General features: G+C 63.5%; 44 protein-coding genes, 1 other RNA gene and 3 pseudogenes (2 of these 48 only partly in view). 31 read left to right on the top strand and 17 right to left on the bottom strand.

Going from position 1 to position 57671, the window contains the following annotated elements:
- From carB to grpE, 6 genes are all read right to left on the bottom strand, one after another.
- Nucleotides 1-1677: the 5' portion of a carbamoyl-phosphate synthase large subunit gene (gene carB / locus RTI28_RS12015; RefSeq protein ID WP_316920650.1), read on the bottom strand. It extends 1545 nt beyond the left edge of the window; only the first 1677 of its 3222 coding nucleotides appear in the window; the start codon lies at nt 1675-1677; its stop codon lies beyond the left edge, outside the window.
- A gap of 106 nt (nt 1678-1783) precedes the next feature.
- Nucleotides 1784-2920 carry a glutamine-hydrolyzing carbamoyl-phosphate synthase small subunit gene (gene carA / locus RTI28_RS12010; RefSeq protein ID WP_316920649.1) on the bottom strand — a complete coding sequence of 379 codons (1137 nt, stop codon included), beginning with the start codon at nt 2918-2920 and terminating at the stop codon, nt 1784-1786.
- A gap of 261 nt (nt 2921-3181) precedes the next feature.
- Entirely contained in the window at nt 3182-3985 is an 804-nt protein-coding gene (dapB, locus tag RTI28_RS12005; protein ID WP_316920648.1) for a 4-hydroxy-tetrahydrodipicolinate reductase, read from the bottom strand.
- A gap of 12 nt (nt 3986-3997) precedes the next feature.
- A complete protein-coding gene (gene dnaJ, locus RTI28_RS12000; RefSeq protein ID WP_316920647.1) occupies nt 3998-5122 on the bottom strand; it encodes a molecular chaperone DnaJ in 1125 nt (374 codons plus the stop codon).
- A gap of 192 nt (nt 5123-5314) precedes the next feature.
- Nucleotides 5315-7234 (bottom strand): molecular chaperone DnaK, encoded by a 1920-nt coding sequence (dnaK, locus tag RTI28_RS11995; protein ID WP_316920646.1) that lies wholly within the window; start codon nt 7232-7234, stop codon nt 5315-5317.
- Nucleotides 7235-7336: 102 nt separating this feature from the next.
- The gene (gene grpE, locus RTI28_RS11990) at nt 7337-7903 is read right to left on the bottom strand and encodes a nucleotide exchange factor GrpE (RefSeq protein WP_316920645.1); all 567 of its coding nucleotides are present in this window, start codon (nt 7901-7903) and stop codon (nt 7337-7339) included.
- A gap of 228 nt (nt 7904-8131) precedes the next feature.
- Between grpE and recN the strand changes: the two genes are divergently transcribed.
- A complete protein-coding gene (gene recN, locus RTI28_RS11985) occupies nt 8132-9805 on the top strand; it encodes a DNA repair protein RecN (protein ID WP_316920644.1) in 1674 nt (557 codons plus the stop codon).
- A gap of 58 nt (nt 9806-9863) precedes the next feature.
- Here recN and fur read toward each other — a convergent pair whose 3' ends face one another.
- Nucleotides 9864-10268, bottom strand: coding sequence for a ferric iron uptake transcriptional regulator (gene fur / locus RTI28_RS11980; RefSeq protein WP_042125706.1), 405 nt, complete (start codon nt 10266-10268; stop codon nt 9864-9866).
- A gap of 97 nt (nt 10269-10365) precedes the next feature.
- Between fur and RTI28_RS11975 the strand changes: the two genes are divergently transcribed.
- On the top strand, nt 10366-10887 hold the full coding sequence (locus tag RTI28_RS11975; RefSeq protein ID WP_316920643.1) for an outer membrane protein assembly factor BamE: 522 nt from the start codon (nt 10366-10368) through the stop codon (nt 10885-10887).
- A gap of 56 nt (nt 10888-10943) precedes the next feature.
- Here the strand turns inward: RTI28_RS11975 and RTI28_RS11970 are convergent, their stop codons facing one another.
- Nucleotides 10944-11078 carry an RnfH family protein gene (locus tag RTI28_RS11970; protein WP_316920663.1) on the bottom strand — a complete coding sequence of 45 codons (135 nt, stop codon included), beginning with the start codon at nt 11076-11078 and terminating at the stop codon, nt 10944-10946.
- A 35-nt stretch (nt 11079-11113) separates the two neighbouring features.
- Nucleotides 11114-11548 (bottom strand): type II toxin-antitoxin system RatA family toxin, encoded by a 435-nt coding sequence (locus RTI28_RS11965; protein WP_316920642.1) that lies wholly within the window; start codon nt 11546-11548, stop codon nt 11114-11116.
- A gap of 205 nt (nt 11549-11753) precedes the next feature.
- Here RTI28_RS11965 and smpB point away from each other — a divergent pair, with 205 nt between their 5' ends.
- Nucleotides 11754-12236 carry an SsrA-binding protein SmpB gene (gene smpB, locus RTI28_RS11960; protein ID WP_042125701.1) on the top strand — a complete coding sequence of 161 codons (483 nt, stop codon included), beginning with the start codon at nt 11754-11756 and terminating at the stop codon, nt 12234-12236.
- A gap of 177 nt (nt 12237-12413) precedes the next feature.
- Here smpB and RTI28_RS11955 read toward each other — a convergent pair whose 3' ends face one another.
- Nucleotides 12414-13181, bottom strand: coding sequence for an FCD domain-containing protein (locus RTI28_RS11955; protein ID WP_316920641.1), 768 nt, complete (start codon nt 13179-13181; stop codon nt 12414-12416).
- A 254-nt stretch (nt 13182-13435) separates the two neighbouring features.
- Between RTI28_RS11955 and RTI28_RS11950 the strand changes: the two genes are divergently transcribed.
- The 10 genes and pseudogenes from RTI28_RS11950 (at nt 13436) to RTI28_RS11910 (ending at nt 24240) form a co-directional block, all read left to right on the top strand.
- Nucleotides 13436-15100, top strand: a complete 1665-nt coding sequence (locus RTI28_RS11950; protein ID WP_316920640.1) for a lactate permease LctP family transporter — start codon at nt 13436-13438, stop codon at nt 15098-15100.
- 69 nt (nt 15101-15169) lie between these two features.
- Entirely contained in the window at nt 15170-16315 is a 1146-nt protein-coding gene (lldD, locus tag RTI28_RS11945) for an FMN-dependent L-lactate dehydrogenase LldD (protein ID WP_316920639.1), read from the top strand.
- Between the two features lie 78 nt (nt 16316-16393).
- Nucleotides 16394-19204, top strand: coding sequence for an FAD-binding and (Fe-S)-binding domain-containing protein (locus tag RTI28_RS11940; protein WP_316920638.1), 2811 nt, complete (start codon nt 16394-16396; stop codon nt 19202-19204).
- A gap of 94 nt (nt 19205-19298) precedes the next feature.
- Entirely contained in the window at nt 19299-19577 is a 279-nt protein-coding gene (locus RTI28_RS11935; RefSeq protein WP_316920637.1) for a hypothetical protein, read from the top strand.
- Nucleotides 19578-19671: 94 nt separating this feature from the next.
- Nucleotides 19672-20063: a transfer-messenger RNA gene (gene ssrA, locus RTI28_RS11930) on the top strand.
- Between the two features lie 370 nt (nt 20064-20433).
- A complete protein-coding gene (locus RTI28_RS11925) occupies nt 20434-20871 on the top strand; it encodes a hypothetical protein (protein ID WP_316920636.1) in 438 nt (145 codons plus the stop codon).
- Between the two features lie 88 nt (nt 20872-20959).
- Nucleotides 20960-21775, top strand: a pseudogene (locus tag RTI28_RS30315) (HAMP domain-containing protein); the annotation flags it as partial.
- A 342-nt stretch (nt 21776-22117) separates the two neighbouring features.
- A pseudogene (locus tag RTI28_RS30310) lies at nt 22118-22633 on the top strand (methyl-accepting chemotaxis protein); the annotation flags it as partial.
- Nucleotides 22634-22663: 30 nt separating this feature from the next.
- Nucleotides 22664-23824: a porin gene (locus tag RTI28_RS11915; protein ID WP_316920634.1), complete on the top strand. Its 1161-nt coding sequence runs from the start codon at nt 22664-22666 to the stop codon at nt 23822-23824.
- An 11-nt stretch (nt 23825-23835) separates the two neighbouring features.
- Entirely contained in the window at nt 23836-24240 is a 405-nt protein-coding gene (locus tag RTI28_RS11910) for a phosphate ABC transporter substrate-binding protein (protein ID WP_316920633.1), read from the top strand.
- Between the two features lie 117 nt (nt 24241-24357).
- Here RTI28_RS11910 and RTI28_RS11905 read toward each other — a convergent pair whose 3' ends face one another.
- Nucleotides 24358-25155, bottom strand: coding sequence for a thioesterase II family protein (locus RTI28_RS11905; protein ID WP_316920632.1), 798 nt, complete (start codon nt 25153-25155; stop codon nt 24358-24360).
- A 229-nt stretch (nt 25156-25384) separates the two neighbouring features.
- Here RTI28_RS11905 and RTI28_RS11900 point away from each other — a divergent pair, with 229 nt between their 5' ends.
- From RTI28_RS11900 to RTI28_RS11855, 10 genes are all read left to right on the top strand, one after another.
- Complete coding sequence (locus RTI28_RS11900; protein WP_316920631.1) at nt 25385-26581, top strand: MFS transporter; 1197 nt, start codon at nt 25385-25387, stop codon at nt 26579-26581.
- A gap of 113 nt (nt 26582-26694) precedes the next feature.
- A complete protein-coding gene (locus RTI28_RS11895) occupies nt 26695-28431 on the top strand; it encodes a fatty acyl-AMP ligase (RefSeq protein ID WP_316920630.1) in 1737 nt (578 codons plus the stop codon).
- A 5-nt stretch (nt 28432-28436) separates the two neighbouring features.
- Complete coding sequence (locus RTI28_RS11890) at nt 28437-28709, top strand: acyl carrier protein (protein ID WP_316920629.1); 273 nt, start codon at nt 28437-28439, stop codon at nt 28707-28709.
- Complete coding sequence (locus RTI28_RS11885; protein ID WP_316920628.1) at nt 28706-29518, top strand: thioesterase family protein; 813 nt, start codon at nt 28706-28708, stop codon at nt 29516-29518. The genes RTI28_RS11890 and RTI28_RS11885 overlap by 4 nt, the downstream gene beginning before the upstream one ends.
- A gap of 66 nt (nt 29519-29584) precedes the next feature.
- A complete protein-coding gene (locus RTI28_RS11880; protein WP_316920627.1) occupies nt 29585-36181 on the top strand; it encodes an SDR family NAD(P)-dependent oxidoreductase in 6597 nt (2198 codons plus the stop codon).
- A 17-nt stretch (nt 36182-36198) separates the two neighbouring features.
- A complete protein-coding gene (locus RTI28_RS11875) occupies nt 36199-39378 on the top strand; it encodes an aminotransferase class III-fold pyridoxal phosphate-dependent enzyme (protein WP_316920626.1) in 3180 nt (1059 codons plus the stop codon).
- The gene (locus tag RTI28_RS11870; protein WP_316920625.1) at nt 39375-40010 is read left to right on the top strand and encodes a hypothetical protein; all 636 of its coding nucleotides are present in this window, start codon (nt 39375-39377) and stop codon (nt 40008-40010) included. The genes RTI28_RS11875 and RTI28_RS11870 overlap by 4 nt, the downstream gene beginning before the upstream one ends.
- Before the next feature lie 4 nt (nt 40011-40014).
- Nucleotides 40015-40869, top strand: coding sequence for a hypothetical protein (locus RTI28_RS11865; RefSeq protein WP_316920624.1), 855 nt, complete (start codon nt 40015-40017; stop codon nt 40867-40869).
- Nucleotides 40870-40931: 62 nt separating this feature from the next.
- On the top strand, nt 40932-42431 hold the full coding sequence (locus RTI28_RS11860; RefSeq protein ID WP_316920623.1) for a class I adenylate-forming enzyme family protein: 1500 nt from the start codon (nt 40932-40934) through the stop codon (nt 42429-42431).
- A gap of 28 nt (nt 42432-42459) precedes the next feature.
- Nucleotides 42460-43302, top strand: coding sequence for an SDR family oxidoreductase (locus tag RTI28_RS11855; RefSeq protein ID WP_316920622.1), 843 nt, complete (start codon nt 42460-42462; stop codon nt 43300-43302).
- A 182-nt stretch (nt 43303-43484) separates the two neighbouring features.
- Here RTI28_RS11855 and RTI28_RS11850 read toward each other — a convergent pair whose 3' ends face one another.
- Complete coding sequence (locus tag RTI28_RS11850; RefSeq protein WP_316920621.1) at nt 43485-43796, bottom strand: hypothetical protein; 312 nt, start codon at nt 43794-43796, stop codon at nt 43485-43487.
- A gap of 388 nt (nt 43797-44184) precedes the next feature.
- Nucleotides 44185-45138, bottom strand: a complete 954-nt coding sequence (locus RTI28_RS11845) for a LysR substrate-binding domain-containing protein (RefSeq protein WP_316920620.1) — start codon at nt 45136-45138, stop codon at nt 44185-44187.
- 135 nt (nt 45139-45273) lie between these two features.
- Between RTI28_RS11845 and RTI28_RS11840 the strand changes: the two genes are divergently transcribed.
- Complete coding sequence (locus tag RTI28_RS11840; RefSeq protein WP_316920619.1) at nt 45274-46008, top strand: AzlC family ABC transporter permease; 735 nt, start codon at nt 45274-45276, stop codon at nt 46006-46008.
- A complete protein-coding gene (locus RTI28_RS11835) occupies nt 46005-46331 on the top strand; it encodes an AzlD domain-containing protein (RefSeq protein ID WP_316920618.1) in 327 nt (108 codons plus the stop codon). Before RTI28_RS11840 ends, RTI28_RS11835 begins: the two co-directional genes overlap by 4 nt.
- 9 nt (nt 46332-46340) lie before the next feature.
- Here RTI28_RS11835 and RTI28_RS11830 read toward each other — a convergent pair whose 3' ends face one another.
- The 3 genes and pseudogenes from RTI28_RS11830 to RTI28_RS11820 form a co-directional block, all read right to left on the bottom strand.
- Nucleotides 46341-47561: an RtcB family protein gene (locus RTI28_RS11830; RefSeq protein WP_316920617.1), complete on the bottom strand. Its 1221-nt coding sequence runs from the start codon at nt 47559-47561 to the stop codon at nt 46341-46343.
- Between the two features lie 150 nt (nt 47562-47711).
- Nucleotides 47712-48164, bottom strand: a pseudogene (locus tag RTI28_RS11825) (DUF1016 N-terminal domain-containing protein); the annotation flags it as partial.
- A gap of 185 nt (nt 48165-48349) precedes the next feature.
- On the bottom strand, nt 48350-48802 hold the full coding sequence (locus RTI28_RS11820; protein ID WP_316920616.1) for an Lrp/AsnC family transcriptional regulator: 453 nt from the start codon (nt 48800-48802) through the stop codon (nt 48350-48352).
- A 112-nt stretch (nt 48803-48914) separates the two neighbouring features.
- Between RTI28_RS11820 and RTI28_RS11815 the strand changes: the two genes are divergently transcribed.
- From RTI28_RS11815 to RTI28_RS11805, 3 genes are all read left to right on the top strand, one after another.
- On the top strand, nt 48915-49529 hold the full coding sequence (locus RTI28_RS11815) for a LysE family translocator (protein WP_316920615.1): 615 nt from the start codon (nt 48915-48917) through the stop codon (nt 49527-49529).
- 103 nt (nt 49530-49632) lie between these two features.
- Nucleotides 49633-50817 carry a chromate efflux transporter gene (gene chrA, locus RTI28_RS11810; RefSeq protein WP_316920614.1) on the top strand — a complete coding sequence of 395 codons (1185 nt, stop codon included), beginning with the start codon at nt 49633-49635 and terminating at the stop codon, nt 50815-50817.
- Nucleotides 50818-50967: 150 nt separating this feature from the next.
- A complete protein-coding gene (locus RTI28_RS11805; RefSeq protein WP_316920613.1) occupies nt 50968-53175 on the top strand; it encodes a TonB-dependent siderophore receptor in 2208 nt (735 codons plus the stop codon).
- 120 nt (nt 53176-53295) lie between these two features.
- On the opposite strand, the gene RTI28_RS11800 is transcribed toward RTI28_RS11805, so the two are convergent.
- Nucleotides 53296-54303 carry an NAD(P)-dependent alcohol dehydrogenase gene (locus RTI28_RS11800; protein ID WP_316920612.1) on the bottom strand — a complete coding sequence of 336 codons (1008 nt, stop codon included), beginning with the start codon at nt 54301-54303 and terminating at the stop codon, nt 53296-53298.
- A 143-nt stretch (nt 54304-54446) separates the two neighbouring features.
- Between RTI28_RS11800 and RTI28_RS11795 the strand changes: the two genes are divergently transcribed.
- The 3 genes from RTI28_RS11795 to RTI28_RS11785 all read left to right on the top strand — a co-directional run.
- Nucleotides 54447-54947 carry a sigma-70 family RNA polymerase sigma factor gene (locus tag RTI28_RS11795; RefSeq protein WP_316920611.1) on the top strand — a complete coding sequence of 167 codons (501 nt, stop codon included), beginning with the start codon at nt 54447-54449 and terminating at the stop codon, nt 54945-54947.
- Between the two features lies 1 nt (nt 54948).
- The gene (locus RTI28_RS11790; RefSeq protein ID WP_316920610.1) at nt 54949-55893 is read left to right on the top strand and encodes a FecR domain-containing protein; all 945 of its coding nucleotides are present in this window, start codon (nt 54949-54951) and stop codon (nt 55891-55893) included.
- 241 nt (nt 55894-56134) lie between these two features.
- Nucleotides 56135-57671: the 5' portion of a TonB-dependent siderophore receptor gene (locus RTI28_RS11785; RefSeq protein ID WP_316920609.1), read on the top strand. The gene runs 935 nt beyond the window's last position; the window shows 1537 of its 2472 coding nt (coding positions 1-1537); the start codon lies at nt 56135-56137; the stop codon falls past the right edge of the window.

Raw genomic sequence — 57671 nt, 5'->3', positions numbered from 1 at the left:
TTCACGGTCCGACGGGTTGGCTTCGCACTCTTCCTCGTAGGTCGAGTACAGGTAGGCGGTGTCGGTGGCGAACTCGGCGGCGCAGGTGTCGACGCGCTTGTAGACCGGGAACACTTCCAGCTTGTGGCGGTGGCGACGCAGGTTCTTGTCGGTGATACCCAGCAGCTTGGCCAGACGCTGGTCGGAGAAGCCCTTGCGCTTCAGGTTCAGCATCAGCGGCTTGTCGATGGCAGCCAGGCCCAGGGTCTTGACCTTCTCCTCGTCCTTGACCAGGTCTTCGATCTGGATCAGGAACCAGTGGTCGATGCTGGTCAGGGCGAAGATTTCGTCACGGGTCATGCCGGCACGGAAGGCGTCGGCGACGTACCAGATACGCTCGGCACCCGGCACGGTCAGTTCGCGCTTGAGGATGCTCGGGGTTTCCGGATTGGCCAGGTCGACTTTCGGGTCCAGGCCGCAAACACCGACTTCCAGGCCGCGCAGGGCTTTCTGCAGGGATTCCTGGAAGGTACGGCCGATGGCCATGACTTCACCCACGGATTTCATCTGGGTGGTCAGGCGGGCGTCGGCTTTCGGGAATTTCTCGAAGGCGAAGCGCGGCAGCTTGGTGACGACGTAGTCGATCGATGGCTCGAAGGACGCCGGGGTACGGCCGCCGGTGATGTCGTTCTGCAGTTCGTCGAGGGTGTAGCCGACCGCCAGCTTGGCGGCGATCTTGGCGATCGGGAAGCCGGTGGCCTTCGAAGCCAGGGCGGACGAACGCGATACACGCGGGTTCATCTCGATCACGACCATGCGGCCAGTGTCCGGGCAGATACCGAACTGGACGTTGGAACCGCCGGTCTCGACGCCGATCTCGCGCAGCACCGCCAGGGAGGCGTTGCGCATGATCTGGTATTCCTTGTCGGTCAGGGTCTGTGCCGGTGCGACGGTGATCGAGTCACCGGTGTGCACGCCCATCGGGTCGAAGTTCTCGATGGAGCAGACGATGATGCAGTTGTCCTTTTTGTCGCGGACCACCTCCATCTCGTACTCTTTCCAGCCGATCAGCGATTCGTCGATCAGCAGTTCCTTGGTCGGCGACAGGTCCAGACCGCGGGCGCAGATTTCTTCGAACTCTTCACGGTTGTAGGCGATACCGCCGCCGGTGCCGCCCATGGTGAAGGACGGACGGATGATGCACGGGAAGCCCAGCTTCTCGAGGACCGCATTGGCCTCTTCCATGCTGTGGGCGATACCGGAGCGCGGGCACTCCAGGCCGATGGCCTTCATTGCCTTGTCGAAGCGCGAGCGATCTTCGGCCTTGTCGATGGTGTCGGCATTGGCACCGATCATTTCCACACCGAACTTTTCCAGGACGCCTTCGCGCTCCAGGTCCAGGGCGCAGTTCAGCGCGGTCTGGCCACCCATGGTCGGCAGCAGCGCGTCAGGACGCTCTTTCTCGATGATCTTGGCCACCGACTGCCACTTGATCGGCTCGATGTAGGTGGCGTCGGCCATGGCCGGGTCGGTCATGATGGTGGCCGGGTTGGAGTTCACCAGGATGACGCGGAAACCTTCCTCGCGCAGGGCCTTGCAGGCCTGGGCGCCGGAGTAGTCGAATTCGCAGGCCTGGCCGATCACGATCGGGCCGGCGCCGAGAATCAGGATGCTTTTAATGTCTGTACGTTTTGGCATGGTTGTCACTCAAATCCGCAGGTCAGTCGGCAAGCCGTCTTGAACAATCTTGGTCAGGCGCGCCTGAACCGGACCGTGCCGGCTCAGGGCCTTCTCGCAGGGATGCTTAGCGGCGCTTGGCCATGGCATCGATGAAACGATCGAACAGTGGCGCGACGTCGGTCGGGCCAGGGCTGGCTTCAGGGTGGCCCTGGAAGCTGAACGCGCTCTTGTCGGTACGCTCGATGCCCTGCAGGGTACCGTCGAACAGCGACTTGTGGATGGCGCGGACGTTGCTCGGCAGGGTCGCTTCGTCGACCGCAAAGCCGTGGTTCTGGCTGGTGATCATCACCACGCCGGTGTCCAGGTCCTGGACCGGGTGGTTGGCACCGTGGTGACCGTGACCCATCTTCACGGTCTTGGCGCCGGAGGCCAGGGCCAGCAGTTGGTGACCGAGGCAGATGCCGAAGACCGGGACTTCGGTCTCGAGGATCTCCTTGATCGCCTGGATCGCGTAGTCGCAAGGCTCCGGATCGCCAGGGCCGTTGGACAGGAACACGCCATCAGGATTGAGGGCGAGGACTTCGCTGGCCGGCGTCTGCGCCGGCACTACGGTCAGGCGGCAGCCGCGAGCGACCAGCATGCGCAGGATGTTCAGCTTGACGCCGTAGTCGTAGGCGACGACGTGGTACGGCAGGTCGGCGGCTTCGATGGTCGGATGGCTGTCGGTCTTCAGTTCCCAGACGCTGGAGCGCCACTCGTAGGACGCCTTGGTGCTGACCACCTTGGCCAGGTCCATGCCCTTCAGGCCCGGGAAACCACGGGCAGCGGCGATGGCGGCTTCTTCGCTGATGTCGTCACCAGCGAGGATGCAGCCGTTCTGCGCGCCTTTCTCACGCAGGATGCGGGTCAGGCGGCGAGTGTCGATACCGGCGATCGCCACCACGTTGTTGGCTTTCAGGTAGTCGCTCAGGGACAGGGTGTTGCGCCAGTTGCTGGCGATCAGCGGCAGGTCGCGGATGACCAGGCCGGCCGACCAGACGCGGTCGGATTCGGCGTCTTCCGCGGTGGTGCCGGTGTTGCCGATGTGTGGGTAAGTCAGGGTGACGATCTGTTGCGAGTACGAAGGGTCAGTCAGGATTTCCTGATAGCCGGTCATTGCGGTGTTGAACACCACCTCACCAACGGTCTGACCGTCGGCTCCAATGGCTTCACCGCGAAAAATGCTGCCATCGGCAAGGGCGAGTATGGCTGGCTTAGTCAAGAAGACCTCCCGTAAATCAAGCCTGAAGGGGCGATCGCAGGTTGCAAAAAAGCGGAATGACGTATAGACACGTCACCCCGCTTTCTTCGTCGAATTATCTGCGCGCTTTTAGTGGACACACTAAAGCTGTAGCTTACAGAAAAACGCTTTTTTGGTCTACCACTGAAGTGTCTGAAAGACGCAGGAATGCGACAGGGCGCATCGTGAGGCGGGGATTGCCAAAGGGGCCGCTCACGACGAGCAGCCCCTTTGGCGTGTGGATCAATGCAGCTCGAGCACGTCCTGCATGTCGTACAGGCCGGCTTCACGGCCGTCGAGCCACATGGCTGCGCGTACCGCACCCTTGGCGAAGGTCATGCGACTGGAAGCCTTGTGGGTGATCTCGACCCGCTCGCCTTCGGCGGCGAACAGCACGGTGTGATCACCGACCACATCGCCGGCCCGGACGGTGGCGAAACCGATGGTCTGACGATCGCGGGCGCCGGTCTGGCCTTCGCGACCATACACGGCGACTTCGCGCAGATCGCGACCCAGCGCCGACGCCACTACTTCACCCATGCGCAGCGCGGTACCGGACGGCGCATCGACCTTGTGCCGGTGATGGGCTTCGATGATCTCGATGTCCACCTCGTCGGCCAGCACGCGCGCCGCGGTGTCCAGCAGCTTCAGGCAAAGGTTGACGCCGACGCTGAAGTTGGCGGCGAAGACGATCGGAATCTCCTTGCCAGCCTCCACCAGCAGTTGCTTCTCTTCAGGCGAGAAACCGGTGGTGCCGATGACCATGGCCTTGCCCGCCTTGCGGCAGAACGCCAGGTTCTTCAGGGTCACCGACGGGTGAGTGAAGTCGATCAGCACATCGAACTCTTCGCCCACCTTGGCCAGGTCGTCCGAGATCGGCACACCGATCCGCCCCAGCGCAGCCAGCTCGCCCGCATCGGCACCGACCAGCGTGCTGTCGGGACGGTCCACCGCCGCCGTCAGGCCTGCGCCTGGCGCCTGCTGGATCGCCTCGATCAGGGTCTTGCCCATGCGCCCTGCCGCGCCCATTACCGCAATACGTCGCATGTCCCGTTCCTTTTACAGATCGCCGAAGAAGCGTTTCACACCCTCGAACCAGCCACTGGCCTTGGGTGAATGGGAACTGTCGCCTTCCAGGGAAGCACGCAGCTCTTCCAGCAGCTCACGCTGGCGACGACTCAGATTGACCGGCGTCTCCACCGCAACGCGGCACATCAGGTCGCCAGCACCACCACCGCGCACCGGAGCGACGCCCTTGCCGCGCAGGCGGAACTGCTTGCCGGTCTGGGTGCCTTCCGGAATCTTCAGCTTGACCCGACCGTCGAGCGTCGGCACTTCAAGCTCGCCACCCAGGGCCGCGTCGGTGTAGCTGATCGGCACTTCACAGAACAGGTGCTTGCCGTCGCGCTGGAAGATCGGGTGCTCGCGCACATTGATCACCACGTACAGATCGCCCGTCGGGCCACCCTGGGTGCCAGCCTCGCCCTCGCCGGAAAGGCGGATGCGGTCGCCGGTATCGACGCCAGCCGGCACCTTGACCGACAGGGTCTTGTACTCTTCGATGCGCCCTTCGCCATGGCAGGAGTCGCATGGATCGGTGATGATCTTGCCCTGCCCCTGGCAACGCGGGCAGGTCTGCTGCACCGAGAAGAAGCCTTGCTGCATGCGCACCTGACCGATGCCGCCGCAGGTCGGGCAGGTCGACGGCGACGAGCCTTTCTTCGCCCCCGAACCATCGCACGGCTTGCAGTTGACTAGCGTCGGCACACGGATGTTGACCGTGGTGCCACGCACCGCTTCTTCCAGGTTCAGTTCCAGGGTGTAGCGCAGGTCGCTGCCGCGCTGGGCGCCGCCGCGGGAGCCGCCACGACCGCCACCGAAGAAGTCACTGAAGACATCGCCGAAGATATCGGAGAAATTGGCGCCACCGAAACCGGCACCGCCACCACCCATGCTCGGGTCGACGCCGGCGTGACCGTACTGGTCATAGGCCGCGCGCTTGCTCGCATCGGAGAGCACTTCGTAAGCCTCGTTGGCTTCCTTGAATTTCTCTTCCGACTCTTTGTCGTCGGGATTACGGTCCGGGTGATGCTTCATCGCCAGACGGCGATAGGCCTTCTTCAGGTCGGCCTCGCTCGAGCCTCGCTCGACTCCCAGAACCTCGTAATAGTCACGCTTCGCCATGGTTCTCTGCACTCTTGAGGACGTTCGGCAAACCTCTGCGCATCCGCGCTGTGCCGTCAGCACCGGCAACGAGGCCAGTGCTGGAAAAAATTCGGGTATTCCAGACACGCCAACGCGGGAGCAAGCCCCCGCGCGGCGACATCCTACCAGTCAACGTCAAACCTCAGTCAACCGGCCGACAACGAGCAGCAATTACTTGTTGTCTTTGACTTCTTCGAACTCCGCGTCGACGACGTCGTCGTGCTTGGCGTCGTCAGCCTGCTGTGCCTGGGCACCCGCTTCCGGCTTCTCGGCCTGCTCGGCGTACATTTTCTGGGCAACCGGAGCGGAGACCTTCGACAGCTCTTCGATCTTCGCCTCGATGGCCGCCTTGTCGTCGCCCTTGACCGCCGCTTCCAGCGCGGTCACGGCAGCTTCGATGGCGGACTTCTCGTCTGCAGTCACTTTGTCACCGGCGTCGGCGACCATCTTGCGAGTCGAGTGGACCAGCGCATCACCCTGGTTGCGGGCAGCGGCCAGCTCTTCGAACTTGCGGTCTTCCTCGGCGTTGACTTCAGCGTCGCGGACCATCTGCTGGATTTCTTCCTCGGACAGACCGGAGTTGGCCTTGATCACGATGGACTGCTGCTTGCCGGTAGCCTTGTCCTTCGCGCCGACGTGCAGGATGCCGTTGGCGTCGATGTCGAAGGTCACTTCGATCTGCGGCACGCCACGTGGCGCTGGCGGGATCTCGGCCAGGTCGAACTTGCCCAGCGACTTGTTCTGCGCGGCTTGCTTGCGCTCACCCTGCAGGACGTGAATGGTCACGGCGCTCTGGTTGTCGTCGGCGGTCGAGAACACCTGCGACTTCTTGGTCGGGATGGTGGTGTTCTTCTCGATCAGCGCGGTCATCACGCCGCCCATGGTTTCGATACCCAGGGTCAGCGGGCTGACGTCGAGCAGCAGAACGTCCTTCACATCACCGGCCAGGACCGCGCCCTGGATGGCAGCACCCATGGCGACCGCTTCATCCGGGTTGACATCCTTGCGCGCTTCCTTGCCGAAGAAGTCGGCAACGGTTTTCTGTACCAGCGGCATACGGGTCTGGCCGCCGACCAGGATCACGTCGTCGATCTTGCTGACGTCGATACCGGCGTCCTTCATGGCGATGCGGCAAGGCTCGATGGTGCGCTGAACCAGGTCTTCGACCAGCGACTCCAGCTTGGCGCGGGAGATCTTCACGTTCAGGTGCTTCGGACCGGTGGCATCGGCAGTGATGTACGGCAGGTTGACGTCGGTCTGCTGGCTGGAGGACAGCTCGATCTTGGCTTTTTCAGCGGCTTCTTTCAGACGCTGCATGGCCAGGGGATCGCCCTTCAGGTTCATGCCGGTTTCTTTCTTGAATTCGTCGACGAGGTAGTCGATCAGACGAATGTCGAAGTCCTCACCACCGAGGAAGGTGTCACCGTTGGTGGCCAGTACTTCGAACTGGTGCTCACCGTCGACTTCGGCGATTTCGATCACGGAAACGTCGAAGGTACCGCCACCCAGGTCATAGACGATCACGGTGTGGTCGCCCTTGGCCTTGTCCATGCCGTAGGCCAGCGCGGCGGCGGTCGGTTCGTTGATGATGCGCTTGACGTCCAGACCGGCGATACGACCGGCGTCCTTGGTCGCCTGGCGCTGGCTGTCGTTGAAGTACGCAGGAACGGTGATGACCGCTTCGGTCACTGCTTCGCCGAGGTAGTCTTCGGCGGTTTTCTTCATTTTCTTCAGGACTTCGGCGCTGATTTGCGGCGGAGCCATTTTCTGGCCGTTGACTTCGACCCAGGCGTCGCTGTTGTCAGCCTTGACGATCTTGTACGGAACCATCTGGATGTCTTTCTGCACGACGTCTTCTTCGAAACGACGGCCGATCAGACGTTTTACCGCGTACAGGGTGTTGTGCGGGTTGGTGACGGCCTGACGCTTGGCCGACTGGCCAACCAGGATTTCGCCGTCATTGGCGTAAGCGATGATCGACGGCGTGGTGCGAGCGCCTTCGGCGTTCTCGATCACCTTGACGTTGCCGTTTTCCAGAATGGAGACGCAGGAGTTGGTGGTCCCCAGGTCGATACCGATGATTTTGCCCATGTTAACTCTCCCGAAACTTTGGATTTGGTTGCCGCAGCGGTGGTTGCCAACTGCGGTAGCACTTAAACGCTTGACACCTAGATGGGGGTCAGCCAGCTAATTTCAAGCCTTCTCGTCGATCGAAGGCGAAACAGGAGCCGGCGACTTGCTGACCACGACCATGGCCGGGCGCAGCAGACGTCCGTTGAGCTGATAACCCTTCTGGAACACCTTGAGCACGCTGTTCGGCTCGACGTCGGCGCTTTCCTGCATGGCCATCGCCTGGTGCTGCTCGGCATTGAACGGTTCGCCGTGCGGGTCGATGGCTTCGAGGTTGAAGCGCTTGAGGGTGTCCTGGAACATCTTCAGGGTCAGCTCGATGCCTTCGCGCATCGGACGAATGCTTTCATCGTCCGGATTGGACAGCTCCAGGCCACGTTCCAGGCTGTCGATGACCGGCAGCAGGTCGCCCGCGAACTTCTCCAGGGCGAACTTGTGGGCCTTCTCCACATCCTGCTCGGCGCGGCGGCGCACGTTCTGCAGGTCGGCGGCGGTACGCAGGGCCTGATCCTGGGCGGCAGCGACCTGCTCTTCGAGCAGCTGTACGCGCGCGACCAGATCCTCGCTACCCGCTTCGGCGTTGGTTTCGACGTTTGGATTCTGTTCGTCCAGCTTCTGCTCATCAGCCATGAAATATCTCCTCTCAATGTCGTCGGCGAGCTCGACTCGCGCATCTGCCGGCCTATATGGGGTCGCAAACAGCGGCTTCAAGGGCGATTGAACATCAATGTGGCAAAGACATAACTGTCCGCGATCAAAAACCGGCGCAGGCAAGCGAATCGACCTAACGGCAGGCATTGTCAGAAAATTCGAAAACACTGTATAAATAACCAGACCTGATCTCTGGGAGCCGCCCGCATGCTGGTGCACCTGTCCATTCACAACTACGCCATCGTCGAACACCTCGACCTCGAACTCGCCCGCGGCATGAGCGTGATCACCGGCGAAACCGGCGCCGGCAAGTCGATCATGCTCGATGCCCTCGGCCTGACCCTGGGCGATCGTGCCGACAGTGGCGTGGTGCGCCCGGGCGCGGACAAGGCGGACATCCTCGCCACCTTCGACCTGGACGACATCCCCGAGGCCCGCGCCTGGCTCGCCGAGCGCGACCTGGACAACCAGGGCCCGTGCATCCTGCGCCGGGTGATCACCGCCGAAGGTCGCAGCCGCGGCTATATCAACGGCACCCCCTGCCCCCTCGGCGATCTCAAGGCGGTGGGCGAACTGCTGATCGATATCCACAGCCAGCACGAGCATCAGTCGCTGCTCAAGACCGATACCCACCGCCGCCTTCTCGACGAGTATGCCGGCGCCACCGACCTGGCCCGCCAGGTCCAACTGGCCGCCCAGCGCTGGCGGCAGACCCGCAGCGAGCTGGACCGGCTGTGCAACTCCGGCGATGAACAACGCGCCCGCCACCAACTGCTCAGCTATCAGCTGGAAGAGCTGGACAATCTCGGCCTCGGCGAGAACGAACTGGAGCAACTGGAACAGGAACACAAGAACCTCACCAACGCCGAGGCGCTGTTCGGCATCTGCCGCCAGGTCATCGATCATTGCAGCGAGAGCGACTCGGGCAACGTGCTCAGCGCCCTCACCGCCAGCCTCAACCGCCTGACCGCGGTACAGAACGCCCCCCGAGCCCTGGGCGAAGCGGTGAACCTGATCGCCAGCGCACAGATCCAGGTAGAGGAAGCGGTGGGCGAACTCAATCGCTTCCTCGACAACTTCGACGCCGACCCACTGCGCCTGCAGCAACTGGAGGAACGCCTCGACACGCTGTATACCCTGGCACGCAAACACCGCGTCCACCCCAGCGAGCTGATCCCGCTGCAACAGCGACTGGGCGAGGAACTGGAAAGCCTGAACGCCAACGACGAATCCATCGAGCGCCTGGAAGAAGAACTCAAGGCCTACGCCCGTCATTACCAGGAGAAGGCCAGCGAACTCAGCGCCCTGCGTCAGGCCGCAGCGACCCAGCTCGCCGCGGCGGTGGAGCAGGAGATCCAGCGCCTGGGCATGCCGGGCGGACGCTTCTACATCGAACTGCGCCCCGGCACCGGCGAGGATCTTCATCCACACGGACGGGAACAGGTGGAACTGCTGGTCAGCGCCAACCCTGGTCAGCCACTGAAAGGCCTGGCGAAAGTCGCCTCGGGCGGTGAGCTATCCCGCATCAGCCTGGCGATACAGGTGATCACCGCGCAGACGTCGCGCATCCCGACCCTGGTCTTCGATGAAGTCGACGTGGGTATCGGTGGCCCCACTGCGGAGATCGTCGGCCAATTGCTGCGCCGCTTGGGCGAGCGCGGTCAGGTACTGACCGTGACGCACCTGCCGCAAGTCGCGGCGCAAGGCCATCACCACCTGTTCGTGCACAAGGTGCGCAACAGCGATGCGACCCACACGGCCGTGGCCAGCCTGGGCAAACGTGAACGGGTCGAGGAAGTGGCGCGAATGCTTGGCGGCATAGACCTGACCAAGGAATCCCTGGCCCACGCCAAGAAGATGGTGGTGACCAGCAAGGGCTGATCAGCGAAAACAAAGAAGGCGACCCTGAGGTCGCCTTCTTTGTTTTCAGCGCAAGTGATTACTTCTTCTTGCGCACGTACAGCACCAGATTGTGATCGACCAGCTCGTAACCGTGCTGGGCGACGATTTCCTTCTGGCGCTTCTCGATTTCCGGATCGAAGAACTCGATCACCTCACCGGAATCCACGTTGACCATATGGTCGTGGTGGCCGCCGTCGGCCAGTTCAAATACTGCATGACCGCCGTCGAAGTTGTGACGCACGACCAGGCCAGCCGCCTCGAACTGGGTCAGTACACGGTAGACCGTGGCCAGGCCGACATCTTCTCCAGCTTCCATCAATGCCTTGTAGACATCTTCAGCGCTCATGTGGCGCTGCTCGGTGGAGTCGAGCATCTGTAGGATCTTGACTCGAGGCAGGGTTACCTTGAGACCGGCTTTGCGCAGTTCGCTATTTTCAACCATGGTCAGCTTTCTCGCCGATGCTGCTTCGCAGCTTCTCTGAATACGGGTATGATCGGGGTTTACGTTGTCCAGCCAAGATAGTGGAAGTCGCCCACCGATGCAAAACACCAAGCTCTTGCTAACCAGCCTCACCCTCGTGGGACTGCTCGCACTCGCCGGTTGCTCGTTTCCCGGGGTTTACAAAATCGACATCCAGCAGGGCAATGTCGTAACGCAAGACATGATAGACCAATTGCGCCCCGGAATGACCCGTCGGCAAGTAAGGTTTATCATGGGCAATCCGCTGATCCAGGACACTTTCCACACCAATCGCTGGGACTATCTCTACAGCCTGCAACCGGGTGGCGGCGAGCGCCAGCAGGAGCGCATCAGCGTCTTCTTCAATGAGAACGACCAGCTGTCCAGCCTGTCCGGCGACTTCATGCCAGGCGTGAGCCGCGACCAGGAAATCCTCGGCAGCGAAAGCGGCACCACGGTCAGCCAGCCTGACCAACAGACCCAGCCGGTGAAGGAAGACAAACCTGCACGTCCGGGCTCGCTGGAAGAGAAGATCCAGCGCGACGTCGACACCATCGAAGTCATGCCGGTCCCGGTCCAGGAACCACTGCGTACGGAGTGAATCCGCCGCGGACAAAAAAGCCCGAACAGTGTTCGGGCTTTTTTATTGCCGGTACTTCAGCGCCGCTCTTTATTGCAGAAGCGCTTCACCTTGTCGGCGCGCTGCTTGCGCGCCTCCTTCGGATCGACCAGCAACGGACGATACCGCTCGATGCGATCACCGACAGCCTCACACCCTCGACAGCCGCTCAGGCGGTGCGTAAACCACTTCCCACCGCCACATCGACTCAGCCATTGAGCTGCTTGGCCCGTTGGCAGAACGCATCGACCAGGGTGTTGGCCGCCTGGTTGAACAGCGGCCCGAGGGTGGCCTTCACCAATGCACCGGAATACTCGAAGGACAGGTCCAGACTGATCTTGCAGGCTTTCTCGCCCAGCGGCTTGAACACCCAGAGACCATGCAACTGGCTGAACGGGCCTTCTTCAAGATTCATCTCGATCGACTGCCCCGGCACCAGCACGTTGCGCGTGACGAAATGCTGACTGAGACCGCCCTTGGCCACCTCGACCTTGGCGCGCATATGGGTCTCGCTTTCCTCCAGCACGGTGCTCCCCGAGCACCAGGGCAGGAACTCCGGATAGCGCTTTACATCGTTGACCAGATCGTAGAGTGCCTGAGCGGGATAAGGCAGCAGGGCCGACCGTTGAATATGGGTAGTCATCCAGGCGTCATGTCCAAAACTGAGCAAAAAACAGAGCGGCGACACTAGAACAAAGAATAGGCGCCGATCAACTGGCCGATTGCCACATAGCGGGTGACAACAACGGCCGCGCGAAAAATCCGCGCATTGTCCGGGATTCGTCTCGATGGCTCAAGCTCACCGCCCCGTAGCCGGCGGCGCAACGACTGCCTATAATGCCGCCCCTATGGCCAAACAAAAGAAACATCCGACAGGGACCATCGCGCAGAACAAGAAAGCGCGACACGATTACTTCATCGAACACAAATTCGAGGCCGGACTGGTCCTGTCCGGTTGGGAAGTAAAAAGCCTGCGTGCCGGCAAGGCTCACCTGGTAGACAGCTACGTGCTGCTCAAGGACGGTGAAGCCTGGCTGATGGGCAGCCACATCACTCCGCTGACGACCGCCAGTACCCACGTCATCGCCGACCCGACCCGCACCCGCAAGCTGCTGCTCAATCGCCGCGAGCTGGAGCGTCTGTTCGTGGGCGTGCAGCAGAAGGGTTACACCTGCGTCGCGCTGTCCATGTACTGGAGCAAGCACCTGATCAAGTGCGAGATTGCGCTGGGCAAGGGCAAGAAGGAATACGACAAGCGCGATACCCAGCGCGAGCGGGATTCCGATCGCGAGCTGCAGCGTGCAGTGCGGAGCAAGGGGCGGGACGACTGACCCCAGCCTCCAGGCCTGCGCACTCCCCGTAGGAGCTGGCTTGTCGTGTGACGAACCACTGCGAAAGGACCGCGCTAGCGGTCCCGAACCTCAACCACTGTCGGGGACCGCTAGCGCGGTCCTTTCGCAGGCAAGCCAGCTCCTACAGCAGCCGCACAACGCCGAAGCACAGTACTGTCACCGCCCCTTGCGCCGCTCCGCCCGCGCCACTCGCTGCACTTCCTGCCGCACCTCTTCCAACACCTCCTGCACATACAGAATGTGCCGGCTCGACACTTCGCGGGCATCCTGCGCACGCCCTTCGACAATCGCCAGATACAGGTCACGGTGCTGGCTGATCAGCATGTCGCGCGTCTCGGAGCGCTGCTTGTACATGCCGCCGATATTGGTCACCACATTGCGCTTGAGCAGGTCGAACAGCCCACGAATGGTATGCAGCAACACGGCGTTATGGCTGGCCTCGGCGATAGCCAGGTGGAAGCGCGCATCGGCCGCGCCCTCCTCGGCCCGGCTCACTTCGTCGTTTCGGGTGTAGCAGTCCTGCAAGGTATCGAACGCCGCCTTGAGTCGCTCCCGGTCGACATCCGTCGCGCGCATCGCCGCGTAGTAGGCACATGACGCTTCCAGGGTATGACGGAATTCCAGCAGGTCGCGCTGCGCTTCAGGGTTGCTTTCCAGCAGCTGCAGCAGCGGATCGCTGAAGGTCGTGCCCAGCGCCTCGGCCACGTAGTTGCCGCCGCCCTGGCGACTGACCAGCATGCCCTTGGCCACCAGTTTCTGGATCGCCTCGCGCAGCGACGGACGGGAAACCCCGAACTGCTCCGCCAGTACCCGCTCCGCCGGCAGACGCTCGCCCGCGGTCAGCGTGCCCTCAAGAATCATCCCTTCCAGTCGCTCGACGATGTCGTCGGACAAACGGCGCTGGCGGACCTGATCGAAAACCATCACATGCTCTCCACAATCCCGAGTCAGTTCGGGGCCGCCTATTCTGGCGCATCCAGCCCGTCACCACACCCATCAGTTGGCAAGTTTCCTTACCACTCAGATACAACCCCCCACCACCTTTCGACGAAAGTTTTGCAGGGACAAATTGACACACCCGCGGCGAGGCTTTTACCCTAGCGCCTCGCCATTGTAAATTGGTCTTACCAATTATCCAATGCCAGCGCCTTACCAACAACAATTAGGGGCCACCCCATATGCAAACCTGGCAACAACTCTATAGTCCGCTTGGTAGTCTTGGCCTGTCCGCCCTGGCGGCGGTCATTCCAATCGTATTCTTCTTCCTGGCGCTGGCCGTGTTCCGCATGAAGGGACACATCGCGGGCAGCATCACCCTGGCCCTGTCGATCCTGGTGGCGATCTTCGCTTTCCAGATGCCTGCCGACATGGCCTTCGCCGCCGCCGGTTACGGTTTTGCCTATGGCCTGTGGCCCATCGCCTGGATCATCGTCGCCGCGGTGTTCCTCTACAAACTGACGGTCAAGAGCGGCCAGTTCGAAGTGATCCGCAGCTCGGTGCTGTCGATCACCGATGACCAGCGCCTGCAGGTCCTGCTGATCGGCTTCTGCTTCGGCGCCTTCCTCGAGGGCGCGGCCGGTTTCGGTGCGCCTGTCGCCATCACCGCCGCCCTGCTCGTCGGTCTGGGCTTCAACCCGCTGTATGCCGCCGGCCTGTGCCTGATCGCCAACACCGCACCGGTCGCCTTCGGCGCCTTGGGCATCCCGATCATCGTCGCCGGCCAGGTCACGGGGATCGATGCATTCCACATCGGCGCCATGACCGGTCGCCAGCTGCCGCTGCTGTCGCTGTTCGTACCGTTCTGGCTGGTGTTCATGATGGACGGCCTGAAAGGCGTGAAAGAGACCTGGCCTGCCGCCCTGGTCGCCGGCTTGAGCTTCGCCGTGACCCAGTACTTCACCTCGAACTTCATCGGCCCTGAACTGCCGGACATCACCTCGGCCCTGGCCTCGCTGATCTCCCTGACCCTGTTCCTCAAGGTCTGGCAGCCGAAGAGCTCCTTCACCACCGCGACCGCCAGCGTCGGCGCCGCCGTGGTCCGGGGTAGCAGCCAGCCGACCCCGTACAGCTTCGGCGAAATCTTCAAGGCCTGGTCGCCGTTCCTGATCCTCACCGTACTGGTCACCCTCTGGACCCTGAAACCGTTCAAGGCCGCGTTCGCCAGCGGTGGCGCCATGTACAGCTGGGTGTTCAACTTCGCCATCCCGCACCTGGACCAGCTGGTGATCAAGAGCGCACCGATCGTCGCCAACCCGACCGCGATCCCGGCAGTGTTCAAGCTGGACCCGATCTCCGCCACCGGCACGGCAATCTTCCTGTCCGCGCTGATCTCGATGCTGGTACTGAAGATCAATCTCAAAACTGGTCTGACCACTTTGAAGGAGACCTTCTACGAACTGCGCTGGCCAATCCTGTCGATCGGCATGGTCCTGGCGTTCGCCTTCGTCACCAACTATTCGGGCATGTCCTCGACCATGGCCCTGGTCCTGGCCGGTACCGGCGCCGCGTTCCCGTTCTTCTCGCCGTTCCTCGGCTGGCTGGGCGTGTTCCTGACCGGTTCGGACACCTCGTCCAACGCCCTGTTCAGCTCGCTGCAGGCCACCACCGCACACCAGATCGGGGTCAACGACACCCTGCTGGTCGCGGCCAACACCAGCGGCGGCGTGACCGGCAAGATGATCTCGCCACAATCCATCGCCGTGGCCTGCGCCGCCACCGGCCTGGTCGGCAAGGAATCGGACCTGTTCCGCTTCACCCTCAAGCACAGCCTGTTCTTCGCCACCATCGTCGGCTTGATCACCCTGATCCAGGCTTACTGGCTGACCGGCATGCTGGTTCACTAAATTGACAGGGGCCGGGTGCGTCGCCACGCACCCGGCAGCCGCCCTCTCAACCAAACGCTGCGAGACCCCATGATCATTTCCGCCTCCACCGATTATCGCGCCGCGGCCCAACGCAAGCTGCCGCCGTTCCTGTTCCACTACGCCGACGGTGGCGCCTACGCCGAGCGCACCCTGCGCCACAACGTCGAAGACCTGGCCGGGATCGCCCTGCGCCAGCGTGTGTTGAAGAACATGTCCGAGCTCAGCCTCGAGACGAAGTTGTTCAACGAGACCCTGAGCATGCCGGTGGCCCTGGCCCCGGTCGGCCTGACCGGCATGTACGCCCGGCGCGGCGAAGTGCAGGCCGCGCGCGCGGCGGCGGCGAAAGGCATTCCATTTACCCTGTCCACGGTGTCGGTGTGCCCGATCGAGGAAGTCGCACCGGCCATCGACCGGCCAATGTGGTTCCAGCTCTACGTCCTGAAAGACCGCGGCTTCATGCGCAATGCCCTGGAGCGGGCCAAGGCCGCCGGCGTCACCACCCTGGTGTTCACCGTCGACATGCCGGTACCCGGTGCCCGCTACCGCGACGCCCACTCCGGCATGAGCGGCCCGAACGCGCCGCTGCGCCGTGTCTGGCAAGCCATGACCCATCCACAATGGGCCCTGGACGTCGGCCTGCTGGGCCGTCCGCACGACCTCGGCAACATTTCCAAATACCGTGGCAACCCCACCGGCCTGGCCGACTACATCGGCTGGCTGGGTGCCAACTTCGACCCGTCCATTTCCTGGAAAGACCTGGAGTGGATTCGTGAATTCTGGGATGGCCCGATGGTCATCAAAGGCATCCTCGACCCCGAGGACGCCCGCGACGCAGTGAAATTCGGCGCCGACGGCATCGTCGTCTCCAACCACGGCGGCCGCCAGCTCGACGGCGTGCTGTCCAGCGCCCGCGCCCTGCCGGCAATCGCCGACGCGGTGAAGGGCGACCTGAAGATTCTCGCCGACTCCGGCATCCGCAGCGGCCTCGACGTGGTGCGCATGATCGCCCTCGGCGCCGACAGCGTGCTGATCGGCCGCGCCTTCCTCTACGCCCTGGCCACCCACGGCGAAGCCGGGGTGAAGAACCTGCTGGAGCTGTTCGAGAAGGAAATGCGCGTCGCCATGGTGCTCACCGGCGCCAAGTCGATCAGCGAGATCAGCCGTGAATCGCTGGTCCGCGAACTGGGCGCCTGAACGCGCCCGCCACACCCTACCGCCTGATTGACCGGGGCACGCGACGCAACAGACGCCGCGACCCCGCGAGGAGACTGCATGAGCCTGCCCGCCGCGTTCCTCCGCGAGGCCGAGCGCCTGATCCCCAGCGAGCGCCGTTTCGACGATGCCACCTCGACCCTGGCCTTCGGCACCGACGCCAGCTTCTACCGCCTGATCCCGAAACTGGTGGTACGGGTCGAATCCGAAGACGAAGTGGTCGGCCTGATCCAGCTCGCCCAGCGCGAGCGCGTCCCGGTGACCTTCCGCGCCGCCGGCACCAGCCTGTCCGGCCAGGCCATCAGCGACTCGGTGCTGATCGTCCTCGGCGACAACTGGAACGGTCGCGAGATCCGCGGCCAGGGCGAGCAGATCCGTCTGCAGCCCGGCGTCATCGGCGCTCAGGCCAACGCCTGGCTGGCGCCGTTCGGACGCAAGATCGGCCCCGACCCGGCCTCGATCAACGCCTGCAAGATCGGCGGCATCGTCGCCAACAATGCCAGCGGCATGTGCTGCGGCACCGCGCAGAACACCTACCACACCCTCGCCGGCCTGCGCCTGGTGCTCGCCGACGGCACGCGCCTGGACAGCGAAGACCCGGCCAGCGTGGCCGCCTTCGAAAGCAGCCACGCCGACCTGCTCGAAGAACTCGCCCGGCTCGCTCGCGAAACCCGCGCCAACACTGCCCTGGCCGAGCGTATCCGGCATAAGTACCGACTGAAGAACACCACAGGTCTGTCGCTGAATGCACTGGTGGACTACGACCAGCCACTCGATATCCTGCAGCACCTGCTGGTCGGCTCCGAGGGCACGCTCGGCTTCATCAGCGCGGTGACCTACGACACCGTGCCCGACCACCCGCACAAGGCCTCGGCGCTGATTGTTTTCCCCAGCGTGGAAAGCTGCTGCCGCGCGGTGACCGTACTCAAGCAACAGCCGGTGTCCGCCGTGGAGCTGCTCGACCGACGCAGCCTGCGGTCGGTGCAGAACAAGCCGGGCATGCCGGAATGGGTGAAAGGCCTGTCGGACAACGCCTGCGCATTGCTCATCGAATCCCGCGCGGCCAGCCAGCCCCTGCTGCATGAGCAACTGGCGCAGATCATGGCTTCCATCGCCGATTTCCCGCTGGAGCAGAAGGTCGATTTCAGCGAGGACCCGGCGGTCTACAACCTGCTGTGGAAAATTCGCAAGGACACCTTCCCCGCAGTCGGCGCAGTGCGTCAGACCGGTACTACGGTAATCATCGAAGACGTGACATTCCCGGTCGAGCAACTGGCCGAAGGCGTCAACCGCCTGATCCAGCTGTTCGACAAGCACCACTACGACGAGGCGATCATTTTCGGCCATGCCCTGGAGGGCAACCTGCACTTCGTCTTCACCCAGGGCTTCAACAGCGCCGCGGAAGTGGCGCGCTACCAGGCCTTCATGGACGACGTCGCGCAACTGGTGGCGGTGGAATTCGGCGGATCGCTGAAGGCCGAGCACGGCACCGGGCGCAACATGGCGCCGTTCGTCGAGCTGGAATGGGGCCAGGACGCCTACCAGCTGATGTGGAAGCTCAAGCGTCTGCTCGACCCCAACGGCATCCTCAACCCGGATGTGGTGCTCAGCGAAGATCCCGCTATCCACCTGAAAAACCTCAAGCCGCTGCCGGCCGCCGACGAGATCGTCGACAAGTGCATCGAGTGCGGCTTCTGCGAACCGGTGTGCCCGTCCAAGGGACTGACCCTGAGCCCGCGCCAGCGCATCGTCATGTGGCGCGATATCCAGGCGCGCAAGCGCGCCGGCGAAGATACCGCGGCGCTGGAGCGCGACTACCAGTACCAGGGCATCGACACCTGCGCCGCCACCGGGCTGTGTGCCCAGCGTTGTCCGGTGGGGATCAACACCGGCGAGCTGGTGAAGAAGCTGCGCGGCCAGGTCGCCCAGCACGGCAAGGCCGCCGACTGGCTGGCGGAGCATTTCCATACCGCGCTGAGTGGCGCGCGCCTGACCCTGCGCGCCGCCAATGGTGCGCGTCGCTTGCTTGGCGCACCGCGCCTGAGCCGGATCAGCCGGTCGCTGAGCAAGGCCAGCAACGGGCGCCTGCCGCAATGGACGCCCGCCATGCCGCAGCCGTTGAAGAACCCGCTCGCCAGCATCGCCGCCAACGACGCACGGCCACGGGTGGTCTATCTGGCCGCGTGCGTCTCGCGGGTAATGGGCCCGGCGGCGGGCGATCGCGAGCAGGTCTCGCTGCTGGACAAGACTCGCGGCCTGCTGGAAAAGGCCGGCTACCAAGTGGTCTTCCCGGAAAACCAGGACAGCCTCTGCTGTGGCCAGCCGTTCGCCTCCAAAGGCTACGCCGAGCAGGCCGAGCACAAACGCCAGGAACTGATCAGCGCCCTGCTGCATGCCAGCCGCGGCGGCCTCGACCCGATCTACTGCGACACCAGCCCGTGCACCTTGCGCCTGGTCCAGGACCTGGCCGAAACCCGGCTCGACCTGTACGACCCGGTGCGCTTCATCCGCAGCCACCTGCTGGACAAACTGGAGTTCACCCCGCAGGACGCACCGATCGCCGTACACGTGACCTGCAGCACCCAGCACCTGGGCGAAAGCCAGGCGCTGATCGACCTGGCGCGCCTGTGCAGCAAGCAGGTGGTGATCCCGGAAGGCATCCACTGCTGTGGGTTCGCCGGCGACAAGGGCTTCACCACACCGGAGCTCAACGCCCACTCGCTGCGCAGCCTGAAGGATGCGGTGCAGTACTGCGAAGAGGGGATTTCCACCAGCCGCACCTGCGAGATCGGTCTGTCGACCCATGCCGGGATCGACTATCACGGACTGGTCTACCTGGTGGACCGGGTGACCCGCCCGCGGGCCCTCTGACCGGTCATGAGATTCCTGTGAACTCCTTGGCGGACGCGGCAGTCCACCCATCAGGCCCCATCTTCCCGAGGCCTTCCCAGCCAAGGAGATTCACATGAATCGTACTGCGATTACCGGACTGTTCATGACCGCCGCACTGCTTGCCTCCCCTGTGTTCGCGGCGGACGACCTGTGTACGACCAACCTGCAGAAGATCGACGATCAACTGGCCAGCCTCGGCGCCACATCGGAAGACCTGGTCAAATCGGTCAAGGAACAGGCCGACGATGCGCGGGCCGCGAAAACCGCCGGCAACGACAAGGATTGCATCGCCCTCACCACCAAAGCCCTGCAGGACCTGCAGAACACCACCAAGGGTGGCGGCAGCGAGTGAGCCAGAGCATCCGGGCGATGGTATACGTCGCCCGGATGATGTCGTATAATCCGCTTCACGCGCTTGAAAAAGCGTCAGCTTAGAGCTGAAAAATGGGGCCGATTAGGATTCGACGCCGGTCACGAAACTCTAGGTGCATGCCGAGTTGGTAACAGAACTCGTAAATCCACTGTTGCAACTTTCTATAGTTGCCAATGACGAAAACTACGAGGGTTACGCTCTCGCTGCGTAAGCAGCCGAGCCCGCTCTCCTGGTAGCTTCGGCTCCAGCAATCATCAGGGGATGCCTGTAAACCCGAAATGATTGTCATACAGAACAGGATCGCCGTGCAGTACGTTGTGGACGAAGCGGCTAAAACTTACACAACTCGTCCAAAGCACCCTGCCCGTCGGGCGGCTGCGGATTAACTCAGTAGACACGGCTAAGCATGTAGTACCGACAGCGGAGTACTGGCGGACGGGGGTTCAAATCCCCCCGGTTCCACCAAACACCCTACAAAGCCCCAGTTTATGGGGCTTTGTGCTATCTGGGCTTCGCGTTTTTGGCCGGTGTGCCACTAACGTGTCACATCCCCGTGGGCACCATCAGGAATTTTCGTCGTCAACCCTGCCCGATCTCTCCCAAGTGATCACGTCGCCCAAGTCGCGACTCAAGTGCCGCATGCGTTTGCCGCCGGACAGCACCAAGACGACCAGCAAGATCACCGCCCATTCCTCCTCCATGCGCGTCGCGACCAAGTGCTTCGTGCCGTATGCGCATGCCCGCCGCCTTTTTTTCTTGCACGAAATCAAAACTTCTGTATTTTGCATAACGCCAGAAATAACAAACAAACCGCAACCATGTGGTGAGGGCTAGGATGGACTTGGGAGCCAAGGCGCTGTCGCGGCCCGAAGGGGCGCGAAGGTCCCGTTGCAACCGTTGGGGAACGCAGCTCTGCATCGGGCTGCCGGTGGCTGTCGGGCTGACGGCAACGGCAGCGCAGGCCAGCGCGACGCATGTCGTGCGGGTGCACAACTGGGCGGACTACATAGATCCGGGTGTGATCCACGACTTCGAGCGGAATACCGGCATCAACGAACCGGAACAAACCCTCTCCCTCGACCTGAACTACCTGAACCGCGATAGCAACCGGCTGCTGCTTCCGGAACCGACCATCCCCAGCCCGGAGAAACGCAGGCGGCCGTTCTTCCTCGAGCGGCTGAGCGCCCCCCCAACGGAATGCGATCAATACGTCCTGATCACGGCTGGGCGGGGGCCCGTCGGAATGAAACGCGGTCCGCCCGATATCCCCTGATCGCACCGCCAATGGTTTGAGCGCGCGCGACCCTCCGGACGCCCCCTGACTTTTCGAACGACGTACTCGCGGCCACCCAACGGCTGCGATGGCTTCGCCTGCGCGAGCAACGCCCCTTCCCCCCTTCGCGAGCAAGGACCCTATGCCCAAAGCCATGTCGCTGACCCTGAAACTCTCCCTGCCACCGGCCGTGGCCCTGGCCGGCCTGCTGCTTTTCGTTGGCTACACTGCGCTGCAACTGGACAACAACGACAGCCGGCTGGTAGCCCTTGAAACGCACAGCTACCCCACCCTGGAGACTGCCGACCGGGCGATCTTCCAGTTCTCGCGCGTTCCCGGTCTGCTCAACGGTGCGGTTGCCGCCGGCGAGCGCGATACCCTGGAGGAAGCCCGCAAGACCCTGGCCGATGTGAACGCCAGGTTGAATGAACTGACGTCACTTTCAGATGGCCAGACCAACAGCGACGAAGCGCTGAACGCCTGGTCGGTCGCTATCCGGAACTACGCAGACAACGCAGTGACGACCTCCGAGCAATTGCTCGGCGGAGCAGCCTTCGAGGACCTGCGGCCGAACCTCGATCGGATGGCGACGGACCTCAAACGCGCGCAGGGGGCCGGAGACCGGTTTCGCCAGCAGGCCTACGGCGATTTCCAGGCCAGCCTGACCCAGGTGCGTACCGATAACGCCACCACCACCCACGTTGGCTACCTGCTCAGCCTTGTCCTGTTGCTGCTGGTCAGCCTCGGCGCGGTGCTGGTGATCCGCCAGGTGATGAACAACATCCGTGGCGTGATCGCCTCGCTCAGGGCCATCGCCAGTGGGGATGGCGACCTGACGCGGCATGTCAGCGTCGATTCGCAGGATGAAATCGGCGAGATGATCGGTCTGTTCAACGGCCTGCTGGACCGGCTGCAGGGCACCATCCGCAAGATCATCGAAACCGCCAGCCCGCTCGAACAGATGTCCCGGGAGCTGCACCGGCTGACCCAAGGCGCAGAGCAAAGTACGCGCTCTCAACAGGAACGCACCGAGTCCATCAGCCGCGATATCGGCACCATGACCGGCAGCATCCAGGAGGTGGCGCAGCGTTCACGGCAAGCCTCTGAAGAAGCCAGCGCCGCCACCCGCCAGGCCGACGAGGCCCGGCAGAACATCGATAGCCTTTCTTCCAGCATCGGCGACCTGGGCAACAACGTGCTCGGTTCGGTACAGGCCATGCAGAAACTGGAAGAAGAGACCCAGCAAGTGGGCACCGTGCTGACGGTGATCCGCAGCATCGCCGAACAGACCAACCTCCTGGCCCTGAACGCCGCCATCGAAGCGGCGCGCGCCGGCGAACAAGGTCGTGGTTTCGCCGTCGTCGCCGACGAGGTGCGCAACCTCGCGCAGAAGACTGCCGCCTCCACGGCGGAGATCCAGAGCATCATCCAGCGCCTGCAGAGCAGCGCCCATAACGTGTCGAACGCGATGGCCGTGAATGGCGCCAAGGCCAGGGCCAGCATCGAGCGTTCCGACCAGGCCACCCTGACCCTCGAAGCGATCACCCGTGCCGTTCGCCAGATCGATGAGCTGAACGCGGGCATAGCCCGCTTCACCCACGAACAGATCGGACTCTCTCGTTCGATCCAGCAGGACACCGAGGTCCTGCAGCAGGACACCCAGGCCACCACCCGCGGAGCCGACGCCACTGCGCGTCTGGGCGAACAGCTGGTGGACACCGGCGAAAACCTGCGCAGCGCCACCGCCCAGTTCCGCATCTGACCTTTCCCAACCACAACGAGCAGTAAGAGCATGCAAGGTATAAGAACACTCGGTCTGGCCAGCCTCATTGTGAGCGCCCCTGCCATCGCCCTGGAGCAGGGTGAACATCGCTTCAATGGCTTCGGCACCGCCGGCTTCACCTACCTGGGGGGTGAGGACGCCGGACGCCGCTATGGCATCAACGGGCAGACCACCGACTCCTGGCGTGGCGACCAGCTCTCCAAACTGGGAGCCCAGCTCCAGTACGGGCTGACCGATACGCTGGGCGTCACCGTCCAGGCCACTGCCAAGCCGGAGCGGGACACGTGGAAAGGGAACCTGGAGTGGGCCTACCTCTCCTGGGCCGCCAGCGACCGTCTGACCCTGCGTGCAGGCCGTCTGCGCCTGCCGGTATACATGCACTCGGAAACACTCGATGTCGGCTTCACCCACCCCTGGGTGCGCCTGCCGGACGAGGTCTACAGCCAGGTCCAGCTGAGCAACTACGAAGGCGGCGATCTGCTCTACAGCCTGCCCATCGGTATCGGTTCCCTAACGTTCCAGGTGGCCGGCGGCCAGGCGGTCAACCGCAACGTGTTCTCCCTGGATGGCCTCTACGACATCGACTACAAGAAAGTCTTCGCCGCCAACGTCACCCTGGAAACCAGCGATTTCGGTGCCTTGCGCGTGGGCTACGCCGAAGCCGATATCGACACCGACATCACCAGGTCGGTAATCGTGCCCGGCGGCGTGCCGGCCAGCGTCGGCTTCAAGCGCCTGGATCAACAGAAGAGCAAGTTCACCTCCATCGGCTACCAGTACGACAACGGCACCTGGATTTCCTCCAACGAATGGACCAGCAACAACAGCGAGGCGGACCAGGAAGGCAGCATCGACGCGTTCTACCTCATGGGCGGCCGGCGCTTCGGCGACGTGCTGCTGCACCTCACCTACGCCCAACTGGACGAAGACCGCGGCCGTCAGAGTTCCTGGACCTATGGCGTGAACTACAACCTGACGCCATCCGTCATCCTCAAGGGTGAATACAAGCGAGTCGACACCCGTGGCACTGGCTACCGCGGCGTGTTCGTCGAGAGCGCCCAGGAAACGTTCGACCACGCACTCTACGCAGCGAGCAACGGCGCGGCAGGCGTGCCTGCGCGCAACTATGACGGCGACATCCTCAGTGTCGGCATCGACTTCGTGTTCTAAGGAGCGCCCTCATGAAGCCATTCATCACCGCCCTGCTCGCCACCGCCCTGGCAACGGCCTCGGCCTTTGCCCATTCGGAAACGGTCGTTATCGCGAATGCCGGCGCCAGCGCCTCGCCCTCTCAGTCGGACGTGGCGAACATCTTCCTCGGTAAGGACACTAGTCTCAAAGGCATCGACCAGAAGGGCTGGAATCCCACCAAAGAGAAATTCTACGGAGCCGTCACCAACAAGAACGAGGCGCAGCTCAAGTCCTACTGGTCCGGCCTGGTGTTTACCGGCAAGGGCCAGCCGTTACCGAGCGTTGCCGACGACGCCGCCGTGGTTGCGCTGGTCGGCGCGGAAGCGAACGCCATCGGCTACGTCGACAAGGCGGCTGTCAACGATAAGGTGAAAGTGCTCTTCAGCCTGCCCTAGCCACACCTTGCCCATCTGGTAACCGCCTCGCCGGCCTGCACGTCCGGCGGGACGGTCAGGGTCGGCGCCAGGCCCCCACCCAAGCCATGAACGCGATGGCCAGAGGGCTCACGTTCACTACCTCTCCGAACCCGTGCCAGCGCCTTTCCAAAGGGGCTGATCCATTGCCCTCCTCCCAGGCCACCAGGCAGCCTCCCCCAGCACGCTTGCGATCATGCTCGTCACGTCGCTGACGTTGTCGTCGAGATAGAAATGCCCACCCGGGAACAGATTGATCCGGGTACTGCCTTCCACATGGGCCCGCCATGCGACCAGGTCGGCAGTAGGCGCCAGCGGATCGTGGGTACCCCCGAACAGGTAGAGATCGCAGCGAAGCTTTTCGCCCGAGCCAGGCTCCCAGGTCTCCAGGGCTTCCAGGTCGGCGCGGATGATCGGCAGGAAATGATTCAGGACATCCGGTCGCTCCAGCAACGGCGCTGGAATTCCATTCAGGGCTTGCAGGGCCTCGACGAGTTGTCGATCCGGCAACTCGTGCAGAAGACCCTGCACGCGAACATGCGGCGCGCGACGTCCGGAAATGATCAGCGCTTTCGGAGGTGGATAGCCGAGCGCCTGCAACTGCCGGCCAAGTTCGAACGCAACCGTTGCCCCCATGCTGTGGCCAAAAAAACAGTAGGGCGTTGCCAGTTGCGGCTCGATCTCCTCGACCAGTGTCGTCAACAGGGCCTTCAGATTTCTGCAGACCGGCACCGCGCTTTTCATTCCCCGGCCAGGATATTCAAGGGGAACCACTTGAACAGAGGCAGGCAAGCGCTTTTTCCACGCGATATAGCGTGCAGTGGTACCCCCGGCATTCGGAAAGCAAAAGAGTCTGGTTGGCTGTGCCTCGGGAACGCATGAGGAATGAGGTTTCATGACGCATGCCCGTGAGACGGCTGGTTCCGAGGCACAAAGCCAGCAAAATTCATACTATCGATTTCTCTTTTAATTAACTATTCATGTAAATGATTTTGGTTTTTTAGAAATAACCGCCATGCATACTTTGGAACACAGAGTGACCAATGAATATTTCAGGGTCATTCTATGGACAAGAAGTTCTAAAAGAAAATCAAAAAATAGAATTTCATTCATAAGGAGATGCCGCGTGCAAACAAGTCCATGGCTTGCGCTGTTCATACTCTTTCTAGCCCGTTTGGCATTAGGGTTTCAGTTTCAATCGGTTGTATCGATTGCACCTGAACTCATGGCCACCTTCAGCGTTAACCACACCGTCATAGGAACGCTTGCCGGGCTCTTTACCTTGCCCGGCCTGGTCTTTTCCCTGCTGGCCGGCGTAATGGGTAAACGTTTCGGTAACAAACTGGCCGTATCGGGCGGTTTGATATTAATGGTCAGCGGCTCAGTCTGCATGGCACTGGCACCGACCTTCCTGGTGCTGTCCATCGGACGACTGCAATGCGGAATCGGCGCCATCGTCCTGTTCGTGCTGTTGAGCAAGATGGCGGCGGACTGGTTCACCGGCAAGCAACTGGGCATTGCCATGTCGGTAATAATCAATGGCTGGCCCATTGGTATCGGCGCAGGCCTGCTGACTCATCATCTGATCGCCGAGTCCCTGACCTTCAGCGCCGTGTTCTGGGCAAACGCCCTGGTCGCAGGCGTGGTGTTGCTGGCAATGCTGATGCTGTATCGAAACCCTCGCCTCGAGAGTCCGGCCAGCGTCGCCCAGTTGTCACGCATCTCTCGCCTCGAAGTCTGGCAGGTGAGCCTCTCGGCCATTGGCCTGACGCTCTACAACGCCGCGGTGGTGATGATCCTCAGCTTCGTCCCGGGGATGTTCATCGCCAACGGAACAGCGCCGCTGGCAGCCGGTTCTCTGGTCAACCTGCATATCCTGGTGTCCATCGCCGGGGTCACCGTGGGGGGAATTCTCTCGTCGAAGAACAGTCGATTCCTGTCCGCCGGAATATCTCTTCTCCTATGCGCAGGCGTATTGGCATCTCTGGTCCTGACGCAAACCAGCAACGCATTCTTCAATACACTGTTCATCGCCACCGGGTTCGTAATCGGTATTCCTGCCGCGTTATTGATGACCTTACCCACCACGGTACTTGCACCGGCCAATCGGGATGTAGGTTTTGGCATTCTTTATACCTGGGTATATGGCGGACTTGCATTACTGATGGTATTGGTCGGCCATGTGCAGACGGTCTATCAAATACCCTCGGCACCGGTAATAGTGGCCGCAATTCTTTTGGTATTAACGCCAGCCTCCACCTGGATGTTCGTTACGCTGACACGCCAGGCACAAAAGCCCAACGTGACAACATCTTCAGCATGAAGCAAACAAAGCGCGGATAATTAAACATTATCGTCACACGACCAAACCACACTCAAGCAACACCGTAATCAATCAATCTCGCCAACTACTGCTCTGCCATTAGAGAGGTAATGATGCGCCTGAGAAATATACTTTCCTATTTGGAATATCATTCCGCTCACCAGGGCGACAAAGCAGCATTCATCTATCTGGAACAGGGGGAACATGAAGCCGAGCGCATTTCTTTTGCGCAACTTCAGCAGCAGTCCTACACCTTGGGCGTTGCTCTGGCCGGAACCTTTGAGCGTTCGAGCCGAGTGCTGATCGCATTGCCCGACGGCATCGATTTCATTCGAGCATTTCTGGGCGCGCTGTATGCCGGGCTGATACCGGTTCCAGCCAAGCCGGCCCTGAACAGTGAATCGACGGCGAAGCTGATCCGTATCGCAGAAGACAGCCAGGCCCAGGGCATTTTCATGCTGCCGTGCCCCCTCGAGGCGCAGACGCCGGAACTGTCCCATGCCCTGGGCCGAATGCAGCTTCTGGCAAGCGAAGCATTTATCTCCAAAGTGCCGAGCAGCCAGTGTGCGGGGACCGAAGGCAAGTCTTCGTGCGGTTCAGAGCTGGCATTCCTGCAGTACACCTCCGGCTCGACCGGCCATCCCAAAGGGGTCATGGTTTCGCATGACAACCTGCTGGCCAACGAAAGCATGATGTCCTGGGCCTGGGCGACGACCACCGATGACGTCATCGTCTCGTGGCTGCCGATGTTCCACGACATGGGTTTGATGGGCTCGGTGCTGTTGACCCTGTTCTCGGGGGCACAATGCGTCCTGATGAAACCAGCGGCCTTTGTCCAGCGCCCGGCACGCTGGCTGGAGGCCGTGCAGACCTACGGCGGCACGATCACCGGCGGTCCCAATTTCGCCTACAAGATGCTGGCGACCGAGCGGGTAACCCGGTCGTTCGAGCACCTGAACCTCTCGAGTCTCAAGGTTGTTTACTGTGGCTCGGAGCCCATCTCGTCAGCGGTAGTGCAGAAGTTCCTCAAGGCCTATGAGCGCTTCGGCCTGCGTGCCGAAACCTTCAGCCCCAGCTACGGCATGGCCGAAGCAACACTCATGGTGTCGGGCGGCATGATGAGTAATGGGTACTCCAGCATGGCGATGGATGCAGTGACCGGCATGGCATTACCGGGAGAACACCCGGAAGCGGCCATTCCTGGCATCAAGCAGGTGATTGCCTGTGGCGTGAGCATGCCCGATCAGCAACTGCGCATCGTGAACCCGCACACCCGGCGCCTGTGCGCCGACCATGAAACCGGCGAGATCTGGGTAGCCGGCCCGCATATCGCGCTGGGTTACTGGAACAACCCCGAGGCCAGCGAGGACACCTTCGGCGCAGTCATCGAGGACGAACCGCCACAACGCTATCTGCGCACGGGCGATATGGGCTTCCTGGCCAATGGCGAGCTGTACATCAACGGGCGCATCAAAGAGCTCATCATCATCAATGGCAACAACTACTACCCGCAGGACATCGAAGAGACCTGCTCGGCGTCGCATCCGGCACTCGGGCCGCGCGCAGCGGTATTCGGCGTGAACAGCCACGGCGGTGAAGAGATCGTGGTCATCCTGGAATTGTCCAAGTCCATGCAGGACGAGCTGACGTCCGGCCATCTGGATGAAATCACCTCGAACATTCGCTCATCGGTCTATCGCAAACATTCTCTCCCGCTCAAAGAAATCATCTACGTGAGGAGCAACGGCATTCCCCAGACCACCAGCGGGAAGATCTGTCGTGTCAGCTGCCGGCGCAATTACGAAGCCCGTTCACTCGCGGCCATTGGCCTGACAGCGGCGGAGGAATGAACGCGATGTCACCTGACAAACCCAGCGTGAACGATTGGCTGAGCCAGTACCTGAGCGCCGAACATTCGATCGACCCGCGCACGATCCGGCTGAAAACCACATTCAGCGAACTCGGGCTCGACTCCGCAACGGGCGTAGCGCTGACCCTGGACGTCGGCGAGTGGCTGGGGATCGAGGTCGAGCCGACCGTGATCTTCGACTACCCGACTGTCGAGTTGTTTTGTACCTACGTGGAAGGACTCCACGCCCAGAAGCTCAACGAGAGGAAACGGTCATGAAATTTCTCGAAGCATTGCGCCAGGCAGATGCGGCAAGCGAGCCCGGTCGTCTGACCATTTCCGATCGCTGGGACATTCTCGGCTACCCCAATGGTGGCTATCTCGCTGCGCTTGCCGCCTCGACAATGGCCCAGGCCACCGGCCCTCATCAGGATCCGCTGACCCTCAGTGCGCACTTTCTCGGGCATCCGACAGCCGGGCCGGCCCGCGCCGAGGTGCAACTGGTGGACAGCAAGAAGAGTCTGTCTCGCACCCTGATGAACCTTGCCCAGAACGGCGCGGCCACAGGCCTGTATACCGGCACCTTTACCGATTTCTCCCAGGCCAAAGGGCACACCCTCGCCAGTAGCCAGCGCCGCAGCCTGCCGGACATTGCCAGCTTCGTCCCGCTGCAGAGCCTGCCACACCTGCCGTTGCCTCCGGCCTTCGCCAGTCGCTTCGACCTGCGTGTACGGCCCGAGCTGCTGAGCAAGCCCGACCCGCGCAACAAAGCGGAAGTGGAAGGCTGGATCAGCTTCACCGACGACATCGAGCCGGACCTGTACAGCCTGATTCTGTTTGCCGATGCCTTCCCGCCGACCCTGTTCTGCGTACTCCCCCCGCAAGCCTGGGGTTCCATCCCCACCATCGAATACACCGTGCACCTGAAGGCGCACCCCTGCCCAGGGCCGATCTACGGGCGCTTCGTAACCGAGCACATGGTCAGCGGTTTCCTGGAGATCGACGGCGAGCTGTGGGATTGCGAAGGCAACCTGGTCGCCGTTTCGCGCCAGGTAGCCAAATCAAGGCTGACCTCCGGCGCGGCTTGACTCAGCGGCGGTCTACACCGCCCTCCCCCAAAAAATTAGTGAATGCGTCTTTCAAGGAAGAGGGATATGGATCGTACTCCGTCTACCACCGTTGCCGTTGTAGGGATGGCTTGCCATTTTCCCGGTGCCACTGATCTCGATGACTTCTGGTCCTTGCTTGAACAGGGCGGCCGGTCGATCAGCCCACTGACCTGCGATCGCTGGAACAACCCAGCACTCTACAACGCCAGGGCAGGAACACCGGGCAAGCTGGCCACCCAGGCGGCCGGCCTGATCGATAACTTCGATCGCTACGACCATGCCTTCCTCGGGTTGTCCAAAGTCGAAGCGCAAAGCACTGACCCGCAACAACTGCTGGCGCTGGAAACGGCATGGCGTGCACTGGAAGACGCCAATATTCGCCCCTCAACCCTGGCCGGCAAGCGCGTTGGCGTGTTCATCGGCGCCTCGGGCAACGATTTCGAAGCGATGCAAACCACACGCATCGACTCGTTGACCGCGCATTCGGGCACCGGGACCAACGCGAGCATCATCTCGGCGCGCATTGCCTATGCGCTGGACCTTCGGGGTCCCGCCATGACCATCAATACCGCCTGCTCGTCCTCGCTGGTGGCTATCCACGAAGCCTGCCTGAACATCCAGGCGGGACTCTGCGAGAGCGCCGTGGCGGGCGGTGTACACCTGATGCTGATTCCCGGCACCACGGTGGCCGTGTCCCAGGCCGGGATGATGTCGCCTCAAGGGCTGTGCAAGACCTTCGACGAAGGCGCTGATGGTTACGTCCGCGCCGAAGGCTGCGGCGTGGTCATGCTCAAGGACTTGCGCAAGGCGCAGGAGGACGGCGACCGCATCTACGCCGTCATCAAAGGCTCGTCGGTCAATCAGGATGGCTTGACCAACGGTCTGACCGCGCCGAACCGTCGTTCGCAGGAGCAGGTCATTCTGCAAGCGCTGGAGCGGGCTGGCGCCACGCCCGACGGCATCGGTTATGTCGAGGCACACGGCACGGGAACGCGGCTGGGCGATCCTATCGAAATCAATGCCCTGAAAGCCCTCTATGGGGCCGCCACAGAGGGCGCCCCTCGCTGCTACGTCGGCTCGGTGAAGGCCAATATCGGCCACCTGGAACCGGCTGCGGGCGTCGCGGGATTCATCAAGACCGTATTGCAGTTGCATAAGCGGACCATTCTGCAGCAGCCTTCCAGCGGCACCCTCAATCCATTGATCCAGCTGGATGGCAGCCGCCTGGCCATACCGCGCGAGAACCTGGGCTGGCAACAAGCGGACAGGCTCGCGGCCGTCAGTGCCTTCAGTTTTGGCGGGACCAACTGTCACCTGATCGTCGGCAGTCACGCGCAGCCTGCTGTGGCAGCCCAGGCCGAGACCGGGCAGAACCATCTGCTGTTGCTGTCGAGCAAAAGCGAGAAGGCCCTTCCGGCCCTGATCCACGCCTATGTCCAGGCGCTGCAAGCCGACGCCCAACCGTCATTGCGGGACCTGTGCGCAACCACCGCGAACGGCCGCGAGCACTTCGACTATCGCGTATCGGTTGCTGATGCCAGCCCTGCCGGCTGCATCAGGAAACTGCAGGCTCTCGACCTGGCAAATGTCGGCCGGGCAGCCGAAGGCGTGAAAATCGCTTTCCTCTTTTCCGGCCAGGGCACTCAGTATTTTTCCATGGGGCATGCGCTCTATCAGCGCTACGCCGTGGTTCGACAGTGGATCGAGCGCGGCTCCGTGTTGATCGAACGAGCGCTCGGCGTCAAGGCCGAAGATATTCTCTGGAATGATCCCAGCCTAGACCTCAACCGCACCGCCTTCACCCAACCGGCGCTGTATGTCCTGGAGGTTGCCATCGCCAAGCTCTGGGAGAGCTTCGGTATCGTGCCGAGCGTGGTGGTGGGACACAGCATCGGTGAATATGCCGCGGCCTGTATCAGCGGCGCGTTCTCGTATGAAGTCGGTCTCTCGCTTGTCCTGGCCCGTGGTCAATGCATGGAAGCGCTGGGTGTGGACGGCAACATGCTTGCGGTCAAAGGGACCCGGGCCGACATTGCCGCGATTTGCGCACAGCGCTCGGCGAACCTCCACATCGCCGCGATCAATACCCCGACCGACACGGTGGTGGCTGGCCTTGCGCCCGACATCGCGGCCTTGAGCGCGCATTTGACTGCCGAGGGCTTCAGCGTCTTCCCGCTCAAAGGCAATCGACCCTTTCATAGTCCGCACATGGCGGATGCGGCAAGGGAGTTCCTGGCCAGCGCCCGGCGCGCCGAGTTCACAGCCGGTGATATTCCGATGCTGGAAAACGTCAGTGCGGCGCGAGTGGGCGAGTCGGGCCTGACTGCCGACTATTGGGCGAAGCAGATCACCAACCCCGTGGACTTCCTGGGATGCATCCAGCACGCCGACCTGACGGATGTGGAGGTCTTTGTCGAGATCGGCCCTGGCTCAACGCTGCTGGGCCTGGCGAGGGCAGCACGAGAGGGAGCGGACACGCTGTACCTGCCGTCGTTGTCGTCCCGTGACAAGGCGGACGAGACGCTCCTGAACGCTCTGGGAAAACTCTATTGCCGGGGCGGTGCGATTGACCTCGGGCCGCTCTATGGCACCGAGCGCCGCACATCGGTGCCGGGTCATCCGCTGCTGAGGGAACCCATCCTGACCGCCCTGGACCCGGCACGCTGGGCGCCAGCGCTGCCACCCCAACCCGTCCATGCCGTTCAATGGTCGCCCGTGAGCAGCCATGCTCCCGCGTCGCTGTGGGCCGATGCGCCCGTGCTCGTGCTGCAGGGTGTTGAATCGCCCCTGTCGCCGCGGGACAAATGGCGCGTCGTCTCGTTCGCGCAATGGCAGGCAACGGGCGCGACGCGGATTCTGCAAGCCGATACAGCACCGCGCATTGTGGTACTGCCCTGCTTTCTGGCCGAGCAGGCCGCGCACCATGGCGATGGGCCTGGCGCTGCCAGCTTGACGATGGCGGCGCTGGCAACCGTCAAGAGCGTTCATCAGGCCTCGCCTGCCGCCCTGAACATGACCTTCGTGCTGCCAGCGCAAGGTGCCTTGCAGGACCTGGCCTGGAGCGCCATTCCCGGAGCCTTGAAGTCGGTGCAACTCGAGCTGCGCAATGCAGAGTTGAAGTCGGTATTCGTCCCCGCCGGCGCACAGAGCGTGCACTTGCCCGAGGTGGTCGAGCTGAGCCGGGTCAAAGGCAGCGAGGAATATCGCCTCGATGAACAAGGAATCCAGGCACTGCGCCTGTTGCCCACCACCATCGCCCCGGGCCGCCAGAGTATCTTGCCGACCCATGCCTATGTGATCAGCGGCGGGACCGGCAGCATCGGCGTGTCGTTGGCCCAAGCGCTGCTGGAAAAGGGTGCGGGCCAGGTGCTGCTGCTCAGCCGAAAGCAGAGCGATGCCAGCGCACGCAGTGAGCGCCTGGTCCATCTGCTGGCAAGCAACAAGGTGCACCTGGTACAGGCCGACGTGACGGACAGTACAGGCTTGCTCGATACCTTGCGCCACACGCAAGCGCTGACGTTGCCAGTCGATGCGGTGTTTCATGCCGCCGGCCTGACCTCGCAGGTGCCCTTCGAGCACCTGACCGACGAGGACGTCGCCCAGGTGCAGGCCAGCAAGACCCACGGCACGCTGGCGTTGTTCGACGCCGCGCGGGTGCTGGGGGCCGAGCGCTTCATCAGCTTCTCGTCCATTTCGTCGCTGTGGGGCGCACCGCAGTTGGCGCATTACTCAAGCGCCAATCGCTACCTCGACGCCTTTGCCACCTTTGCCCATGCGACCGGGCCGCGGCTTCTCGGCATCAACTGGGGTCCCTGGGCTGGAGATAGCATGGCCCCGGCGGCGTCGCTGGTCGCGTTCGAGCGCATCGGCATTCATGCCCTTGAACCCAAAGCCGCCCTGCGCTGCCTGTTCGAGCTGCTCGATACCGGGACTTCGGGGCAGTTCATGGTCTGCGATGCGGACTGGCAGCGCCTGGCCGAGCAATACGCCACCCGGGGTGCTGCGGGCATTTTCCAGGCATTGCAGGCGCCGCTCGCGACACCCGCCGCGCCGGCGCTGGCTGCTGTGAAGGCGACCGAGACAGCCGAACCGCTGGCGGTTGGCGAGTTCGTGACGCAGGCGGTCGCCACCTTGCTCAACGAGGATGTCAGCGCTATCGACAGCAGCGATTCGCTGCACGAGCGGGGACTGGATTCGCTGGCTGCCGTGCAACTGCGCAATCAATTGGAGAAGCAGTTCGAGCTGACGTTGCCCGCGACGCTGGTTTTCGATTTTCCCACCATCGAGGCCATCACCCACTACATCACCCGGCAGATCGTGGCGGTCTCGCCTGTGCTGGAGACCTCGCAGCGAAAGGCGCCGATGCCGGACGATACGCGCATCGCCATTGTCGGCATGGGCTGCCGCCTGCCCGGTGACGTGGAGTCGCTGGAAGATTTCTGGGAGCTGTTGTCCTCGGGCAAGGATGCCATGAGGCCGATTCGGGAACGCTGGGAGAATGCGCCTTTCGCGCTGGATGTGAAGTCACTGCCGGAAGATGTGCTGGCGTTGAAAGCCGGCCTGTTGTCAGGCATCGAAGGATTCGATCACCAACTGTTCGGTATCACCGCCACCGAAGCCCGCTACATGGACCCGCAGCAGCGCATGGCCCTGGAACTCGCCTGGCGCTGCATCGAGTCCGCCGGCTACAAACCGTCGGAGCTGGCGGGCAAGAAGGTGGGCGTCTATATCGGCGTCGGTGCCAACGAATACCGAAGCCTGTGCCTGCAGGACCCGGAAAGCTACCCCTACCTCAGCACCGGCAATGCCCTCAACGCGATTGCCGGCCGGGTGGCCTATCACTTCGGTCTCAAGGGTCCGGCGGTCACCATCGATACGGCATGCTCTTCCTCCCTGGTTGCCATTCATCAAGCCGCGCAGGCCCTGCGCAATGGCGAGTGCCATATCGCACTGGCCGGCGGGGTCAATTCCCTGCTCTGCCCCGATACCTTCATTTCCCTGGCACGGGCGCGGATGCTTTCGCCGCACTCGCGCTGCGCCACCTTCGACAGCAGCGCCGATGGCTACGTGCGCGCCGAAGGGGGGGCAATGCTGCTGCTCAAGCGCCTTGGCGAGGCGGTTGCCGCGCAGGAAATGGTGCATGCGGTGATCCAGGGATCGGCGATCAACCAGGACGGCAGAAGTGCCAGCCTGACCGCGCCCAACGGCGCCTCGCAACAGGAGGTCATCAACGAGGCGCTGGCCAGCGCGGGGCTGACCGCGGCCGATGTCGACTGGATAGAGACCCACGGGACTGGCACCGGATTGGGCGATCCCATCGAGCTGCAGGCCCTGGACGCGGTGTACGGCGCAGCGGGCAAGACCCTGACGGTAGGCGCGGTGAAATCCACCGTCGGCCACCTGGAGGCGGCGTCCGGTGTGGTGGGGCTGATCAAGATCGTCTGTGCCCTGGCTCACGATGCCATCCCGCCGAACCGGCACTTCACCTCGCTGAACCCCAATTGCCATGGCTTGCGCTCCCGGATACAGATCCCCACCCAGGCCTTGAAATGGGAGCGGCAAGCCAACCGCGAGCGCATCGCTGCCGTAAGCTCCTTCGGCTTCAGCGGCACCAACGTGCACATGCTGATTGCCGAGGGCGTCAGTCCGCCTGTCGGTGCCCGCGCCGCGGTGCCGGCAGGCAAGGCCCTGCTGTTGCTGGCTGCCAACTCCAGCCAAGCGCTCAGGCAGCAGATCGCGGCCCTGAGCCGGCTGCCCGGTGAGGCGCTCTCCGATGCCTGCGCAGAAAGCCTGTGGCTGAAGGATCCGGCACGTTTTCGCCAGGCCGTGTGTGCCGACACCCCACAGGCGCTGCATGCCGCGCTGAAGCGGCTGGCAGCGCAGAACAGCCACGACAAAGTGCCGACCTCCGCCACTGCCGTCCTGCTGCCCGTGGCCCTGTCGAGCAGCAGCCTGCAGAGCGTTCGGGCCCTGTATGCCGAGCAGGCATTGTTCCGCGAGGCGCTGGACGATTACTCCACGAAGGCAGGCTTTGGCCCGGATGCACTGTGGCAGACCGAGCCGAACCCTGGGGAGCGGCCGGCATTGACGGTGGTGCTCAATGCCGCCTTGCTGAAGTTCTGGGCGGCGCTTGGGGTAAAGGCAAGCTTGCCCGACAGCGGTATCGGCCCCCGGGTCCGAACCTTTGTCGACGGGCAGGAGGTGCTGGCGCAACGGGCGCTTTCGCAGGCCGCGGCGATCAGCCCTGCCGAGGATCTCCAGGCAGGGATCGCCAGCTACCGCGCAGCGGGGAAGGCGGTGCTGGTGTCGGGCGTCCAGGCAGACGGTTGTGTGGATTGCCTCAACCTTGCGCAGGCGCTGCCGGCACTGTTCATGCGTGGCTTCAACCTGAAGCTGGACATTCTCTCGGAGGCTCGCAGACCACGCACGCGCTACCTGCGCTACGCCTTCGATCGCCAGCCACATTGGCCGCACAGCGCCGCGCCGAAGCCGGCCGGACTTCACAACCGCTGGCCTGCGCGGGACCACGACGCGGAAATGTCGCTGCCTGCTGAAGAATTTCACCTTGTGCTGACCCGGCAGCTCGATGAGCTGCACAGGCACATGGATGTGATGTTGTCGCTTTCCAAACAAACCCTCTAACACGGAATGTCAGCGCTATGAATTTCGATCAGATTGCTTCTGAGGTGATTCCTCGTCTGTCAAAGATCATCGGTCTCGGAGACAACGAAAAAATCTTGCTGGAGGACTCATTGCTCGACACGGGCGCGGACTCGCTGATGGTGTTGAAGTGCGTCGACTTCATCAATGATCGATATGGGGTCACCCTGACGACGGCGCAGGTCTATGAAGAGCTCGACACGGTCGGCAGCATCATCAGCGCCATCGTCGCGCAGCTGCCGGCGCAGGCGCCACAAGTGGAAATCGCAGTTGCCGCGACGGCGCCCGCAGACGTCGCGCCGGCCCTGCCTGTCGAGCAACCTGCCAGCTACGCGGCGGCACCCTCGACCAGCCGTGATGTGTTGATCCACACACTGCTCAAGTCGCAGATGGACTTGATGAGCAAGCACCTCCAGCTCCTCCACGCGGCGCCGCAAGCGGCCAGCCTGTCGGTCGCGGCGGCGGCGCCCTCCCCTGCAAAGAACCAGAGCCCTGCGCCCAGCCCGGCACCAACGCCTGACGCGCAAGCTGTCCAGCGGGAAGACCGCTTCAACGTGTTCAACACGCGCAAGAACGCCCAGAAGATCGTCGACCCCGAACAACAGCATTACCTTGCAAGCTACGCCGAGAGCTACTCCGAGAAGCACCGCTCGTCGAAGGCGAAGACCGACCGGTATCGACCGGTGCTGGCGGATAACCGCGCCTCCGCCGGCTTCAGGCCCGGCACCAAGGAAATCCTCTTCCCGTTGCTGGCAGACCGTACCGACGGCGCTCATCTATGGGATGTCGACGGTAACCGCTTCATCGACATCACCATGGGATTTGGCGTCCATCTGCTGGGCCATGGTCCGGCGTTCGTGAAGTCGAAGATGATCGAGCAGATCCAGACGGGCATGCCGATCGGGCCGCAATCCCCCCTGGCCGGCCGGGTGGCGGAGCTTGTCAGCGAGCTGACCGGCCACGAAAGGGTGGTCTTCTGCAACTCGGGCACGGAGGCCACGATGACGGCGGTCCGGCTTGCCCGGGCCCACACCGGCCGCTCGAAGATCGTCGTGTTCAGCGAGTCCTACCACGGCACGTTCGACGGCTTCCTCGCGCGCGCCTCTGCCGCACCCGGCGAAGGGGCTGGCGGCATCTCGGTGGGTCGCGGCATCCAGCAGTCGTCGGTGCAGGACACCCTGGTGCTGGAGTACGACGAGCCGCTCTCTCTCGACACCATTCGCGCACGCGCCTCGGAGATTGCCGCGGTGATCGTCGAGCCGGTGCAAAGCCGCCGCCCGGCCTTGCAGCCCCAGGCGTTCCTGACCGAGCTGCGGGAAATCACTCGCGACAGCGGCATCGTGTTCCTGTGGGACGAGGTCATCACCGGCTTCCGTATCGCCCCCGGCGGGGCCCAGGAGCATTTCGGCATTCGCGCTGACCTGGCGACCTACGGCAAGATCATCGGCGGAGGAATGCCGATCGGCCTGGTCGCCGGCAATGCCGCCATCCTCGACGGGATCGATGGCGGGACGTGGCAGTACGGCGACCAGAGTGCCCCGCAGGTCGAGCCGATCTTCTTTGCCGGCACCTTCTCCAAGCACCCGCTGGCGATGGCGGCGGCGGTGCAGACGCTGGAGCACATCCAGCAGCACGCGGCAACGCTGTACAGCGATCTCAATCGCTTGACCCGAGATCTGGTCGAACGCAGCAACGCGCTGTTCAAGCGCCTGGGCGTGGACATCCGGGTAGAGCATTTCGGCTCGCTGTTCCGCTATGTGTCCAAGCGCAATCTCGATCTGTTCTTCAGCCACCTGCTGTTCAACGGTGTGTTCGTCTGGGAGGGGCGCAACTGCTTCCTGAGTACGGCCCACACCGAAGAGGATATCGACGCAATCCTGGCGGCGACCCAGGCAGCGCTGCAGCCGCTGATCGCGCATGGCTTCCTGCCGGCTGCAGCGGCACTCTCGCAGCGCAACGCCACCGTGTGGGAGCGGCGCTTCACCCAGCTCTGGCAGGTCCCCGAGCACTCGTTGAGCGTCAACATCGGCGGCGGGATCTTCTTCCCCGGCGATGACGACAGTGCGGCCCTGGCGCAGGCGGTCACCCGTGCGGTACGCAACGGCGACGCGGTATTTTCGCGCTTCGATGCCAAGGCCCAGCAATGGCTGGTGGTGCCCGGCGAGATTAGCCCCCAGGTGGTTGAACTCAGCGGCTATGACGATGCCATCGACACGGTCGTCCTCGACGAACTGGTTGCCAGCGAGCAGCAGATCCCGTTCGCTGCCGACGGCAGCCAGCAACTGCGTGCCACTGTCTTCGTGCTTCGCGGGCAGGGCTTGCTCCTGTGCCTGACGGCAAACCATGCCGCTTGCGATGGGGCCGCCCTGGCGACCCTCAGCGAGCGCATCGTCAGCCTGTACCGCGGGGAAGCTGGCGAAAGCCTGAGCAGCGACCTGCCCCTTCTGCAGACACTGGAAAACAATTACCGGCATTCGCCACAGTTCGATCTGGACCGGGAATTCTGGCTGCCGAAAATCGCTTATCTGCAGGGCGTTACCTATTCCCCTGTCGAACGGAACTGGCAACAGCCGAGTCATCGCCAGGTGGTTCAGTTACCGCGCCAGGTCGTCGCGTCGATCGCGCGCAGCTTGAAGATCACTCCGTTCGCCTGGCTCCTGTCCTGCTTCGCGCGCGGTCTTCGCCAGTCGCCCTGGGCCGATGCCGGGGTGGTGGCGGTGCCCTTCGGCAATCGCGGCAAGCCGTTGCAGCAGACCCTGTGTCAGCTGACCAACCTCCTGCCGCTGCTGCCTCTCGACCAGGCCGATGCCGCCAGCGACGCGAAGCACGTCGGCGGACAGCTGGCACGCCTGGCCGAGCATGCGGCCTATCCCGTGCTGAGTGGCAACCACGACTCGCTGCCGGTGTTCGCGAGCATCAACTGGGAGCCTGTCGACCTGACCGACAGCAGCAGTGGGGGCGTGCGCCTGATCCACGGAAGCCAGCGCTTCACCGAGTTTCCGCTGGAGGTGAACATCCACTCGGGAGCCGAGCAGATCAGCGTCGTCGTGGACTTCATCCCGCCCCTGGCCGAGCGACTCGATGCCTGGCTGCAAGACGTAGTGGCTCAAGCCACCACAGCGCCAGAACCTGTCTCCCCTTCCCCTGCCGCCAGCGTCCTCCTGGAGCCCGCACAATGAACAATCGGACGAATACCAATCCCGTGTCGTGGACCTTTGTTTCCCTCGCAGCGCTGGCGTGCCTGGGCGTCCTCCTGACCCTGCTCGCGCTACTGGGCTTTACCGACAAGGCGTTTGTCTACGCCATCCGGGTGATCGTCAAGATCGCGTTCACCTTCTTCGCCCTTTCGTACATCGCCGCACCGCTGTATCGGTTTTCCAGCGGCCGCGCAGCGAAGTTCCTCATGCGCCACCGGGCAACGACGGGGGCCGCGTTTGCCGCGTGTCATCTGACGGCGGGCATCTCCATCGCCTTCATCTGGTTCAACTTCCGCTACGTCATCGAGGCCATTTCCACGCCCGTGGATCGCGTGCTGGGGCTCATCGCGCTGAGCTGGATCGCGCTCATGCTGGTGACCTCCAGCGCCCGCGTGCAGCAGGCCATCGGTGCCAGGGCGTGGGGGCTGATCCACAAGTACGGAATGATGCTGATCTGGATCGGCTACATGCTCGACTACGGCCGACGCGCCCTCCAGTGGCATCCCGTGTTCGGCTTCTTCGTGGCCGTTCTGCTGACCATCCTGGTTCTCCGCCTGGCCGCCCTGTTTGGCAGGGGGGCTTCTTCTAAAACTCAACACGTAGTACAGGGATAACACTATGACGCACGTACATTTGGACGCACGCACCCAGGCACGCCGGGCTATTCGTGAAGCGCTGCCGGAAGGCACCTGGCTGGAGAACGAAGCGTTCACCAGAACGTTGGCTGACGTGGTGCAGACGCACCGCTTCTGCCGTCACCCGCTGATCGACGCGATGAACACCTGGGAGATCGACCTGACCTGGCTCAAGTCGTTCTACCTGGACACCGTGCATGCGATTTCAGGGCGATTCACCGACTATCTCGTCCAGGCCATGCTCAACTGCTCGGCGCTGCAACCGAGGCTGGGCGCCCGTGCAGCCAGCGCGGCAAGGTTCCTGTTGCAGATCAACACGCTCGATGAACTGGGCTTCGTGCCCGGTGACCAGGACGGCCATTTCTGCGGCGACCCCGACAACGGTCACTTGAACCAGTTGCTGAAGGTGATCGCCGACATCGGTATCAGCGAGGGCGAACAGGCCTCCTACGTGGCGTCCAAAGCCTCCGATGACGTCGCTCGCGTGATCGACCAGCATCGACACGATCACCTGTACCTGGCGACCGTGCTGGCGGTGCTGGAGTCGTCACTCAACCCCTGGACCGAGTGCTGGGCCAGAGGAACGGCGATAGCCACCGGCATGGATATCAGCCAGGGCTACCATGCGATCCATACCGCCGACCATGACGGCCATCTGATCGACGACGATCACTCCGAAGACAGCTGGTACATCGTGCGCCAGGCGCTCACTGCGCCGGACCATGAGCCCATTCGCCAGCTGACGGTCGAAGTGCTGGACAAACTGGAGCGCTATGCCGACTACCAGCTCGGCTTGCTGGAGGCGCGCCGCAGCAAGACCAGCGCTGGCAACGAGTAACGGCCTGATCATCCACCCTGGGGCCGAGGCGATACCTCGGCCCTGTCTTCAGGTACGCAAACGTGATCGATTCCTCCCCCTCCCTTGTTTCGGCCATCAACCACTGGGCCGCGACATACCCAGGCGAGCCCGCGTGCATCGAGGGTTCGACTGAACTCAACTGGGCTGACTTCAGCCGATATGTACAAGCCGCCATCGAGCGCTTGCCTGCCGATGCAGGTGCGACCGTCGGACTGGTGGCCGGCAACAACGCCGAGCACATGGTCTTCGCCTGTGCCGTGATTGCCACGGGTCGGGCTTTCCAGACCTTCCCCGTGGATGTGGCCGACGATGTGCTGGCGGTACTGCTCAGCAACAGTGGGGTCGCCCAGCTCTTCACCGATGATGAAAACGAGGCGCGCTGCCTGGCGCTGGTCGAGCCCGGTATCGACGTCATGGCGATACCGCGGGATCGGCTCCCGGGATCGGCGGACGGCGCTCCGTGCCTCCTGCAGGACCACAGTCCTCGGGGGCAAGACGATCTGAGCATCGTCTTCAGCTCAGGCACCACGGGACAGCCCAAGGGCATTGTGCACAGCGCTGCCGCCCGCAGGGTGGTGGCCGAAGCGCTCGCGGGACTGGGTTTGACCCGTGGGGCGGTCAATCTGGTCTGCCTGCCGATGCACAACAACCTGTCGATGGTCACCTGGCTGTCGGCGCTGTGGAATGGCGCCTGCAATGTCGTGCTCAGCCGGTTCGACCCGGTCGAACTGGGGCAGGCGACCTTGCGGCATCGGGCCACCCATCTGGTCATGAGCCCGCTCCATTACCGCCAGCTGTTGTCGGCGCCGATTGATCGCCAGACACAGTTCGCCAGCCTGCAATTGCATATCTGTTCCAGCTCCCGCCTGCATGCCTGGGAAAAGCAACAGGTGGTCGACGGCCTGCCTGGGCGTTTCGCCGAGATCTATGGCATCACCGAAGGAGGGGTCGGGACCTTGCTTGACTGTTCCGCAGACCTGCAGAAGCTGCATACCGTAGGCAAGCCCCTGCCCGGTTACGACATGCGGATCATCGACGAGCAAGGCCAGGAAGTTGCCCACGGCGTGGTCGGCAGGATCGTCGGGCGAAGCCATTTCATGATGTCGCGCTACGCCTCGCATGGCGCGATGGAAACGTGGGCCGCTCCGGGCATGGCTGAGGACGCTGCGTCCTTCATCGTCCCCGGCGATCTTGGCTACCTGGATGCGCAGGGTTACCTGGTGGTGTGCGATCGGGCCATCGATGCCGCCGTCTGGCAGGGCAGCTATGTGTTCCCTTCGGAAATAGAGGCGTTCATCGCCGCGCAAACCCTGGCCAGCGACGTGGCGGCCAAGGTGCAGCGCGATGCGGACGGCGGCCTGGAAAACGTTGCGATCTATCTGGTTGCGACGGGGGCGCTTGCGTCATCGGCAGAAACCCTCATGGCCACCGTGGACGCCCGCTTCAACCTGGATGGAAGGCTCCGGCTTCACTTCGTCGAGGCCCTGCCCCGCAATGCGATGGGCAAGATTCTGCGTCACCGGCTGGCAGAGCCAGCGTGAACAACATTGTTTCGAGGAGGCTGACAGTATGCGTTCGAATGCTAGCGAGACCGCGCAGCACTATGCCGGCAAGGTTGCCGTGGTCACGGGGGCCAGCAGTGGAATCGGGCAAGCGCTGGTAGTGCAATTGATCGCCAGCGGGGCCCGGGTGTTTGCCGTGGGCCGGGACGCCGGGCGTCTTGCTCGGTTGTACACCTTGTCGGGGGCAGATCGGGATCAACTGGTCACCGGTTCCTTCGATGTGCAGGACGAAGCCGCGTGCGCGCAGTTGATACAGCAGTGTGTCAGTGTCTTCGGCGGCCTGGACGTGCTGTTCTGCAATGCCGGTCAGGCGATGAAAGGGGCGTTCCTGAGCGCAAGCAGCCCGCAGGCCAGTACCGCGATCATGCGGGTCAACTATGACCCGGTGGTCTACCTGAGCTTCCATGCGCTGCCCCACCTGATCCGTTCGCAAGGGCACATCACCGTCACCGGAGGGATCGTCAGTCATGTGGGCCTTCCCGAGTACTCGGCTTACTGCGCGTCCAAGCATGCCGTGCGCGGATTCATTGAATCGCTGCGCCGGGAGGTTTCGGCGCAGGGCGTTTCCCTGACCCTGGCCAGCCCCGATACGGTCCGTACAGCGGTGCGGGACAATATGCTGGACGCCTCCGGCGAGGCCAGTCCCCTGGGTTACGGCGACGAGAAAGCCATGTCGCCAGATCATTGCGCGGCGCTGATTCTTCAGGCGACCCAACGGCAGAAGAGTCATGTTCTGCTCTCAAGGCGAGCGAAGATTCTCAACCTCCTGCAATTTGCCCTTCCCTGCGTGGTTCAGAAGATTCTCTCCAGCTCGTTCGAACGGCAGAGAAAGGCCGGCGTTGCAACTTGAGGCCGCCAGATGGGGCCGCTTTGCGGCCCTTCGCGACGGTTCGGCGCACCGACGAGCTCGCTCCCACAGGATTGCGCGTACTTTGTGGGAGCGAGCTCGTCGGTGCGCCGAACCGTCGCGAAGGGCTGCGAAGCAGCCCCAGAACGCGGTTTTTTGCCCGCAAATCACGAAGCGCGCGAGCTCTAACCCTGCGCTTGCTTCTGGGCAATGCCCCTCAGCATCGACTCGGCCAACGCCCGTGATGCCTCCAGGGTGTGCTGGGTCGCCCACAGCAGGCCGGCCAGGCTGTTATCCCTGACGGCGTCGCAAGCCTGGAAATTGGTTTCGTAAGCAGAGCGCAGCATGACGGCAAGATGGGCCAGGGCCTCGTCGACTTCGGCGCCGGCGCAGACGGCGAACAGAGGTGGATGGTGGCCGTCGCAAGCGGCGAATGGGGTGTGGACAGTGAGAGCGGGGCTGGATGATGCAGGTGGATCGGGGACGATTTTTTTCATGTCATCTATCTGCTGGTTGAGGCTATCCACCCAATTGCTGTCAAACAATCAGGTGGCAGCTGTACGCGGGTTGACAGACCGAGAGCAGATTAACCCGGCGCGCAACGGGTGCGCCCACACGTACAGCCGCCATAACTCAGGAGGCTGGTGCTTGAGGTAGATCTGCTGACGGTCTGTCAAAACCGGTCGCTGGAAATCAACGACGGTGGCAAGACTAGGCAGCGATTCCCCTGCACGCAACGACTCCAAGGCCGCGGAAGTATGCTTGGGAAATTGCCTACATAAAAGTCGGAGATGGGTGAAGTTTCGTAGCTGTTTATGGCAAGACGAATCCACGCGGGAACGGATTTTTCCGCTCCCGCGCCGACCGGCTGCGCCTCGAAACCGGCTAACGGAACTGGGCGATCAACCAGTCCTTCAGACGCAGAAACGCCGGATCATCGGCCTTTTCTTCCTTGAAGATCAGGTAATGCACCGTGTCAGCGAACACCAGTTCTTCGCTGAGCGGACGCACCAGTCGCCCTTCGCGCAACAGGTCGCCGACCAGATGTTCCCAGCCCAGCGCCAGCCCCTGATCGTCCAGCGCCATCTGCATCAGCAGGACGAAGTCGTTGCTGCTGAAACGCTGCGCGGGCTCGCCCGGAGGAATCTGCGAGCCATGGGACTGCATGGCGAACCAGACGTCCCAGTCGACCTGCTCGGACAACTGCGAGCGGCCGTAGGGGTTGAGGTCCAGCAGCACGCCGTTGCGCACGCCCTCCAGGGTGCGCGCCTCGGGGTGCGCCTGCAGATAGCGCGGCGAACACACCGGATAGACCACCTCGTGAAACAGCGGGACGCGCTGGTAGCCGGGGCGCAGGTCGAAGATCTTGGTGATGTAGATATCCGGCTCGCTGCCCGGCTCCATCGCCAGGAAATGCTGGGTGGTGATCACGTTCACGTCGATATCGGGATGGGCGCCGAAGAAGTCCTTCATCCGGCGCGTCAGCCACAACCCGGAAAAGGCCGGCGAGCAGCACAGGGTCAGGCTGCGCTTGTCGCTTTTCTCCCGCCGAATCCGCTCGGTGGCCTGGGAGATGTTCAGCAAGGACAACTGCGCGGCGTCGAACAGCGTGGCGCCCGCGGCAGTAAGGCTGACCTCCCGGCCCGTGCGGGTGAACAGCTCGGTGCCGAGGTACAGCTCCAGGTCGCGGATCTGCCGGCTGATCGCCGCCTGGGTCACGCACAGCGCCTCGGCGGCGCGGGTGAAATTGCGGTACTTGGCCGCGGCAACAAAGGAGCGCATGGCCTTGAACGAGGGCATGGCGATCAGCGACTGGTCCGGGGGAGCATTTCTAGCCATAACAAAAACTGCCTGGTTTCGCGAAAAAAAAGTCGATTCAGCGGGTTCTGAGCGAGCCATACACTGTATCGCACGACAAAGACCGACGCGCCTGTCATGCGGTCTGTCAGAACAATACGACGAGCAGGAGGCGACATGCCTTTTCACACGGGACGGGAAGCGTTCATCCAGGGAGTCCGCGCACTGATGCCCCTGACGCCCGGGGTGATTCCGTTCGGGCTGGTCACCGGGGTCATGGCGATCAAGATGGGCATGAGCCCCGCCATGGCCATCGGCATGACCCTGATCTTCTACTCCGGCTCGGCGCAGATGGTCGCCCTGCAGCTGATCCACAGCGGCGTGGTGCCGGTGGCGATCGTAGTCACGGCGCTGATCATCAACCTGCGCTTCATCATGTACAGCGCCTCCCTGGCGCCGCACCTGCATACGCTGCCGCGACGCTGGACCTGGCCGCTGTCCTACATGCTTTCCGACCAGTCCTACGCGCTATGTACCCTGAAGTTTTCCGCCGGCGAGCTGGGCCGCTTCGGTCATCACTACTACGCCGGCACGGCGGTGGCGATGTGGCTGGCGTGGAACCTGTCGGTGGTGGCCGGGGTGTATCTCGGTGCGAGCATTCCGCAAAGCTGGTCGCTGGGCTTCGCCATTCCGCTGTCGTTCCTCGCCCTGCTGGTGCCGGGCATCCGCAACCTGCCGAGCCTGGCCGCGGCCATCGTCGGCGGCAGCATCGCCGCGCTGGCGGTGGACCTGCCGTACAACCTCGGCCTGGTGACGGCGTCGCTCGGCGGCGTGATCGCCGGGGTTAGCGCGGAGAGCCTGCGCAAACGATCGTCGGAAACGGCGCTGCAGACCGAAGGAGAACGCTCATGAGCGATCTGGCCTTGTGGGGACTGTTCCTGCTGATCGGCCTGGGCACCTTCGCCTTGCGCCTGTCCTTCATCGAGCTCTACGGCAACCTGCGGGTACCGCCGCTGGTGACCCGCGCCCTGGCGTATGTACCGGCCAGCGTGCTGGCGGCACTGGTGCTGCCGGCCGTGGTGTACCCGCAAGGGCATGGCGATTTCGTCATCGGCAACCCGCAGATTCCCGCCGCGCTGATCGCCGCCGGAGTGGCCTGGAAAACCCGCAATACCGTCCTGACCCTGGCGGTGGGGATGGGCGCGTTGTGGGGCCTGCAACTGCTGATGCCGTGAAGCGGGGCATCAGCCCTTCACACAGACCACCTGCCGCAACGTATGCACCACTTCCACCAGCTCGCGCTGGGCATGCATGACCGCGTCGATGTCCTTGTAGGCCATGGGGATCTCGTCGATCACCTCCTTGTCCTTGCGACACTCGACATGGGCGGTGGCGCGGACCTGGTCCGCCACGCTGAACTGCTTCTTCGCCTGGGTCCGGCTCATCGTGCGGCCCGCGCCGTGGCTGCAGGAGCAGAACGCCTCCTCGTTGCCCAGGCCGCGCACGATGAAGCTCTTCGCGCCCATCGACCCGGGGATGATGCCGAGCTGGCCCTTCTGCGCCGACACCGCGCCCTTGCGGGTGACCAGGATGTCCTCGCCGAAATGCCGCTCCTTCTGCACGTAGTTGTGATGGCAGTTCACCGCTTCGAGACTGGCCTCGAACGGCTTGCGGATCACCGTGCGCGTCGCCGCGATCACCGCGCGCATCATCAGCTCGCGGTTCTGCCGGGCGAAGTCCTGGGCCCAGCCCACCGCCTCGACGTAGTCGGCGTAGTGCCGGCTGCCTTCCTCGAAATAGGCCAGGCTGCGATCCGGCAGATTGGCGAGGTGCTGGCGCATATCGGCCTGGGCCAGTTCGATGAACAGGTTGCCGATGGCGTTGCCCACCCCGCGTGAACCGCTGTGCAGCATGAACCACACGCGGTCGGCCTCATCCAGGCAGACCTCGATGAAGTGATTGCCGCCGCCGAGGGTGCCCAGGTGTGTGCGGTTGTTGGTCTTTTCCAGTTTCGGGTACCTGTCGGTGAGCCGCCTGAAGCGCCCGGCCAGGCCCGCCCAGACCTGCTCGGCGTGCGCCGGCACCTGCTCCCAGGCGCCCTGGTCGCGGCGGCCAAAGGTCTTGCCGTGGGGCACCGCCTTCTCGATCGCGCAGCGCAGGCCGAACAGGTTGTCCGGCAGGTCGGCGGCGACCAGCGAGGTACAGGCGGCGATCATCCCGCAGCCGATGTCCACGCCCACCGCCGCGGGGATGATCGCGCCCCGGGTGGGGATCACGCTACCGATGGTCGAGCCCTTGCCCAGGTGCACATCCGGCATCACCGCCAGGTGCCGGAAGATGAACGGCAGGCGCGCCGTATCGAGCAATTGCTGGCGCGCCTCCTCTTCCACCGGCACGCCCTCGATCCAGGCCTTCACCGGCTTGCCGTTGGCCACTTCGAGCAGTTGGTAGGTCGTGTCTTTCATGTTGGTGTTCCTGTAAGGCGGCCAGCCGGCACGCTCAATGATCGCCTGCGGTATTCAATGCATAGAACTCATGCAGTTTGGCTTGCAACAGTGCCTTGTCCGGCAACCTCGTCTGGTACTCAGCCACCAGCGCCGGCGACAGCGAGCGGGATAGGCATCACGAAAGACCTCCAGAACACCTGGGTGAGTTTGTGTCACCACTGGTGTCACTTTTGCCGATGACAACACACTGCGCTCGAACAGCGCAGTCTTGAGTTGCCGCTCGAGATCACGTGTGGACCACCTTTCCTGGATCGCCCTGCGCAGGTAGAACTCACGCTCCTCGGGCAACTTCGCCTGAGTGAGGATTATCAGATTCTGGGTCCAGGGCAATTGTGTCAGCAGTGCTGACACTTTTTCATCGCCTCGGTACGCCTCGTAGAACTGGCGCATCCGAAAAAGATTACGCCTGGTGAAACCACGCAATCCTGGCTGGGTACGAGCGAGATGATCCGCCAGTTGAGTGACGACACCATCCCCCCATTCGGCCCTTTCCATCTTTCGGCTGATACAGGCGCCGACCTGCCAATAGAGTTCGATCAACTGGGTGTTCACCAAGCTCATCGTGTGCTGCCTGGCGCGCTGGATGAGCGTCAGTATTTCCTCGAAGCGGCCATTTTCGGTGGCACCGGACGTTCTGCAACTGGTCAAGAAACGCTTCCTCGCGAAGGGGGCAAAGTCGCGAGTAGATCGTTCTCCTGATCATTTGGCGGCCAGACAGATCGCCTTTTATCCGCCGACTTTTCCTGTCAAAGCGGCAATGCCCGACCCTGGATCACCTGCTTCATCACCAGCGTCGAGCTCAGGCGCTGCACGTTCGGCAAGCGCGCCAGATGCTCGTCGTACAGCTGCTGGAACGCCGACAGGTCGCGGGTGACGATGCGCAGCATGTAGTCCGGATCACCGAACAGCCGCTGCGCTTCGAGGATCTGCGGGATCTCCGGGAGCGCGGCCTCGAAGGCGTGCACGGCCTGTTGGTGACCTTCACGCAGGGTGACGAAGACGATCGCGGCAAAACTCAGCCCCAGCTCGGTGGGCGACAGGTAGGCGCGATAGCCCTGGATCACCCCGGACTCCTCCATCGCCCGCACCCGACGGTGACACGGCGAGAGACTGAGGCCGACGCGCTCGGCCAGTTCGGTCAGCGATTGCCGACCATCCCGTTGCAGCTCGGCAAGAATCTTTCTGTCGATGCGATCCATACGCAAGAATCTTCCACCTGATTAGCGAAACCACAGGATATACGAAAGATAATCCCCGCAGCGCTTGCGTACTCTTCTGAACAGTCCTCAGCGAACTATCGGGAGTTTCCAAGTGACTGTCAGTGTGCTGGCCGCGTTCTGGGCGGTGTCGTTTCTGTTCGTGATCACCCCCGGGGTGGATTGGGCCTATGTGATTTCCGCAGGGATTCGCGGGCGCTGGGTCGTGCCGGCGGTGGCGGGGCTGCTCTCCGGCCACCTGCTGGCGACGCTGATCGTCGCCGCCGGCGCCGGCGCGCTGCTGGCCAACAATCCCGCGGCACTGGCGGCGATGACCGTGGTCGGCGCGCTGTACCTGCTGTGGATGGGCGTCAACCTGCTGTGGAAGCCATCGGCCCCCGCGGCCAGCGAGCAGAAGGCGGAATCCTGGGCAAGCTGGGCGATCCGCGGGTTCTGTGTCAGCGGACTGAATCCCAAGGTCTTCCTGCTGTTCCTCGCCCTGCTCCCGCAGTTCACCGATCCGCTGTCGAACTGGCCGGTGGCGACGCAGATCATCGCCCTCGGCCTGCTGCATGCGGTGAGCTGCGCGATCATCTACCTGCTGGTCGGCTACAGCGCCCGCAGTGTGCTGCAGACCCGGCCGAGCGCGGCGAAAAATGTCAGCCGCGTGTCCGGCCTGGCGATGATCGCCATCGCCGTGGTGCTGCTCGCGGAACGCCTGTTCGCCTGAGCGATACCGCGAGTGCCAGGCGCACTCATCCCTCCCCGATGAGCTGGGCAATGCCATCCCGGGATGCTCAAATGGCCGTTTTCCGCCCCCGTGGAGCCGCACGATGTCCCGACCGTTCGAGATCTTCCTGGTGTTCCTGCGCCTGGGGCTTACCTCGTTCGGCGGTCCGGTTGCCCACCTGGGCTATTTCCATCGGGAGTTCGTCAGCCGTCGGCGCTGGATCGACGAAAACGCCTACGCCGATCTGGTCGCGCTGTGCCAGTTCCTGCCCGGGCCGGCCAGCAGCCAGGTCGGCATGGCCATCGGCCTGTCGCGGGGCGGCTATCTCGGCGCGCTGGCTGCCTGGAGCGGGTTCACCCTGCCCTCCGCGTTGTTCCTGACCCTCTGCGCCCTGGGCATTGCCAACTATCCGCAGGCGTTGCCATCGGGCCTGCTGCATGGCCTGAAGATCGTCGCTGTCGCCGTGGTGGCGCAGGCGGTATGGGCCATGAGCCGCATGCTTTGCCCCGATCTGCCGCGCACCGTGCTGATGCTGCTCTGCACCGCACTGACCCTGCTGCTGCCGATGGCCTGGAGCGCACCGCTGCTGATACTGCTTGCCGGCCTGGTCGGTGCGCTGGCCTTGCGTGCACCTCCCGGCGGCGCCGGTGAATCCCTGCCGGTCGCCCTGCCCCGGCGCCACGGTACGGTCTGGCTCGGCCTGTTCGCCATCCTGCTGCTCGGTTTGCCAGTGCTCGACAGCGCCCTGGACAGCCCGCTCCTGGCCCAGGTCGATGCGTTCTACCGCGCCGGTTCGCTGGTGTTCGGCGGCGGTCATGTGGTGCTGCCGCTGCTGCAGGCGGAAGTGGTGCAGCCCGGCTGGATCGATCCGGATACCTTTCTCGCCGGCTACGGCATGGCCCAGGCAGTACCGGGGCCGCTGTTCACCTTCGCGGCCTTTCTCGGCGCCTCGATGCAGATCGGCGCGTCCGGCTGGAGCGGCGCCGCGCTGTGCCTGCTGGCGCTGTTCGCCCCCTCGTTCCTGCTGATTGCCGGCGCCCTGCCCTTCTGGGTACGGCTGCGCCAGCAGGTACGCATCCGTTCGGCGCTAATGGGCGTCAACGCGGCGGTGGTCGGCCTGCTGCTCGCGGCACTGTGCGACCCGCTGTGGAGCAGCGCCATCCTCCGTCCGGCAGACGCCGCCCTGGCGCTGGTGGCGTTCCTCGCCCTGCACATCCTGCGCACACCCTCCTGGCTGGTGGTGCTGGCAGGCGCACTGGCCGGCTGCTGGATCCCCGCCCCACTGTGAACGGCCAGGCGCCAGAAGCCGGCATGTTCCCCGGGAATTCGCCGAACTTTGGATCCAATAATAATTCACAGCTAGCAATGTAAATTATTTGTAATTGTGAAAAATTCGTAATTTAATCGCGCCCAGTTTTTTTAAAAGGGAACGATTCTCATGAACAAAAACAGCACCTCCGCCTTGCCTCCACGTCGCCTGCTGGCCTCGGCCATCGGCCTGGCCGTCGCCTCTTCCGCCACCGGCGCTCTCGCCGACCAGAACAAGCCCGTCGAACTGGACAGCCTCAAGGTCCAGGCCGCGCAGGACCAGGGCTCGCGTACCGAACAATCGGCCTCGGCGAAATACACCAAGCCGCTGGTCGACGTGCCGCAGACCATCACCGTGGTCCCGCCCAAGGTGATCGAGGAGCAGCAGGCACTGAGCCTGCGCCAGGTGCTGTCGAACGTTTCCGGGATCACCTTCAACGCCGGTGAAGGCGGTGGCGGCTCTGGCGACAGCATCAACATCCGCGGCTTCTCGGCCAACAGCAACATCCAGATCGACGGCCTGCGCGACAGCGCCCAGACCACCCGCAGCGACACCTTCAACATCGAGCAGGTCGAGGTCATCAAGGGCCCGAACTCGGTGTTCGGCGGCGCCGGCACCACCGGCGGCAGCATCAACGTGATCAGCAAGCAGGCCCGGGACCAGGCCTTCACCCGCCTGGGCGGCAGCGTCGGCACCGACAGCTACTACCGCATGACCCTGGACAGCAACCAGCCGCTGGAAGGTGTGGGCCACGACAGTGCGTTCCGCATCAACCTGATGGGCCATCAGAACGACGTGGCCGGTCGTGACGAGATCGACCGCGAGCGCTGGGGCATCGCCCCGACCCTGCGCCTGGGCCTGAGCGAAGACACGCGCCTGACCCTGAGCGCCTTCCACCAGAAAGACGACAACCTGCCGGACTACGGCGTCCCGGCACTGGACGGCAAGAAACTGGCCGGCGTCGACCGCGAAAGCTACTTCGGCTGGAAGAACCTGGACAAGGAAGAGATCGAGCAGAGCTCGTTCACCGCCAACCTGGAACACGACTTCAACGACAACCTGCGCATCCAGAACATCACCCGCTACAGCCAGGTGGCCCGCGATACCGTGGTGTCGGCGTCGCACGTCAACACCGTCGGTGTGCCGGCCGGCCGCTACCTGCCAGCCGGCCCGCAGGCCTACGGTCGCGACGCGACCACCGAAATGTGGATCAACCAGACCAACCTGATCGGCAATTTCGACGTGCTGGGCATGCGTCATGACGTGGTGGCGGGTGCGGAAATCTCCCGCGAGACCCTCGACCTCAAGACCTACAACCACGGCCTCGGCAACTCGCTGTACCCGAGCACCGGCTACGACCTGAGCAACCCGCCCGGTCACTGGAACGGTGCCGCGCCGAAAACCGTCAGCGGCTACACCGAGACCGAGCTGACCAACCGCGCGCTGTACGTCTTCGACACCATCGCCCTGCACGAGCAGTGGGACCTCAACCTCGGCCTGCGCTACGACCGCTTCGAAGGCGAAGCCGACGGTTATTCCGCCGCCCATGTGCGCACCTCGACCTTCGAGTCCAGCGACGACAAAGTCAGCGGCCGTGCCGGCCTGGTCTACAAGCCGGCGGAGAACGGGCGCATCTACCTGGCCTGGGGCAACTCGTTCAACCCGTCCGCGGAAAGCCTGGCATCCAGCGGTGGCGGCCTGAGCGCGACGACCCAAGACCTGCAACCGGAGAAGAACGAGACCTGGGAACTGGGTACCAAGTGGGAGCTGCTGGACAAGCGCCTGGAACTGGACGCGGCGATCTTCCGCGTGACCAAGGACAACGCCCGGGAAACCATGGCCGACGGCTCGACGCAACTGGCCGGCAAGCAGCGCGTGCAGGGTGTGGAAGTCGGCGTGACCGGCCACATCACCGAGCAGTGGGACGTGTTCGCCAACTACACCTTCCTCGACAGCGAGACCCTCAAGGCCGCCAACACCGCCGCCGGTATCGCCCGTGAAGGCCAGGCCCTGGGCAACACCCCGCCACGCTCGCTCAACCTGTGGACCACCTACGAGTTGCCGGCCGGCTGGACCCTGGGCTACGGCGCGCGTTACGTCAGCGAGCGCAACGTCAGCTCCAGCACCACCGCCAAGCTGGACGACTACTGGGTGCACAACGCCATGGTCGCCTACAAGGTCAACGAGAACCTGGACCTGCAGCTGAACGTCAACAACCTGTTCGACAAGGACTATGTCGAGCGCGTGCGCCAGCAGAACGGTACGGCGGCTCGCTCGTCGGCGATCGAGTACGGCGATGCCCGCTCGGCGATCCTGTCGGCCACCTATGCCTTCTGATCACGCGATACGGGGCCGCCTCGCGGTCCTTTCGCGGTAGTTCGAGGTCACGAAAAAGCCAGCGCCCACGACAGTGGGCGCTGGCTTTTTCGCTGTGGCCTGCACGACAGGCCCGCGGCGTCAGAACGTCAGGCAGATCTTGCCGAAATGCCGGTTGCTTTCCTGATACTGGAACGCCTCGACGATCTGCTCCAGCTCGAACACCTTGTCCACCACCGGACGCAGGCCGTTGGCATCGATGGCGCGGATCATCGCCTGCTGCTGCGCGCGGCTGCCCACCAGCACACCCTGCAGGCGGATCTGCCGCACCAGCGCCTGCACCAGCGGCAACTGCCCGGCGACACCGCTGAGGATGCCGATCAAGGACACATGCCCGCCGATCCGCACTGCGGTCATGGACTGCTCCAGGGTCGCCGGCCCGCCCACTTCGATCACGTGATCGACGCCGCGGTTGTCGGTCAGGGCGCGTACCTTCTCGCCCCAGTTCGGGGTGCTGCGATAGTTGATCACCGCATCGGCGCCGAGGCTCTTCAGACGCTCCAGCTTCTCGTCGCTGGAGGAGGTGGCGATCACCGTGGCGCCCGCCGCCTTGGCGAACTGCAGGGCGAAGATCGACACCCCGCCGGTCCCCTGCACCAGCACCGAGTCACCGGGCTTGAGCGAGTCGTCGGCCATCAGCGCGCGCCAGGCGGTCAGGCCGGCGGTGGTCAGGGTCGAGGCTTCGGCGTGGCTGTAGCCCTTCGGGGCGCGGGTGAAGGCGGTGGCGCGGGCCGTCACCACTTCGCGGGCGTAACCGTCGATACCGTCGCCCGGCACCGTGGCGAAACCTTCCACCAGCGGCTGGCCGTCCAGCCAGTCGGGGAAGAAGGTGCTGACCACCGCATCGCCCACGGCGAACTCGCTGACCCCCTCGCCCAGCGCGATCACTTCACCGGCACCGTCGGCCATGGGGATGCGCGGCGCGCTCGGGCCCCACATGCCGCTGACCACGGCGAAGTCGTGATAGTTGAGGGAGTTGGCGTGCAGGCGCACGGTGATCTCCCCGGGCGCCGGGGCCGCCGCTTCGCTGTGGCCGACGATGACGTTGGCGTAGCCGCCGCCGGGTTGCACGTAGATGGCTTTGCTCATGACCTCTCCTTGTTCGAACCGTTGCAGATGACAGTGCAGCAGTCTTGGTCCGACGCCTGACGGGGTCAAGCGCGCACGCTTGCACAATCGACAAATAGGCCACAATATTGCGACTCATTATCAATTACCTCCCCACCCTGCCCATGTCCACCTCCGAACACGCCGCCCTGCATGTGCTGTACAGCGAACACAATGGCTGGCTGAAGAGCTGGCTGCGCGCCCGCCTGGGCAATGCCGCCGATGCCGCCGACCTGGCCCAGGACACCTTCATCCGGGTGCTCAACGCCCGCAATGTGCAGAACATCCGCGAACCGCGCAGCTACCTGGGCTCCATCGCACATGCGCTGATGGTCGACCGCTTTCGTCGGCGCGCCGTGGAACAGGCCTACCTTGCCGAACTGGCGCTGCGCCCGGAACAGACCTTCGACTCCCCGGAAACCCGCCTGCTGATCCTGGAAACCCTGGTGGCGGTGGACACCCTGCTCGACGGCCTCGGCGAGCGGACCCGCGGCATCTTCCTCTGCGTCCAGCTCGAAGGCCTGACCTATGCGGCCACGGCGCAACGCCTCGGCGTATCGCTGAACACGGTGAAGAAGCACCTGGCCCGCGCCATGACCCATTGCCTGCTGCTGACGGACGACTGACATGGCCCCGCTCGACCTGCAGGTCCTCGAAGCCGCCGCCCAGTGGTATGTCCGCCTCAACGCCGGTACCCCGGACGCGCGGCTCCTCGGTGCCTGGCAGCAGTGGCTGGAGCAGAACCCCGCGCATGCCCGCGCCTGGGCCCGGGTGGAGAAGGTGCAGACGCGGATCGGCCAGTTGCCGGCGGAGGTCGCCCTGCCGACCCTGGCCGGGGTCCGCGCACGGCGCCGCGCGGTACTCAAGACCCTCGCTCTGCTGCTGGCCAGCGGCGCCAGCGCCTGGGGCCTGCGCGAAAGCGACACGGCCCAGTCCCTGCTCGCCGACGTGCGCACCGGCAAAGGCGAGTTGCGCCGTCTCATCCTCGCCGATGGCAGCCAGTTGCAGGTCAACACCGACAGCGCCCTGGACCTGCGCTACGACGCCACCCAGCGCCTGCTCTACCTGCATCAGGGCGAAATCAGCGTGCAGACCGCCGGCGATCCTCACAGCAGGCCCTTCCTGGTGCAGACCCGTGAAGGCGTGGTCCGCGCCCTCGGCACGCGCTTCTGCGTGTACAGCGTCGATGGCTGCAGCCGGGTCAGCGTGCAGCAGCACGCGGTGGAGATCCGCACCCAGGCAGGCGCGCAATCGGCATTGCGTCTGGAGGCCGGGCAAAGCGTGCGCTTCGATCGTCATGGCCTTGCCCCGGTCAGCCCCATCGCGCCCGGCGCCGATGCCTGGACCCAGGGCATGCTCAGCGTGATCGACTGGCGCCTGGCCGACTTCGCCCGCGAACTGCGGCGCTACCGCCCCGGCATCGTCCGCTGCGACGCGCGGGTCGCGGACCTGCGCCTCACCGGCGCGTTTCCGTTGAACGAGACCGACACCGTGCTGCACAACCTGAGCGCTTCACTGCCCGTCAGGGTGCGCTTCCTGACCCGCTACTGGGTCAGCATCGAGGCGGTGTGAAAATATTTGTGCGATGGGGGTGGCCATTTTCGCCAGGCAGAACGGCTACGGAAGAAACCAGGCCCTGAGCTAAGCCTATTGGGGCCGCTTTGCGGCCCTTCGCGAGCGAGCTCGCTCCCACAGGATTGCTGAGCATAGATGTGGGAGCGAGCTTGCTCGCGAAGGGCTGCGAAGCAGCCCCAAAAAGATCGACATTAGCCCTGAGCGCCGCCTTCCGTCCCGTCCCTGCAAGGAAAACCGCATGCCCCCGTTCCTTCCACGAGCCTCCACTTCTCTGCTGCGTGCCGCCCACCTGGCGCTGTTCGGGCTGCCCGTAGCCGCCGGGCTGCTCAGCGTCCTGCCCGGCCAGGCCGTGGCCCAGAGCGCGAGCCAGCAGTTCCAGATCGCCGCCGGCCCGCTGGGCACCGCGCTCAGCCTGTTCGCCACCCGTGCCGGGATCACCCTGTCGTTCGATGCGCGCGACACCCAGGGCCGGCAATCCAGCGGACTGCAGGGCGTGTACAGCGTCGAGGAGGGCCTGGCCCGCCTGCTGGCCGGCAGCGGACTGCGCGCGCAGCGCAGGGACAACGGCGGCTATGTCCTGGTCCCCGCCGCCAACGCTGGCAGCGTCGAGCTGGGCGCGACCAGCATCGACGGCCAGTTCCTCGGCGAAACCACCGAGCACTCCGGCAGCTACACCAGCGGCGTGACGCGCACGGCGACCAAGCTGCCGCTGACGATTCGCGAGACGCCACAGTCGATCACCGTGGTCACCCGCCAGCAGATGGACGACCAGGGCGCCCGGAGCATCGCCGACGTGCTGCGCAACACCCCCGGTGTTTCCGAACAGTCCTACGACAGCGACCGTACCGAGTTTTCCAGCCGTGGCCTGGTCATCACCAACTATCAGTACGACGGCGTCAACAGCGTTTACGACGGGGTCTACAACGAAGGCGTGACGCATGTCGACATGGCCATCTACGACCGCGTCGAAGTGCTCAAGGGCGCGACCGGCCTGATGACCGGTTCCGGCGATCCATCGGCCACGGTCAACCTGATCCGCAAGAAGCCCACCGGGCAGTTCCAGGCCTCGCTGACCGGCAGTGCCGGCTCGTGGGACACCTACCGCGGCGAGGGCGATATCTCCGGCCCGCTGAATCAGAGCGGCAGTCTGCGCGGGCGCTTCGTCGGGGCGAAACAGGACGGCAATGGCTACCAGGACCACTACCGGATGAAGAAGGACGTCTGGTACGGCATTCTCGAGGCCGACCTCGGCCCGCAGACCCTGCTCACCGTCGGCATCGACCAGCAGACGACCACCCCGCGCGGCACCTCCTGGACCGGCAATCCGGTGTACTTCAGCGACGGTACCCGCACCGACTTCTCGCGCTCGTTCAACCCTGGGGCCGACTGGAGCCGGCGCGACTTCCAGAGCCGCACCTGGTTCGCCAGCCTGGAACAGGCCCTGGCCAACGACTGGAGCCTCAAGCTCAGCCTCAACCAGATGCAGTCCGACCACGACACGCGCCTGGCCTCGGCCAGTGGCGGCAACCCCGACCGCGCGAGCGGCGACGGCATGTTCTTCTACTGGGGGCGCTGGGAGGGCCACCGGGTACAGAACAATGCCGACCTGAGCCTTTCCGGTCCGTTCAGCCTGCTGGGGCGCGAGCATGACCTGGTGCTCGGCTTCAACAACTCGACCTCGCGCCAGACCGGCGACACCTACGACACCAGCCTGTTCGCCATGGTCCCGGGGAGCATCTACGACTGGCGCGGGGAGATCGCCGCGCCGGTGTTCC

This window comes from Pseudomonas sp. zfem002, assembly GCF_032621685.1.
Lineage (GTDB): Bacteria > Pseudomonadota > Gammaproteobacteria > Pseudomonadales > Pseudomonadaceae > Aquipseudomonas > Aquipseudomonas japonica.
The sequence above is the reverse complement of the archived record's forward strand: the minus strand, read 5'-3'. Positions and strand labels throughout refer to the sequence as shown.

Excerpts from the sequence above, each read along its gene's own strand:
- RTI28_RS11910 (WP_316920633.1), top strand. The coding sequence starts at position 23,836 with ATGAAGCCATTCATCACCGCCCTGCTCGCCACCGCCCTGGCAACGGCC.
- RTI28_RS11940 (WP_316920638.1), top strand. The coding sequence starts at position 16,394 with ATGAGCCTGCCCGCCGCGTTCCTCCGCGAGGCCGAGCGCCTGATCCCC.
- RTI28_RS11865 (WP_316920624.1), top strand. The coding sequence starts at position 40,015 with ATGACGCACGTACATTTGGACGCACGCACCCAGGCACGCCGGGCTATT.
- RTI28_RS11965 (WP_316920642.1), bottom strand. The coding sequence starts at position 11,548 with ATGACTACCCATATTCAACGGTCGGCCCTGCTGCCTTATCCCGCTCAG.
- lldD (WP_316920639.1), top strand. The coding sequence starts at position 15,170 with ATGATCATTTCCGCCTCCACCGATTATCGCGCCGCGGCCCAACGCAAG.
- RTI28_RS11895 (WP_316920630.1), top strand. The coding sequence starts at position 26,695 with ATGCGCCTGAGAAATATACTTTCCTATTTGGAATATCATTCCGCTCAC.
- RTI28_RS11935 (WP_316920637.1), top strand. The coding sequence starts at position 19,299 with ATGAATCGTACTGCGATTACCGGACTGTTCATGACCGCCGCACTGCTT.
- RTI28_RS11855 (WP_316920622.1), top strand. The coding sequence starts at position 42,460 with ATGCGTTCGAATGCTAGCGAGACCGCGCAGCACTATGCCGGCAAGGTT.
- RTI28_RS11840 (WP_316920619.1), top strand. The coding sequence starts at position 45,274 with ATGCCTTTTCACACGGGACGGGAAGCGTTCATCCAGGGAGTCCGCGCA.
- fur (WP_042125706.1), bottom strand. The coding sequence starts at position 10,268 with ATGGTTGAAAATAGCGAACTGCGCAAAGCCGGTCTCAAGGTAACCCTG.
- RTI28_RS11820 (WP_316920616.1), bottom strand. The coding sequence starts at position 48,802 with ATGGATCGCATCGACAGAAAGATTCTTGCCGAGCTGCAACGGGATGGT.
- grpE (WP_316920645.1), bottom strand. The coding sequence starts at position 7,903 with ATGGCTGATGAGCAGAAGCTGGACGAACAGAATCCAAACGTCGAAACC.
- RTI28_RS11950 (WP_316920640.1), top strand. The coding sequence starts at position 13,436 with ATGCAAACCTGGCAACAACTCTATAGTCCGCTTGGTAGTCTTGGCCTG.
- chrA (WP_316920614.1), top strand. The coding sequence starts at position 49,633 with ATGTCCCGACCGTTCGAGATCTTCCTGGTGTTCCTGCGCCTGGGGCTT.
- RTI28_RS11975 (WP_316920643.1), top strand. The coding sequence starts at position 10,366 with ATGCAAAACACCAAGCTCTTGCTAACCAGCCTCACCCTCGTGGGACTG.
- RTI28_RS11925 (WP_316920636.1), top strand. The coding sequence starts at position 20,434 with ATGGACTTGGGAGCCAAGGCGCTGTCGCGGCCCGAAGGGGCGCGAAGG.
- RTI28_RS11905 (WP_316920632.1), bottom strand. The coding sequence starts at position 25,155 with ATGAAACCTCATTCCTCATGCGTTCCCGAGGCACAGCCAACCAGACTC.
- RTI28_RS11955 (WP_316920641.1), bottom strand. The coding sequence starts at position 13,181 with ATGGTTTTCGATCAGGTCCGCCAGCGCCGTTTGTCCGACGACATCGTC.
- dapB (WP_316920648.1), bottom strand. The coding sequence starts at position 3,985 with ATGCGACGTATTGCGGTAATGGGCGCGGCAGGGCGCATGGGCAAGACC.
- RTI28_RS11835 (WP_316920618.1), top strand. The coding sequence starts at position 46,005 with ATGAGCGATCTGGCCTTGTGGGGACTGTTCCTGCTGATCGGCCTGGGC.
- RTI28_RS11800 (WP_316920612.1), bottom strand. The coding sequence starts at position 54,303 with ATGAGCAAAGCCATCTACGTGCAACCCGGCGGCGGCTACGCCAACGTC.
- RTI28_RS11880 (WP_316920627.1), top strand. The coding sequence starts at position 29,585 with ATGGATCGTACTCCGTCTACCACCGTTGCCGTTGTAGGGATGGCTTGC.
- RTI28_RS11830 (WP_316920617.1), bottom strand. The coding sequence starts at position 47,561 with ATGAAAGACACGACCTACCAACTGCTCGAAGTGGCCAACGGCAAGCCG.
- RTI28_RS11845 (WP_316920620.1), bottom strand. The coding sequence starts at position 45,138 with ATGGCTAGAAATGCTCCCCCGGACCAGTCGCTGATCGCCATGCCCTCG.
- RTI28_RS11885 (WP_316920628.1), top strand. The coding sequence starts at position 28,706 with ATGAAATTTCTCGAAGCATTGCGCCAGGCAGATGCGGCAAGCGAGCCC.
- RTI28_RS11805 (WP_316920613.1), top strand. The coding sequence starts at position 50,968 with ATGAACAAAAACAGCACCTCCGCCTTGCCTCCACGTCGCCTGCTGGCC.
- recN (WP_316920644.1), top strand. The coding sequence starts at position 8,132 with ATGCTGGTGCACCTGTCCATTCACAACTACGCCATCGTCGAACACCTC.
- smpB (WP_042125701.1), top strand. The coding sequence starts at position 11,754 with ATGGCCAAACAAAAGAAACATCCGACAGGGACCATCGCGCAGAACAAG.
- RTI28_RS11870 (WP_316920625.1), top strand. The coding sequence starts at position 39,375 with ATGAACAATCGGACGAATACCAATCCCGTGTCGTGGACCTTTGTTTCC.
- RTI28_RS11790 (WP_316920610.1), top strand. The coding sequence starts at position 54,949 with ATGGCCCCGCTCGACCTGCAGGTCCTCGAAGCCGCCGCCCAGTGGTAT.
- dnaJ (WP_316920647.1), bottom strand. The coding sequence starts at position 5,122 with ATGGCGAAGCGTGACTATTACGAGGTTCTGGGAGTCGAGCGAGGCTCG.
- RTI28_RS11915 (WP_316920634.1), top strand. The coding sequence starts at position 22,664 with ATGCAAGGTATAAGAACACTCGGTCTGGCCAGCCTCATTGTGAGCGCC.
- RTI28_RS11850 (WP_316920621.1), bottom strand. The coding sequence starts at position 43,796 with ATGAAAAAAATCGTCCCCGATCCACCTGCATCATCCAGCCCCGCTCTC.
- RTI28_RS11890 (WP_316920629.1), top strand. The coding sequence starts at position 28,437 with ATGTCACCTGACAAACCCAGCGTGAACGATTGGCTGAGCCAGTACCTG.
- RTI28_RS11875 (WP_316920626.1), top strand. The coding sequence starts at position 36,199 with ATGAATTTCGATCAGATTGCTTCTGAGGTGATTCCTCGTCTGTCAAAG.
- RTI28_RS11795 (WP_316920611.1), top strand. The coding sequence starts at position 54,447 with ATGTCCACCTCCGAACACGCCGCCCTGCATGTGCTGTACAGCGAACAC.
- dnaK (WP_316920646.1), bottom strand. The coding sequence starts at position 7,234 with ATGGGCAAAATCATCGGTATCGACCTGGGGACCACCAACTCCTGCGTC.